This window comes from Chloroflexota bacterium, from assembly GCA_016219275.1.
In the GTDB taxonomy this organism is placed as follows: Bacteria; Chloroflexota; Anaerolineae; order UBA4142; family UBA4142; genus JACRBM01.
The window spans coordinates 57,290-114,960 of record JACRBM010000056.1; the positions used below are offsets into that span (position 1 = coordinate 57,290).

Annotated in this window: 52 protein-coding genes (2 of these 52 running past the window's edge); 14 read left to right on the top strand and 38 right to left on the bottom strand. The window is 56.7% G+C overall.

Annotated elements, in window-relative coordinates; all coding sequences use genetic code 11:
* The 6 genes in view from HY868_14995 to HY868_15020 are tightly spaced (at most 47 nt apart) and all read right to left on the bottom strand, a layout consistent with a single transcriptional unit that may run on beyond the window.
* Positions 1–366, bottom strand: the 5' portion of a protein-coding gene (locus HY868_14995; GenBank protein ID MBI5303438.1) for a divergent PAP2 family protein. It extends 174 nt beyond the left edge of the window; 366 of the gene's 540 nt are visible here — the first part of the coding sequence; it begins with the start codon at positions 364–366; the stop codon falls past the left edge of the window.
* Positions 267–509 (bottom strand): exodeoxyribonuclease VII small subunit, encoded by a 243-nt coding sequence (gene xseB, locus HY868_15000; GenBank protein MBI5303439.1) that lies wholly within the window; start codon positions 507–509, stop codon positions 267–269. The genes HY868_14995 and xseB overlap by 100 nt, the downstream gene beginning before the upstream one ends.
* Positions 510–513: 4 nt before the next feature.
* Positions 514–3,852, bottom strand: a complete 3,339-nt coding sequence (locus HY868_15005; protein MBI5303440.1) for a HEAT repeat domain-containing protein — start codon at positions 3,850–3,852, stop codon at positions 514–516.
* 10 nt (positions 3,853–3,862) lie between these two features.
* Positions 3,863–4,198: a hypothetical protein gene (locus HY868_15010; GenBank protein MBI5303441.1), complete on the bottom strand. Its 336-nt coding sequence runs from the start codon at positions 4,196–4,198 to the stop codon at positions 3,863–3,865.
* Between the two features lie 29 nt (positions 4,199–4,227).
* A complete protein-coding gene (locus HY868_15015) occupies positions 4,228–5,679 on the bottom strand; it encodes an FAD binding domain-containing protein (protein MBI5303442.1) in 1,452 nt (483 codons plus the stop codon).
* Between the two features lie 47 nt (positions 5,680–5,726).
* Positions 5,727–6,497: an XdhC family protein gene (locus HY868_15020; protein ID MBI5303443.1), complete on the bottom strand. Its 771-nt coding sequence runs from the start codon at positions 6,495–6,497 to the stop codon at positions 5,727–5,729.
* A gap of 58 nt (positions 6,498–6,555) precedes the next feature.
* On the opposite strand from HY868_15020, the gene HY868_15025 reads away from it, so the two are divergent.
* The gene (locus HY868_15025) at positions 6,556–6,864 is read left to right on the top strand and encodes an antitoxin family protein (GenBank protein MBI5303444.1); all 309 of its coding nucleotides are present in this window, start codon (positions 6,556–6,558) and stop codon (positions 6,862–6,864) included.
* Between the two features lie 76 nt (positions 6,865–6,940).
* Here HY868_15025 and HY868_15030 read toward each other — a convergent pair whose 3' ends face one another.
* The 17 genes from HY868_15030 to HY868_15110 all read right to left on the bottom strand — a co-directional run bounded on the left by HY868_15030 (position 6,941) and on the right by HY868_15110 (position 20,425).
* Positions 6,941–7,915 (bottom strand): ABC transporter permease, encoded by a 975-nt coding sequence (locus HY868_15030; protein ID MBI5303445.1) that lies wholly within the window; start codon positions 7,913–7,915, stop codon positions 6,941–6,943.
* A gap of 225 nt (positions 7,916–8,140) precedes the next feature.
* Entirely contained in the window at positions 8,141–9,175 is a 1,035-nt protein-coding gene (locus HY868_15035) for an ABC transporter permease (GenBank protein MBI5303446.1), read from the bottom strand.
* Entirely contained in the window at positions 9,172–10,635 is a 1,464-nt protein-coding gene (locus HY868_15040) for an ATP-binding cassette domain-containing protein (protein MBI5303447.1), read from the bottom strand. Before HY868_15040 ends, HY868_15035 begins: the two co-directional genes overlap by 4 nt.
* Before the next feature lie 48 nt (positions 10,636–10,683).
* Positions 10,684–11,937, bottom strand: coding sequence for a BMP family ABC transporter substrate-binding protein (locus tag HY868_15045; protein MBI5303448.1), 1,254 nt, complete (start codon positions 11,935–11,937; stop codon positions 10,684–10,686).
* 129 nt (positions 11,938–12,066) lie between these two features.
* Positions 12,067–13,779 carry an adenine deaminase gene (gene ade / locus HY868_15050; protein ID MBI5303449.1) on the bottom strand — a complete coding sequence of 571 codons (1,713 nt, stop codon included), beginning with the start codon at positions 13,777–13,779 and terminating at the stop codon, positions 12,067–12,069.
* A gap of 12 nt (positions 13,780–13,791) precedes the next feature.
* Complete coding sequence (locus tag HY868_15055; protein MBI5303450.1) at positions 13,792–14,064, bottom strand: DUF86 domain-containing protein; 273 nt, start codon at positions 14,062–14,064, stop codon at positions 13,792–13,794.
* Entirely contained in the window at positions 14,048–14,425 is a 378-nt protein-coding gene (locus HY868_15060; protein MBI5303451.1) for a nucleotidyltransferase family protein, read from the bottom strand. Before HY868_15060 ends, HY868_15055 begins: the two co-directional genes overlap by 17 nt.
* 2 nt (positions 14,426–14,427) lie before the next feature.
* Positions 14,428–15,279, bottom strand: a complete 852-nt coding sequence (locus HY868_15065) for a nucleotide-binding protein (GenBank protein MBI5303452.1) — start codon at positions 15,277–15,279, stop codon at positions 14,428–14,430.
* Positions 15,280–15,387: 108 nt separating this feature from the next.
* Positions 15,388–15,825 carry a hypothetical protein gene (locus HY868_15070; protein MBI5303453.1) on the bottom strand — a complete coding sequence of 146 codons (438 nt, stop codon included), beginning with the start codon at positions 15,823–15,825 and terminating at the stop codon, positions 15,388–15,390.
* A 156-nt stretch (positions 15,826–15,981) separates the two neighbouring features.
* Positions 15,982–16,470 (bottom strand): DUF3368 domain-containing protein, encoded by a 489-nt coding sequence (locus tag HY868_15075; protein ID MBI5303454.1) that lies wholly within the window; start codon positions 16,468–16,470, stop codon positions 15,982–15,984.
* Positions 16,463–16,720 carry a UPF0175 family protein gene (locus HY868_15080; protein ID MBI5303455.1) on the bottom strand — a complete coding sequence of 86 codons (258 nt, stop codon included), beginning with the start codon at positions 16,718–16,720 and terminating at the stop codon, positions 16,463–16,465. The genes HY868_15075 and HY868_15080 overlap by 8 nt, the downstream gene beginning before the upstream one ends.
* A 62-nt stretch (positions 16,721–16,782) precedes the next feature.
* On the bottom strand, positions 16,783–17,412 hold the full coding sequence (locus tag HY868_15085; protein ID MBI5303456.1) for a nucleotidyl transferase AbiEii/AbiGii toxin family protein: 630 nt from the start codon (positions 17,410–17,412) through the stop codon (positions 16,783–16,785).
* A 325-nt stretch (positions 17,413–17,737) separates the two neighbouring features.
* Positions 17,738–18,037 (bottom strand): DUF3368 domain-containing protein, encoded by a 300-nt coding sequence (locus HY868_15090; protein ID MBI5303457.1) that lies wholly within the window; start codon positions 18,035–18,037, stop codon positions 17,738–17,740.
* 30 nt (positions 18,038–18,067) lie between these two features.
* Positions 18,068–18,235: a hypothetical protein gene (locus HY868_15095; protein MBI5303458.1), complete on the bottom strand. Its 168-nt coding sequence runs from the start codon at positions 18,233–18,235 to the stop codon at positions 18,068–18,070.
* On the bottom strand, positions 18,228–18,479 hold the full coding sequence (locus HY868_15100) for a UPF0175 family protein (GenBank protein ID MBI5303459.1): 252 nt from the start codon (positions 18,477–18,479) through the stop codon (positions 18,228–18,230). Before HY868_15100 ends, HY868_15095 begins: the two co-directional genes overlap by 8 nt.
* 19 nt (positions 18,480–18,498) lie before the next feature.
* The gene (locus HY868_15105; GenBank protein ID MBI5303460.1) at positions 18,499–19,863 is read right to left on the bottom strand and encodes an 8-oxoguanine deaminase; all 1,365 of its coding nucleotides are present in this window, start codon (positions 19,861–19,863) and stop codon (positions 18,499–18,501) included.
* A gap of 337 nt (positions 19,864–20,200) precedes the next feature.
* Complete coding sequence (locus HY868_15110) at positions 20,201–20,425, bottom strand: hypothetical protein (GenBank protein MBI5303461.1); 225 nt, start codon at positions 20,423–20,425, stop codon at positions 20,201–20,203.
* A 92-nt stretch (positions 20,426–20,517) separates the two neighbouring features.
* Between HY868_15110 and HY868_15115 the strand changes: the two genes are divergently transcribed.
* Positions 20,518–21,540, top strand: a complete 1,023-nt coding sequence (locus HY868_15115) for a ThiF family adenylyltransferase (protein ID MBI5303462.1) — start codon at positions 20,518–20,520, stop codon at positions 21,538–21,540.
* A 38-nt stretch (positions 21,541–21,578) separates the two neighbouring features.
* On the opposite strand, the gene HY868_15120 is transcribed toward HY868_15115, so the two are convergent.
* Both HY868_15120 and HY868_15125 read right to left on the bottom strand, forming a co-directional pair.
* Entirely contained in the window at positions 21,579–24,578 is a 3,000-nt protein-coding gene (locus tag HY868_15120; protein MBI5303463.1) for a SpoIIE family protein phosphatase, read from the bottom strand.
* Positions 24,579–24,662: 84 nt separating this feature from the next.
* Positions 24,663–25,661, bottom strand: a complete 999-nt coding sequence (locus tag HY868_15125) for an esterase (GenBank protein ID MBI5303464.1) — start codon at positions 25,659–25,661, stop codon at positions 24,663–24,665.
* A 296-nt stretch (positions 25,662–25,957) separates the two neighbouring features.
* On the opposite strand from HY868_15125, the gene HY868_15130 reads away from it, so the two are divergent.
* From HY868_15130 to HY868_15150, 5 genes are all read left to right on the top strand, one after another.
* Positions 25,958–26,953: a LacI family DNA-binding transcriptional regulator gene (locus HY868_15130; protein MBI5303465.1), complete on the top strand. Its 996-nt coding sequence runs from the start codon at positions 25,958–25,960 to the stop codon at positions 26,951–26,953.
* Positions 26,954–27,064: 111 nt separating this feature from the next.
* Positions 27,065–28,495 (top strand): carbohydrate ABC transporter substrate-binding protein, encoded by a 1,431-nt coding sequence (locus HY868_15135; GenBank protein ID MBI5303466.1) that lies wholly within the window; start codon positions 27,065–27,067, stop codon positions 28,493–28,495.
* A gap of 68 nt (positions 28,496–28,563) precedes the next feature.
* Entirely contained in the window at positions 28,564–29,682 is a 1,119-nt protein-coding gene (locus HY868_15140; GenBank protein ID MBI5303467.1) for a sugar ABC transporter permease, read from the top strand.
* Complete coding sequence (locus HY868_15145) at positions 29,682–30,794, top strand: carbohydrate ABC transporter permease (protein MBI5303468.1); 1,113 nt, start codon at positions 29,682–29,684, stop codon at positions 30,792–30,794. Before HY868_15140 ends, HY868_15145 begins: the two co-directional genes overlap by 1 nt.
* A gap of 33 nt (positions 30,795–30,827) precedes the next feature.
* A complete protein-coding gene (locus tag HY868_15150; GenBank protein ID MBI5303469.1) occupies positions 30,828–32,777 on the top strand; it encodes an alpha-glucosidase C-terminal domain-containing protein in 1,950 nt (649 codons plus the stop codon).
* Between the two features lie 32 nt (positions 32,778–32,809).
* Here HY868_15150 and HY868_15155 read toward each other — a convergent pair whose 3' ends face one another.
* The 7 genes from HY868_15155 to HY868_15185 form a co-directional block, all read right to left on the bottom strand.
* Positions 32,810–33,289 (bottom strand): nucleoside deaminase, encoded by a 480-nt coding sequence (locus HY868_15155; GenBank protein ID MBI5303470.1) that lies wholly within the window; start codon positions 33,287–33,289, stop codon positions 32,810–32,812.
* On the bottom strand, positions 33,282–33,746 hold the full coding sequence (locus HY868_15160) for an 8-oxo-dGTP diphosphatase (protein ID MBI5303471.1): 465 nt from the start codon (positions 33,744–33,746) through the stop codon (positions 33,282–33,284). Before HY868_15160 ends, HY868_15155 begins: the two co-directional genes overlap by 8 nt.
* Positions 33,747–33,752: 6 nt before the next feature.
* A complete protein-coding gene (locus tag HY868_15165) occupies positions 33,753–34,073 on the bottom strand; it encodes a hypothetical protein (protein ID MBI5303472.1) in 321 nt (106 codons plus the stop codon).
* A 6-nt stretch (positions 34,074–34,079) separates the two neighbouring features.
* Positions 34,080–35,216, bottom strand: coding sequence for a glycosyltransferase family 4 protein (locus tag HY868_15170; GenBank protein ID MBI5303473.1), 1,137 nt, complete (start codon positions 35,214–35,216; stop codon positions 34,080–34,082).
* Positions 35,217–35,290: 74 nt separating this feature from the next.
* Positions 35,291–35,731 carry a GtrA family protein gene (locus HY868_15175; protein MBI5303474.1) on the bottom strand — a complete coding sequence of 147 codons (441 nt, stop codon included), beginning with the start codon at positions 35,729–35,731 and terminating at the stop codon, positions 35,291–35,293.
* A 78-nt stretch (positions 35,732–35,809) separates the two neighbouring features.
* Positions 35,810–37,264, bottom strand: coding sequence for an O-antigen ligase family protein (locus HY868_15180; protein ID MBI5303475.1), 1,455 nt, complete (start codon positions 37,262–37,264; stop codon positions 35,810–35,812).
* An 84-nt stretch (positions 37,265–37,348) separates the two neighbouring features.
* Complete coding sequence (locus HY868_15185) at positions 37,349–38,287, bottom strand: SDR family oxidoreductase (protein MBI5303476.1); 939 nt, start codon at positions 38,285–38,287, stop codon at positions 37,349–37,351.
* A gap of 462 nt (positions 38,288–38,749) precedes the next feature.
* Here HY868_15185 and HY868_15190 point away from each other — a divergent pair, with 462 nt between their 5' ends.
* On the top strand, positions 38,750–41,089 hold the full coding sequence (locus tag HY868_15190) for a PAS domain-containing protein (GenBank protein MBI5303477.1): 2,340 nt from the start codon (positions 38,750–38,752) through the stop codon (positions 41,087–41,089).
* Positions 41,090–41,136: 47 nt separating this feature from the next.
* Here the strand turns inward: HY868_15190 and HY868_15195 are convergent, their stop codons facing one another.
* The 3 genes from HY868_15195 to HY868_15205 are packed head-to-tail and all read right to left on the bottom strand — an operon-like array spanning position 41,137 to position 45,765.
* Positions 41,137–43,788 carry an O-antigen ligase family protein gene (locus tag HY868_15195; GenBank protein ID MBI5303478.1) on the bottom strand — a complete coding sequence of 884 codons (2,652 nt, stop codon included), beginning with the start codon at positions 43,786–43,788 and terminating at the stop codon, positions 41,137–41,139.
* Positions 43,785–44,150, bottom strand: a complete 366-nt coding sequence (locus HY868_15200; GenBank protein MBI5303479.1) for an HNH endonuclease — start codon at positions 44,148–44,150, stop codon at positions 43,785–43,787. The genes HY868_15195 and HY868_15200 overlap by 4 nt, the downstream gene beginning before the upstream one ends.
* Before the next feature lie 52 nt (positions 44,151–44,202).
* Positions 44,203–45,765: a G5 domain-containing protein gene (locus HY868_15205; protein ID MBI5303480.1), complete on the bottom strand. Its 1,563-nt coding sequence runs from the start codon at positions 45,763–45,765 to the stop codon at positions 44,203–44,205.
* A 349-nt stretch (positions 45,766–46,114) separates the two neighbouring features.
* Here HY868_15205 and HY868_15210 point away from each other — a divergent pair, with 349 nt between their 5' ends.
* From HY868_15210 to mutY, 3 genes are all read left to right on the top strand, one after another.
* Complete coding sequence (locus HY868_15210) at positions 46,115–46,657, top strand: GNAT family N-acetyltransferase (GenBank protein MBI5303481.1); 543 nt, start codon at positions 46,115–46,117, stop codon at positions 46,655–46,657.
* 93 nt (positions 46,658–46,750) lie between these two features.
* Complete coding sequence (locus tag HY868_15215; protein ID MBI5303482.1) at positions 46,751–47,986, top strand: hypothetical protein; 1,236 nt, start codon at positions 46,751–46,753, stop codon at positions 47,984–47,986.
* A gap of 68 nt (positions 47,987–48,054) precedes the next feature.
* Complete coding sequence (gene mutY, locus HY868_15220) at positions 48,055–49,152, top strand: A/G-specific adenine glycosylase (protein ID MBI5303483.1); 1,098 nt, start codon at positions 48,055–48,057, stop codon at positions 49,150–49,152.
* Between the two features lie 186 nt (positions 49,153–49,338).
* Here mutY and HY868_15225 read toward each other — a convergent pair whose 3' ends face one another.
* Positions 49,339–51,291, bottom strand: coding sequence for a hypothetical protein (locus tag HY868_15225; GenBank protein ID MBI5303484.1), 1,953 nt, complete (start codon positions 51,289–51,291; stop codon positions 49,339–49,341).
* A 322-nt stretch (positions 51,292–51,613) separates the two neighbouring features.
* Between HY868_15225 and dnaA the strand changes: the two genes are divergently transcribed.
* Complete coding sequence (gene dnaA, locus HY868_15230; protein MBI5303485.1) at positions 51,614–53,017, top strand: chromosomal replication initiator protein DnaA; 1,404 nt, start codon at positions 51,614–51,616, stop codon at positions 53,015–53,017.
* 528 nt (positions 53,018–53,545) lie between these two features.
* Here dnaA and HY868_15235 read toward each other — a convergent pair.
* Together HY868_15235 and HY868_15240 are read right to left on the bottom strand one after the other, a co-directional pair.
* Positions 53,546–53,752 (bottom strand): DUF2905 domain-containing protein, encoded by a 207-nt coding sequence (locus HY868_15235; GenBank protein MBI5303486.1) that lies wholly within the window; start codon positions 53,750–53,752, stop codon positions 53,546–53,548.
* Positions 53,753–53,780: 28 nt separating this feature from the next.
* Complete coding sequence (locus HY868_15240) at positions 53,781–55,358, bottom strand: hypothetical protein (GenBank protein MBI5303487.1); 1,578 nt, start codon at positions 55,356–55,358, stop codon at positions 53,781–53,783.
* A gap of 79 nt (positions 55,359–55,437) precedes the next feature.
* On the opposite strand from HY868_15240, the gene HY868_15245 reads away from it, so the two are divergent.
* Positions 55,438–56,433 carry a hypothetical protein gene (locus HY868_15245; GenBank protein ID MBI5303488.1) on the top strand — a complete coding sequence of 332 codons (996 nt, stop codon included), beginning with the start codon at positions 55,438–55,440 and terminating at the stop codon, positions 56,431–56,433.
* A gap of 137 nt (positions 56,434–56,570) precedes the next feature.
* Positions 56,571–57,671 carry the 5' portion of a DNA topoisomerase (ATP-hydrolyzing) subunit B gene (gene gyrB, locus HY868_15250; protein ID MBI5303489.1) on the top strand. 840 nt of this gene lie beyond the right edge of the window, so 1,101 of the gene's 1,941 nt are visible here — the first part of the coding sequence; its start codon is at positions 56,571–56,573; the stop codon falls past the right edge of the window.

Here is a 57,671-nt window from a genome sequence, read left to right on the forward strand (position 1 = left end):
ACGCACGCCCGCCGCGTCGTACATCACGATGACGGCGAGGACGAACGCGACCGCGAACAGACTCGACCCGGTGCCTTCTTGGATCGCGACGGCTGTCGCGAGCGCGCACACCGTCGCCGAATGGGACGAAGGCATACCGCCGGCACTCGTCAGCAAACGTAAATTCAATTTATGATGCCACAATAATTCGACGATGACTTTGAGGATTTGCGCGATTGCCCAGGGAATGAACGTGGCTTGCGCGATGCGGTTGGCGAGAAGATCGTTCACGCGTTGTCCTCGTCGAAATCTTGTGCGGAAACAGTCTCGCCGCGCGGCACGAGTTCTTTGATGCGCAGTTCGGCGGCATCGAGCAGCGCGCCGCATTGCTTGGCGAGTTCCATCCCGCGCTGAAACAGCGCGAGCGATTCGTCGAGCGGCAAATCGCCGGCTTCGAGTTTCGCGATCGTCGTTTCGAGTTCGGAAAAAAGATTTTCAAAGGATTCGGATTTCTCTTTTGATTTTGGCATTATGCTATTTCTCCAATTCTTCCTGCGCCAGCAATTGCTTCAACGCCCCATACGCCGCATTTTGCACGTCCGATCTCACATCCTGCTGTGCCAGGTACAGTAAGCCATCCAGAACACTCTGCGTCTTTTCGCCCAACTCTCCCAACGATTGAGCCGCGTCCCGTCGTACCTCTCCATCCCTCGCCTTGAGCGCCAAGTCGAGTAACAAGGGTACTGCTTGCGTTGTCCCGCCCAACTGCCCCAACGACCGAGCCGCGTCCTGTCGCACTGATTCGTTACTTGCCGTGCGCGCCAAGTGGAGTAGCAGTGGTACCGCCTGTGCTTCCTCCCCCAATTTCCCCAATGATTTAGCCGCACGTTGCCGCACCCATTCAGCACTTGCAGGGCGCGTCAAATCGAGTAACAGTTGTGCTGCTTGCGCTTTCTCACCCACCTCTCCCAATGCTTCAACCACCGACAGCCGTATCCATTCAACACTCGTCGTGTGTGCTAGGTCAAGTAGCAGTCGTGCTGCCTGCGCCTCCTCGCCCAACTGTCCCAACGCTCGGCCCGCATCGTAGCGCACCAATTCGCTATTTGGCGCGACTGCCAAGTTGAGTAATCCGTTGACAATCGCTTCGCTCTTCTCACCTAGCTGTCCCAATGACCAAGCCGCAAGTCGTCGCACATCTTCGTCACTCGCCGTGCGAACCAAGTCGAGTAATCCGTCAACAACCATTTGGCTCTTATCGCCTAACTGCCCCAATGACCGAACCGCAAACCGCCGCACCCATAAGTCGCTTGATGTGCACGCTAAATCGAGTAGTCCGTTGACAACCACTTCGCTCTTCTCGCCCAACTGCCCCAATGCTTCAGCCGCATTTTGCCGCATCCTCTCATTATTCGCTGTGCGCGCCTGGTCGAGTAGCAATTGTGCCGCTTGCGCTTTCTCGCCCAGTTCTCCCAATGCTTGAGCCACATCCAGCCGTTCAAATTCAGAACGCGCCGTGCGCGCTAGGTTGATTAGCAGTTGTGTCGCTTGCGCTTTCTCGCCCAAATGCCCCCACGCTTCAGCCGCCTTCCGCTGTACCCATTCATCATTCGTGGGGCGCGTCAAGTCGAGTAACAGTTGTGTCGTCTCGGGTTCTTTTCTTGCCACTAATGGATTCATCCAATCGGCACACCAACTATCCAAAAATCTCTTGTGCGAATCCCTCAGAATCAACGTTGCAATACCACCATTTTCGCCTCTAGCAATCCAAGTCAGGATTTCAATGTACTCCCTATGAAGTTTCTCGCGCAAATGAGTGTGTAACAAACCATCGCACAACTCTTTCACCACGCGCTCCACCACCGCGCGCTCGACCATCACGTCATCGGCAAGAACGCGCGCGGCAAAGAAAAGGTCGCGATGCAAAACGCCTTCGCCCCAACTGTTCGCGCTCAAGATGGCTTGCAGCAATTTCGTCGTGGGCTTGACCTTGAGTTTCGCCATCGTCAGCAAGCTCACTTCTTCCCAGCGCGGGTCGTGCAGGTGCGACATCACGGCGTCGTGGACAATCTGCGGGTCTTCTTCGTCCAGATAGCGATTGTAAATGTCCATCGCCGCAAAATATTCCTGAAAGGTGCGATGCGCAAACGCAAAGCGGTCGGGACTGCGCTCGACCAGAATGCCCGCGCGCTCCACCAATCGGTCAATGAATCGCGATGCTTCATCCGCCGCGTCGGGATAGCGCGGTTTCAAGAATCGGGTCAACTTGCGCTGCAACTCGTCGCGTTCCACATCGCCGATGTTCTCGCTGTGCATCCAATACGCGATGTGTTCCAAGCGTCGCCGCTGTTCTTCTTCCCCGATTGGCGCGCCGCCGATGCCGCGCACCTCGTCCCATTTCACCAGGAGCGATTCGGCGCATTTGTCGTACAACCTGACGCGCTGATTCGGCAATCGTTCCGTGCGATGGATGGTCGCGATAATCGTGAGCATCAGCGGATTGACCGCGAGTCGCTTGACGTTCGGATTCGCGTCCAGCGATTCCGACAAAAGCCGCGCGCCCTCTTTCGCTTCGGGTTCGTTCTTCCCCTCGACCGCGCGATACCAGTTCTCGATGAATTGGCGAATCGCGTCGTCGTCGAAATCCAAGATGCTGAACGTGTAAAACTCGCGGCGGTCGAGCGGGGCGGCTTCGTATCCTTTCGGACGCGATGTGACGATGAAACGATTGGCAGGATGCGCGCGCGCCAGATTCTCGATGAGGTCGCGCATCTCGATTCTCTGGGCGGCAGTGCCGACCTCGTCCATCCCGTCGAACAACAGCGCGCACTCTCCGCGCTCGATGAAATGGCAAAAGAATTGCGACGGAAAATTCTGCCCGCGCGCGCGATAGTGGTCGTGCAAATAATCTTCAACTGCATATCCCGCGCCCCGCCGACTGCGTTCCCGCGCGAATTCTCGCAGCACGATTCGCAACGGCACGCGCGATTCGTCGCGTACGGGCGCGGTCGCCGCACCGTGCCATCCGCGCGCAAACGAAAGCGCGAGCCACTGCAACAGCGTGGACTTGCCCGCGCCAGGCGTGCCCAGCACAACCGCTTTCCGCTGGACCCGTAACGCGAAGGCTATGCCAACTTTTCGCTCTGTCACATCACGTTCATTAATCGCTCTCCAAAGAACCCGTCGCAACGCCGCAGATGTTGTTCTCGGGGACTCCTCGATTTCTGTCCCTTTCTCGAACGGTTCCCTGCTCGCGACGCTCTCCACGCGCAGCGGCACAAACACCTGCTCCAGTTTTGGGTCGTCAACCACCTTGCCCGCGTGCGAAAAACCAATCAGGCGAATCTTTTCCCACTCGCCGATGACGTGCGCGAGATATTGCTCGCGCTGCTGTTCCATTGTGATCTGTTCTTGCTCGCGTTCCCAATTGCGAATCGCGGTGACAACTTTCGTCGCCAAATCCTGCGGCGATCTGAATTCGGCGCGCAGCACGCCATTGACACGCGCACGGAATTCGCGCTGTCGTTTGCGTTTCGATGCGTTCTCGACGAGATTCGCGGGAATTGGAAAATCGTCGGGCGCGATGAACATCAAGCGCGGCTTGTTCGTCTCAACCGCCGCGTCGTACTCTTGTTGCGTGTACGACTTGTCCGAACCCTTCGGACTGCTTCCAAAATAATGCCCGACGATTCCAACAAACACCTCGCACTCAGCAACTTTGGCGCGGCAAAACTCATCTGCCATTACCGCCCGTGCGCCAAAATCCTCCATGCGGACGCAATGCAAATCGTCGCACGCCTGAATCGCCGCGAACACCGCGTCGCGATATTCCTGCAAATCTTTGGCGGTTGAACTCAGAAAAATTTTTCGCATTAGGACGATTCTATCGTTTCGTCACTTCACGCGCAATCCAGATCACGCCAATCGTAATCAACAGAATTGGAAAAAAAGGTAGGTCAATCGGTAAACGAAACACGGCACGCGCCACATCCACCGCGCCGATGACGAGCGCGATGACGCCGAGCGTGATAGTGAAACCGCTGGTGGAAATCCTGTTCAGGTAACGCGCGAGATTTAGTCCCAGCAGAATCACACCGATGCCGATGGTCGCGCTGCCGTCCGGTAAAAACCGGAACAGACTAGTCAAGCCCCACACAATAAAGAACGTCCCCCACGCAATCGTCTCGAAACGCCGATTCAAACTTTTCGCGTCGTCCACGGTTCGCCTCACATTCGTTTTTGATTCGTCTATTGTGTCGCCGCTTGTTCTATCGCCTCGATGATTTTATAGTACCCGGTGCACCGGCACAAATTGCCGGTTAGCGCGTGCTGTATCTCCTCACGTGTCGGCTGCGCAATTTCGTCGAGCAGCGCCGCGCCGCTCATGATAAAACCCGGCGTGCAATAGCCGCACTGCACCGCGCCAGTCTCGATGAACGCGCGTTGAACCGGATGTAGCTTTCCGTCGCGTGGCAAACCTTCAATCGTCACGATCTCCGCGCCGTGCGCGCGCGCCGCGGGCACGAGACAACTCATCACCGCGATGCCGTCGAGAAAAACCGCGCACGCGCCGCACTCGCCTTCCGCGCAACCTTCTTTCGTGCCTGGTAATCCCAGATCTTCGCGCAACAAGCGGAGAAGAGTTTTGTCGGATGCATTCTCAATGGTATGCGCTTTGCCGTTGACGACGGTTTCGATGGTGTCTGAATTCGTAATTCGAAATTCGGAATTTGCTTGCGCGGCGAATTTCGAATTACGAATTTTGAATTTGCCTTCCGTTTTTCCCCACAACATCACCGGTTGTTCTGGACTATCTTCGCGCTCGGCGCCGTCGCGTAGTTGGCGCAGCGCGCGCGCGACGAGGACGCGCACCATTTCGCGGCGATAATCGGCGGTGCCGCGAATGTCGTCAATCGGTCGCGCGGCATTCATCGCGAGACGCGCGGCTTGCTCGATCGTTTCGTCGTCGAGCGTTTTGCCGATGAGGAATTGCTGCGCGTCGGTCGCCGCGACAATCGTCGGCGCGACAGACCCTAATGTAATCCAAACCGATTCAAGCGGTGAATTTCGAGTTTCGAATTTCGAATTTCGAAATCCCAACACGACCGCAACATTGACCACCGAAATCGCTTGTGCGCGGCGCAGACCCAGTTTGATGAACGTGCCGAATTCGTTTTGCTTGAGCGCGGGGAACGAAATCGCGGTGAGCATTTCATCCGGTTCGAGCGCAGTCTTGCGGACGCCGCGCATAAATTCTTCGAGGTCCAGCTCGCGTTTGCCGCGCCCCTTGCTTTCCAGCGTCACCCATGCGCCGAGCGCGCGCAACGGCGTGATCGTATCGTTCGCCGGCGACGCGGTGATGAGGTTGCCAGCGACCGTCCCGCGATTGCGAATCTGCGGCGCACCCACTTCCCAGCACGCGCGCACGAGCGGGTACGCGTGTGCGCGCAAGCGCGCATCGGCGACGACTTGATTGTGCGTGACGCTCGCGCCAAGATGAAACGTGCCGTCCTCGAAGCGGATTTCGTCCAGTTTCGGAATTCGACTGACATCAATCACAACCTTGGGCGCGCGCGCCTTGCGTTCGATTTCCAAAATCAAATCCGTGCCGCCGTTGATGAGCCGCGCGTTGTTGCCGTGCTGTGCGAGCAGGTCAAGCGCGTGTTCAATGGATGTCGCGGTGATGTATGTGTCCCACATGGTTCCCCGTAAATGGTAAATGGTAAATGGCAATTACCAACAACCAATTACGCCTTTCGTTTTACTTGAATGATCTCCGCCATGATGCTCACCGCGATTTCCTGCGGCGTCTCGGCGTTGATTTCTATTCCAATCGGCGCATGGACGCGCGCGAGTGCGGCGTCGCTTACGCCGCGTTGTTTCAGTGCGTTCTTCGCGGTTTGCGCGCGCCGGTCGCTGCCCAGCATCCCAATGTATGCAACATCCTTTTCGACAAGCGCGCCCAGCAACGCGGGATCGAGCGCGTGCGCGCGGGTAACGAGGACGACGTACGTTTGCGGCGTGAGGTCAAGCGCGGCGATTTTTTGGACCAGGTCGCCGGCGATGCGTTCGTCCGCGCACGGAAATTTTTCCGGCGTCACAAATTCCGGACGGTCGTCGAGCACGACGATGTAAAAACCGAGCGACCGTGCGAGTGCGGCGACTGCCGCGCCGACGTGTCCCGCGCCGACAATCACGAGCGTAAGCGCGTGTGTGAGCGGCTCGATGAAAACGTCCATCTCACCGCGCTCATCGTCCAAATTTCCGCCCGCGTGATTTTGTAAATCCAAATCAAGACAGCGCGCCTTACCCTCGCGAATCGCGACGCGCGCCTCGGCAATGACGCGCAGTTCCATCTCGCCGCCGCCAATCGTGCCGACAAATTTACCGTCGGGATAGACGAGCATTTTCGCGCCGGGTTCGCGCGGACTCGCGCCGCGCGTTTTGACGACCGTCGCGAGCGCGACAAGTTGGTTGTTTTGTAGAGCATCCATCAACGCATGAAAAACTGGATCCATTAAAACTCCGCTGACAAAACCTGGGGCTTGCTTTAGAATGCGGCGAGAGAGGTGTGAAATGGCAACTCCCAAAACAGTAACTCTGATTTACGCGAATGGCGTGTTCACCCCAGTCGAAAAAATAAAACTGCGCCCGCGTGAAAAAGTGCGCGCCAAGATTATACCGTTTGCGCCACCCACGCGCAAAACGACGCCGCGCAAGCGTGTGTGCGCAGATTTGACGAAAGACGAACTCGTTAAACAGCGCATCCGCGAGTCATTTGGCAGGTGGGCGGACCGTGACGACATTGGCGACGCTGTAGAGTGGGTCAACGAAATTCGCGCCGGCTGGGAAGAACGCATGAAAAGAATCTACTCCGATGGCTGAATACCTTTTCGATTCCACCGTGCTGATTGATAATTTGCGCGACAACCTCTCCCTCGAATTCTATTCCCTCTGATTTCTACTCTTGCTCGAATGTCGTACCCAATGCGCCGGGCGGCATGCCGCGCAACGATTGCCAAATCTTGCGCGACATGGGCGAGCCGCTAAAGAAACGATCAATTGATTCGTTGCTCACAACCAACAACGCGATAATCATCACCGCGAACGGCGCAGTCTGGAAAACCTGGGTCGGCACGTTCGCAAACGCGGGAATACTCTGCGCCAAGCCGCTGACCGATTGCAAGCCGCCAAAGATGTACGCGCCAATCGCCGCGCGAACCGGATGCCAGCCGCCGAAAATCACAATCGAAAGCGCGATCCACCCCAGCCCGTACGTGTGATGATAACTCCAACCCAGTTTGACGAACAGCGAGTACGCCGCGCCGCCAAAGCCGACGAGCGCGCCGCCGATGAGCGTGTAAATAAATCGTTGCAGATTTACGTTCGTGCCGCGCGCGAATGCCGCCGCCGGTTTTTCGCCGATGCCTTGCAGTTTCAACCCCAGTTGCGTTTTGTAAATCCACCACCACGCCGCGAAAATCAAAATGACGCTGAGATAGACGACGACGTTTTGATTGAAAAATATCCTGCCGATCACCGGAATATCCGCGAGTAATGGAATTGGAAAATTCTGGACGCCTTCGTAGGGCTTGCGGACGAATGGATTGCCAAAAAAAGTCGAGAGGTCGCCGCAGAGCAAGGTGAGCACGAAACCCACTGCGATCTGGTCGAGCTTGAGCACAATGCTGGAGAACGCGATAATTGCCGCGATGAGCGCGCCAACCAACATCGCCGCGAGAAATGCGAGGTACAAATTGTCGGTCGTGAACGCGACGGCAAAGCCGACCATCGCGCTCAATAAAATCGTCCCATCGAGCGACAAATTCGTGACGCCGGATTTTTCCGATAATGTTTCGCCAATCACCGCGAACACAAGCGGCGAACTATCGGCGAGCATGGAGGCGAGTGTAAGGATCAGTAAATTGGTATCCATTATTTAGACTTTATCGGTAACAACTTTTACCTCTCGCCAAAACGCAAAGCACGCAAAGAATCATCCTGAAAAAACTTGGCGTTCTTGGCGGCTTGGCGAGAGAGGTCTTATTCCCTATAATGTCTTTTGTTTCATAGTTGGATAGTTTAGGTAGTTGTGTAGTTGGATAGTTTAGGTAGTTGTGTAGTTGGATAGTTTCCGTTATCTAACTACGCAACTACCTAACTATCTAAACTTGGCGCGCACCCCTTGGGCGAGCACAACAAGCAACACGATGATGCCTTGCAATACACCGCCGAGCGCGGAATCAATTTGCAGATCGAGCGGGAGCGACACACTGCCTTTGGTGACCGCCGCGAAAAAGAACGCGACGAACGGCACACCCGTTGCTTGAAAGCCGGAGAGCAGAACGACGAGAATCGAGAGATAACCGTACCCGCCAGAGATCGAAGGAATCAGTCGCGCCCACACCCCGGCAGATTGCTCCGCGCCGGCAATGCCAGCCAACGCGCCGCACAACGCGAACGCGCCCAGCATGTACCGACTCGTCGGAATGCCGAGCCAAAACGCCGAGCGAATGTTTTTGCCAATCGCTTTTAACTTCAAGCCCCACTGCGTTCCGCGCAGAGCCAAGTACACGATGACCAACGCGATGATCGCGATCACAATTTCAATGGGACCGATGGACAGACCCGGAAAATTGGGCAACACCGCGGCAGGGCGAAACGGTTCGGTGCCGCTCGTGGACGCGATGCCTTCGCGTTTCCACGGACCGATGATGAGATAGAGCGCAATGCCCATCGCGACGAAATTCAAACCCAGCCCGCCAAAAATTTCGTGGACGCGTCCGTACACTTTGAGCACGCCGACGAGCAATGCCCACACCATTCCGCCCATCGCGCCCGCGACAAAAAGAAGCGGAACGAGCACCTCAGCGGGCAAGTCGAACGTGCGCGCGACCCAGGTCGCGAATATCGCGCCCATCGCGATTTGTCCTTCGATGCCAATGTTCCACAACCCGGCGGTGAACGTGATGAGCAAGCCGACCGAACAGAGCACGAGCGGCACCCAGGCATCCATCACGCTGCTCAGTTTTTCCGCCGAACCGAACGCGCCGTTCCACATCGTCGCGTACGCTTTCGCCGGATCTGCGCCAATCGCGATGAGCGCGAGCGTCGTTAGCAGCAAACCGAGTAGAACTGGACCGATTGCCCACGCGGCGTCGAGCCAGGGTGATTTTTTCGACGTCGTTTCGCTCATAGCCCCTTGCCCCCGATGAGTTCGCCGAGTTGCCGCACTGATGTTTCGCGCGCGTTCAACGCGCGCGCGACGCGTCCGCCGGAAAATACCAGGATGCGGTCGCTGTAATCAAAAATTTCGTCGAGGTCGGCGGACGCGAAAATGATTGCCGCGCCGCGCTTGCGTCGTTCGAGCAATTGCTTCCACACCCACATCGAAGATTCAATGTCGAGTCCGCGCGTCGGATGTTCGAGCAAAATCAGATTCAAGTCCGGTTGTAGCAATGCGAGCAACGCGCGCTGTTGATTGCCGCCGGACAGCGCCTCGACGCGCGAGGTGGGCGCACCGCGAATGTTGTACTCTTTGATGCGCGCTTGCGCTTCGTTCAACGCGCGATCCCAGTTCACAAAAAAATCGTTCGCGCGTTTCGCGAGCACAAAATGCTCGGTGAGATCCAGCCCTGGTACGAGTCCTTCTTCGAGTCGTCCCGCCGGCAGATACGCAACGCCACGATCCAGATATTTTTGGTACAGCTGTCCGTTCATCCGCGCGCCCGCGATCCACACGTCGCCGGCGACCGGCTGATCGAGTCCGGCGCACATACGCAGGAACAATCGCTGTCCGCTTCCTTCGATGCCCGCGAGTCCGATGACTTCGCCAGTGCACACTTGCAGGTTAATGTCCGGCACGCGCAAGCGATAGTCCGCGACCGCGATGTTCCGCAAATCAAGAATCGGTTCGCCCAGCTCGATGGCTTGACGCGCGTTCGTCGCCAACGCTTGTCCGAACATCAGTTGGACGAGTTGATCGCTCGTGAACGGGCGCGTCACTTCGCCGACGACTTTGCCCAGGCGCAACACGGTCACGCGACTGCACAGCGCTTCGGCGTCTTCGAGTTTGTGCGTGACGAAAATAATCGTCATGCCTTCGTGGGCGAGGAGGTTGAGTGTTTCGAACAGTTTGTTTTTTTGCGGAAGCGAAATGCCGGTCGTCGGCTCGTCGAAGATCAAGATTTTTGCGCCGAGTGAAAGCAAGCGCATGATTTCGAGTTGCTGGCGTTCGCCGACGGTGAACGATGAAACGGGCGCGTCGGGATCGAGAGCGAACCCGAACTGCGCGGAATATTTTTTGAGATCGCCGCGCGCGGCATCGCGTTTCTGGATAAACCCATCATCGCGCCCGAGCAAAAAATTATCGAGGACGGAGAGCGGAGGGAAATCGAGCGGGTCTTGGTGGAGCATCCCCACGCCGGCGCGGATCGCTTCGGCGGGATTTTTGAACGCGACCGCACGACCATCCACCGAAATTTCGCCGGCGTCGCGATGGATGAACCCGGAGAGCATTTTCATCAACGTGGACTTGCCCGCGCCGTTCTCGCCCAATAGACCGTGAATCGTGCCGGCTTGAATCGTCACGCTGACGTCGTTGTTCGCGTGGACCGCGCCAAAGTGTTTGTGAATGTTTTTGAGTTCGACGCGCATGAAATCCTCAAGTAGGGGCGGGGTAACCCCGCCCCTACGCGATCAGAACTATTTACTGGGCGCGCTCTGTCCAGTCATGCCTTGCAACAGTTGCGGCAGATACCAAATCTCCTTGTCGGTCGCCGTCGCGCCGTCTTTGACGTAGACGGAGCCATCTTGCAACGTGATAGGACCTTTGAAGAGATTGATGCTACCATCGCCCAGACCTTTGATGAACGTTTCGACCTGGGTCTTGTTCGCGGCGCTCAACGCTTTGCCGAACGTGAAGCCGACTGCGCCGGTGTCCGGGTTGTTGATGTCTTTCCAATCCGGACCGTCCCAGTCCCATGCGGCTTTATACGCGCCGGCTTGGAAATCCTTGACGGTCTTCAAGTAACGCGGACCCCAGTTAAAGTACGGCACGCCGAGGCACACGTCTTCGGCTTCCTTGCAGCCGTCCTTGTAGTCGTACGACACTGCCCAGACTTTTTCGCCCTTCTTCGCGCGTTGTCCGGCGACGACGAGCGCTTCGGTCGTGTCAATACCGGAGATCACGACGTCATTGCCCGCGTTGTAGAAATCGTTCGCAACCTTGGTCGGGTCGAGCGTGACGCCGGGAATGTTGAACCAGAACCCGATCCATTTCACGTCGAATTTCAAATCGGCGGCGGGCTTTTTCGCGTACGTCGTCCAGCAGTATTTAGCACCGAGGTATGCCATATCCGCGAGACGGCGCGTTTCGTCGTTGATGAGGGGACCCAAGAAACCGATCTTGCCTGTCTGCGTGCTGAGTGCGGCGGAACAGCCGGCAACCATCTTCATGTATTCCATCTTGCCCATAAAGTTGCCGAGATTCTTGATGTCCTTGAAATTCTTACCATCTTTCCAGGCGCTGTCGCCGGACGCGTTGATGAAGGTGATGTCCGGGAATTTCGGCGCGACCGCCAGCGTATCGGTCTGGAAATCGTCCGAGGTCGTGATGATCAATTTCACGCCCTTGGATTTCATGTCGTTCACGACTTGTTCGAGCGTCGTGCCGGGACGATCGGCGGGGTTGAGTTTGTCGAGGTAAATGAAATCGGAGCCGGGAAGTTTGCTCTTGACGTACTGCGCGCCTTGGTAATGCGCCTCGCTCCAGCCATGATCGTTGTACGGACCAACGAGGACGACGCCGAACGTAATCCCGGCGGCGGGCTTGGGCGCGTCCGTCGGCTTCGGCGCGGCAGTCGGCGGAGCCGGTGTCGGCGCTGGCGCGGGCGCACACGCCGCAATCAACGCGAGACCCAGGATGACCACCATGAACAGCGAAAGTTTTTTCAACATTTCGAATTCTCCTTTTCGATTCGTCAAAACATTGGAATGATGCTATCACGACACTGAAACGTGAGTTTGTTTCACCTCCTCTCCGGTTTGAGGTTGCGCGGTTTCATCGTCGAATCCTGAACCTGAAACTTAGTCCGCGAACACCGGCACGAAATCGAACTTGTTCACATCCACCAGTCCCTTGTCGGTGAGTTTCAATTCCGGAATCACTGGCAACGCGAGAAAGGCGAGCGCCATAAACGGACCGTGCAGATTGCATCCCAGGTCATGCGCGGCTTGTTCAACATCATCCAATTCTTCGCGTACGCGTTCGAGTGGTTGATCGCTCATCAAACCGGCAATCGGCAGCGGGACGCGCGCAAGCACTTGCCCGTCGGCAACCGCGACCAAGCCGCCTTGCATCGCGGCAATCGCGCGCGCGGCGGTCATCATGTCATCATCGTTCGTGCCGGCGAGGATGATGTTGTGCGAATCGTGCGCGACGCTCGAACCGATCGCGCCGCGTTTTAGACCCAGCCCGCGCACGAAACCCAAGCCGACGTTGCCGGTCGCTTGATGCCGCTCGATGACCGCGAGCTTGAGCACATCGCGCGACGGATCGGAAACGGCAAAGCCATTCTCGATGCGCGCGGCTTCGATGCTTTGCGTCGTGACGATTTGTTCCGGCACGATGCCCATCACGCGCACTTTTTTATGCCCGTTTGCATGCAAACGCAAATCCACCTTGCGCCAATTGATGTTCATCGAATTGCGAACGGGCGGATGGCGCGGCGATTCTTCCTGCGGCAGAACGCGTCCGTTGCGCGCGACCAGTTTGCCGCCGCGATACACCTGCTCGACGTTCAGTTTGTAGAGATCGTCGAAGATGACGAGGTCGGCGCGGCGACCTGGCGCAATCGCGCCGAGGTCGTGTAAGTTAAAGTACTCGGCGGCGTTCAGCGTTGCAATTTGGATCGCGGTGATTGGGTCGAGTCCTTCGCGAATCGCGGTGCGGAGCATGAAATCAATATGTCCTTCGTCAATCAGATCGGAGGGAAAGCGGTCGTCGGTGACGAACAGGACGCGGCGCGCGTTCCACGGTGTAATCACCGGGAGCAATGCCTTCAAGTTGCGCGCGTTCGACGCTTCGCGAATCATTACGCGCATACCGAGCCGGATTTTCTCGCGCGCTTCGTCGGCGGTCGTGCATTCGTGATCGCTCATAATCCCGGCGGCGACGTACCCTTCGAGGTCGCGTCCCGTCACGCCGGGCGCGTGCCCGTCAATGCGTTTGTCCGCGAACGCGCGCAGTTTGTCGAGCACGTTCTCGTCCCGGTGCAACACGCCGGGATAGTTCATCATCTCACCCAAGCCGACGACCCAGGGATCGCTCTTGAACTGGATGAGATCAGACCAGCGTAAAATGCCGCCGTTCGTTTCGAGATTCGTTGCGGGGACGCACGAAGGCACCATCACGTAGACGCTAAACGGTGTGTACTTGCTCGCTTCGAGCATGTAGCGGATGCCTTCGACGCCGAGCACGTTCGCGATTTCGTGCGGGTCAATGATGACGGATGTAGTCCCATGCGGGACGACCGCGCGCGCGAATTCGAACGGCGGGACCATCGCGCTTTCGATGTGGACGTGTGCATCTATGAATCCTGGCGCGATGTAGCGTCCGCGCAGATCAATGACACGGTGCGCCGGATAATCGTTGCCCAGCCCGATGATGCTCATGTGTTTGATTGCGACGCCGGTCTCTTCGACTTCGCCGGAAAAGACATTGACGACGCGCGCGTTCTTGAGCAGGATGTCCGCCGGTTCTTCGCCGCGTGCGACTTTGATGAGCGTGGAGATTTCCATATTACTTTCCCTTCAGCGATCTTTTAATAATTTTGAAACTGCTTTCTTCAATTGCGGGATGTCGTCCTTGGCAGTGTCCCAAATCCTTGAAACGTCAATTTCAAAATAGTCATGGACGATTTTGTTGCGCATACCAATCATTTCTGACCAGGGTATTTCGGCATGTTGTTCTTGAAACTCATTCGAGATATTGCGCGCCGCTTCACCAATAATTTCAATTTGGAGCATAACGGCGTCTTGGCGCATCAAATCATCCTCAAACTTTTTCTCATTCGTGCCGCGCATGTACAACTCGATGCGTTTGATGGCGACGAGAATGTCTTCTAATCGTCCGTAGTTGTCGGGGTTTTTCATAGAGAATTACCATTTCCCTTTCGACGGTAGGTCGGATACGTTTTTTCAATCCTTTGGCGGGAACCAAATCCGCTTTTCTTCCCAGACGTTTTGACAATTCTTCTTCTAGTTGTATCCATTTGAACAAGCCAAACGGTTTCTTACGTGGCTCTTCGAAATCCACGAGAATATCAATATCACTCTCTGGCGTTTCTTCCCCGCGCACAACCGAGCCGAAGAGCGCGATGCGCGTGACACCGTAGGGTTGGAGGATGGGCAGAATTTTATCACGGAGATTGTCGAACTTGTTCATCTTCACAATACCTTGTTCAAGTCAATTTCGATGCCGGCATTCTTGATTTCTTTCGCAAGTGCCATCCGCCATGCACCAGCCGAATCCATTGAAATGTACGCAACGCCTTTATAATCGGATGGAATATCAACATCTTCTTTGTAGAGCGCGCACACACGTCCTCGTCCAAGTTTGCCCATAAAGTAACCCAGTTCGAGAATCACATTTTGACGGGCACGCGGTTTCGTTTCACTCGATTTGTCTTTGGGTGAGCCGACATCGTCAGGTGTAAGCAACACAATGGCAAAACCGACGTTGGAGTGATCTTCAAATTTCTCGATGATGGTTCTACCGGCGTTTGGTTGTTCGTGAAGGATGATTGCTTCTAATCCCAGTTTCTCAACAAATCTCGCGGCAGATTCTTTTGCGGCTTCGTCATGACCGTGAACAATGAAAACTTTGCTCTCCAGAACCATCTGCCGAGTAATTGATTGGGTTGTACCAGGCGCATCAGGAATTAGGTCGAGTTGCTCCAGAAGTGTTTCCAGAATACCAATGAGCGCGCCCATTCTACTTCTGAAGAATTCAACGTAGTCTTCACTGAAGGGGATTTCTGTGATTTGTATTTCACGAAAGAAGGAGTTGTATTCTTCTAAAACAGTAGCGTCGTTGAACAAGCGACCAACTAATTCAACATTGTCCTTAAACCACTTGATTGCATTCTTCTTGGCATTTTTTAGTCTTTCTGGATAGGTCACCAAGTTACTAATCTCAATGCCTTTTTCTATCTGTGTTCTAATTGCTTGTTCAGCTTCATTTCTCGGAACCAGAAGAAGAAGCAAAGACTGGGATGAAACGGAATTTTGAGTTACCATTGCTATACTCCCACCCTCTCCACTATCTCGCGTTCGATCCGATTGTGCCGCTCAATCACCTGTATCACATCGAACGTTTTCAGTTCGCCGTTCCCGACGACGACGCGATTAGTCCAAATTCTCCACGTCCGCCAAATCTTGCAATCGCCCGACTGCTTTCTTGTTCTTTTTCAAGTTTGCCAGTCCAATAAAATTCACATTCACGCCATCTACTTTGACGCGCACACGCGAACGATAACTGCTTGCAAACTCAACGCCCTGCAACTCGTTCAAGATATCAATGCGGCTGGGTGGATTGCCCAATTGAATGATTTGGTCTGGCGCAAGAAAATCATTCACCGTCAAACCAAGTGATGCAAATCCAAACTGCGCCAACGCTTTGACAACGCGCGCGGCATTTTGTGGTGTGCGCTCGACCCACACATCCAGGTCTTTGGTGTAGCGCGGATGTCCATGAAATGCAACCGCGTATCCGCCAATCACCAAGTAGCGCGCTCTATTTGCGTTTAACGACTCGATAAACTCTTTGAAGTCTTGGCTGAACACCGTACTTCCACCCGTGATACTCTTGACGGATTCGTTCTAATGCGTCGAGACGTTCCTGGTATGAACGCGTTTGCCAGTACGCAAAATCGCTCTTTTGATTTCTCATCGAAATCTTTTTGACCGATTTCTGAATCGTTTGCGTAACTCTTTTACGGACTACCATGTTTCGCCTACCGCGCGTTGGAGCGCATCACGCGCAGTTTGATCGTCGATCCGAAATCCAATTGCCTGCAAAGCACGCAACTCATGCGCTGCCGATGCGATCAATCCCTTTTGCTTTGCTAACAAAATGATACCCAGCGTGCCTTTCACGTTCAGCGACAAACTTCGCGCGCATTTTCGCGCGGCTTCGTCGTCAAGAATTGCTGTCCACCCCGGTTCTGCCGATGCGAATGCTAATACCGCCGTTTCGCCGGCACCCAGATCCCAGGCAAGAATTTCAGTGGATGGTGGCGGTGTGTCAACAATCACAAAACGTCCGCCGGTTAATGCTTGTTGCGCCGCGTCTTTTGGTCCCGCCTGAATTTCTTGCGCGACCACGCGCGGAACAGCCACGTGATCTGCCAACGCGAAAAGCAAATCATCGCGACCAATCCGCGCGAGAACGATCAATGGTGAAGCATTGATGACCCAGCGTTCAGCCATGCTTGACTTCCTCGACAATTTCATCGGCATCGTACTGGAATGGCGAAACGCCAAACCGCTGCAACGCAGTCAAAAACTCGCTGCGCGAAACACCGGCGATCTCCGCCGCCTTTGCCTGCGAGATCATCCGCATTTCGTACCATTTGACTGCTGCTGCTAAACGCATCTCGCGCACGAAATTATCTGGGTCTTGGCGCAAAGCGGACAAGACACCTCTGGGCAAATCTATCGAAACATGAACCGTATCCATTTATTCCCCCTTATCGCGCCCCCGCTTTTTCCACCATCTCTTTCGCGATTCGATTGTGCCGCTCAGACGACCTTACGCAATAACGGCGGCGCTTCCCTCTCGAAGAATTGCTTTACACGCTTCCACGATACGCGCTTGAGCATCCGCGGCATTGGATCGGCTTCGGCTTCTTCAAAATAAGTCAATGCCTTGATATAGTGGATCAGATTGACCTCGACGCCTTTGTATTTTTCGCGATACCAATCGAGTACGTCTTCAAGCGTATGCCCAGCGAGGCAGATGTAGTAGAGGTCAATAAAATCACGTTTCTTACCGCGCGTGCCAATCGCATCCAACTTCATCGCGCCAATGTCGGACATGCCGGCAATCGCTGTGTTCAGCACCGTCTCACTTTTCGCAATGAGTGGGTACGAATACCGGAAGAAACTCACTTTGACTTGATCGAATGTTCCGAGCAAAGTGTCTTTCTTCCGTTGCTCTTGCACGAACGCGCCCGTTTTGGCTAGCCGCCGAACCAACGTCACGACATCAAAGGATCGCGGCGTGAAAAAATCCAAATCTACCGAGATACGATGCCCTAAATGCAGAGCCAGTGCGGAACCGCCAGCAAGATAAAATCCATGCGCGATCTTTTTCTCGCCTAGTAATGCCAAGCTTTGCCGGGCTGATTCTGGGAGTGTTTCGATAAACATCGTACCTCGTCTCTGGACAAGCCAAAATACACCGCCCAAAAATTCGCGCTCATTCTGGAAAGTGTGCGGGTTTTTTTCAAGACGCCAATAATTTGGGGTCGCGAATAGTTTTGCAAAAGCCAGCGTGCGGTTTGCGGATTGCCCCACTCCAACAACCGCTCGATCACGTAGGTCGAGTGTCTATTCGCGTCGAGTTTTGCTGGGTCTGTGTCCCAAAAATATCGTCGCGCGAATTGCGGTATTTGCCGTTTTTCTCTTGGTACCACTTTCATCTTCATCGCGCCCCACTCTCTCCGCCATCTCGCGCGCAATTCGATTCGGACATTCAATTCTCACCCGCAAGCCGCACTGATTCTTCAATCACGTCAGCGCCCAAGCGAATGCCGCCCTGAACGAGTTCTTCGATGAGTGGTTTGACTGCGGAAATGAATCCATGTTCTTTTGCTTCGAGCAGGACGCCAAGCGTGCCGGTTAGTTTCAAACCAAGTCGCCGCGCGTGCTTTCGCGCGATACGTTCATCAATAATCACCAGATCAGCGCCAAGTTCTTGCGCGAGTACTATCGCTTCAGCTTCTCCGCGATCCAAGTCGGACAACAAATCCGCGCGGCGCGTATCTTTTAACATGGTTACGATCAGCCAATCGGATTTTTTCAGTTAGGCAATTCCAATTCCGCTTGCGCCGCCGGCGAGTACTTCGTTTTGTACCGTCGGTGGAATAACCACCTGGTCGTACAACCGACGCAATAGGTTCAACTGTCCAATTAGCGCCAAACTGATTATCGGCGTTGTGTTGGTAACGATGATACGTTTACGTTCAGGCATTCGCCATATCCTCAGCTAATTCGTTGGCATCCACACCTATGGGCGACAAGCCAAAACGCCCAAGCGCAAACATAAATTCGACCCGACCCATTCCAGCAAGTCGCGCCGCCATCCCAGTGGAAACCTTACCAAGTTCGTAAAGTTTCACCGCGAGCAAGAGTCGCGCTTCAGATTCAAACTGCACCGGGTTCTCTTTCAACGAAAGCAACAATTCTTCAGGGTATGGAATTGTCAAAACATTCATTGCCATATTTCCTCCAAACCTACCGCGCCCCCGCGCTCTCCACCATCTCACGCGCGATCCGATTGTGCCGCTCGATCACCGGCATCAAATCGAGCGTCGTCAGCGCGCCATTCTCGACGACGACGCGACCGTTGATGACGGACAAATCTACGCGCGGCGGCGTGCAAAACACGAGCGCGGAAACCGGGTCGTGCAACGCACCGGCAAAATCGAGGCGATTCAGATTCACCGCGATGAAATCTGCCGCTTTGCCAGTTTCGAGTGCGCCAATATCATCGCGACCCAGGACGCGCGCGCCGCCGAGTGTGCCGAGTTCGAGCGCCTGCCGCGCGGTCAACGCGCGCGGATCGCCGCCGACGCGTTGCAACAACATGGCTTGGCGCGCTTCGGCTAGCATGTGCGACGAATCGTTCGACGCGGAACCATCCACGCCCAAGCCGACCTTGACCCCGGCGTTCAGCATTTTCACAATCGGCGCGATGCCGGACGCGAGCCGCATGTTCGATGTCGGACAATGCGCGATGCCCGCGCCGACTTGCGCGTATCGTTTGATCTCCGCGTCGTTCACCCAAACGCTATGCGCGAACCACACGTCGTTGCCCATCCATTCGAGATGTTCTGCGTAATCCACCGGGCGATAACCAAATTTTTGCAAACAAAAATCTTCTTCGTCGCGCGTTTCGGCGAGATGTGTGTGGAGGTGAACCTTGTACGCGCGCGCGAGCCGCGCCGATTCGCGCATCAGATCCGGCGTCACGGAAAATGGCGAGCACGGCGCGAGCGAGACGCGGCACATCGAGTACGGGTTTGGATCGTGGAATGTTTCGATCACGCGGCGCGAATCGCGCAGGATCGCGTCCTCACTGTCGCACACGCGGTCGGGCGGCAAGCCGCCTTGCGATTCGCCGAGCGACATCGAGCCGCGCGTCGGATGAAAGCGAATGCCAATTTCGCGCGCCGCGCGAATTTCATCGTCGAGTTTGGAACCGTTCGGAAAAAGATAGAGATGATCGGCGGCAGTCGTGCATCCGCTCAACACGAGTTCGGCAAGCCCAGTGAGCGCGCTCGTGTAAACAGCGTCGGGCGTGAGTTCCGCCCAAATCGGGTAAAGCGTTTTGAGCCAGTGAAAGAGGTCGGCGTCTTGTGCAGCCGGCAGCGCGCGCGTGAGTGTTTGGTAGAGGTGATGGTGCGTGTTGACGAGACCCGGCAAGACGACCATCCCGCGCGCGTCAATCACGCGGTCAGCAGTGGTGGGCAGTTCGTTCGTCGCGCCGACTTGCGCGATCACATTGTCGCGTACAAATAACGCACCGTCGCGAATTTCGCGGCGCGCAGTGTCCATCGTCAACAAAACATCGGCGTGTTTGATGAGCAAGGTCGGCACTGACAACTCCAAACTTAGCGCATCGTATACGCTTTGGCGTGAGGGCGAACCGTGAGAAAAACAATTGTTTGGTCGGGCAAACCATCACAGAAACAGTACTGACATTCGGGCACTGCGCGACATTCTTCACAGATTACAAAGATGATCCTGAAATTTCGTCCAACGTGCGCGCTAGGACATCCTTTAAGATTGAGCGTGTTGGCAGGGTGCCCCAATTTTTCAGTGTTCGTGTATGGGGCAGCGGTAATGCGCTGAACTTGTTTCCAAATACGTTCGCGCAGACTGGGATAGGTGGCAAGGTCTTTTTCAAAGCGTGGTGTGTCGTGACACTGATAACTCATCTACTCCAGACCTCTTTGTCTGAGAGTAATTTGATGCGACCGGCGCGTGCATCTTTGCGAATCTCGACCAAAGCTTGATAGAGTGGCGATTCGGGATCGGATTGCCAGGGTTCGGCTTGCGCGAGCAAGTTGCGAAGTTCGTCCCGCACAACCTTGCGCAACGGAGTCTCAAGTTCACTTTTTTTGATCGTGATCATCCCTGCTGTGGCGGCTCGTGACATTGGACACCTCCGTATTTTCACGGTCATTATAGCACACCTGACAAGCCACCCAAAATTGATTTGCGCTTTGAAACGTGCTACAATCATTCGCGATGAATACACTAGATCGGTACATTCGCCAAACGATTTTTGCGCCGCTGGGCAAAGCGGGGCAAGAAAAATTGCTCGCGGCGCGCGTCGCGATCATCGGGTGCGGCGCGAACGGGAGCGTGATGGCAAACACGCTCGCGCGCGCTGGCGTTGGGTCGCTCGTCATCGTGGATCGCGATTTCGTCGAGTTGAACAACTTGCAACGCCAGGTGCTGTTCGACGAGGACGACGTGGCGCGCGGCACACCGAAAGCGATTGCCGCCGTCGAAAAATTGCGGCGCATCAATTCGACGATCCAAATCGAGCCGGTCGTCGCAGATGTGAACGCGGAGAATATCGAAGATTTCGCGCGCGGCGTGACGCTCGTGATGGATGGCACCGACAATTTTGAAACGCGCTTTCTCATCAACGACGCGTGCGTCAAACACAACGTGCCCTGGGTCTACGCCGGCGCGGTGTCGAGTTACGGCATGACGACGACGATTGTCCCGCGCGAGACCGCGTGCTTGCGCTGTCTCTTTCAAAAAGAACCCGCGCCGGGCACACTGCCGACGTGCGACATCGCGGGCGTCCTGGGTCCGATCGTCAACGTGATGGCGTCTATCGCGAGTGCGGAAGCGATCAAATTCATCGCGGGCGCGGGGACGCGCAATGCGGGGCTGATCAATGTTGATCTCTGGGACAATTCGTTCGAGGCGTTCGCGATGGCGCGCAATCCAAATTGCGTCTGTTGCGCGCAAAACAAATTCGAGTACCTCGAAGGGGAACGCGGCGGCGTAATGACCGCGTCGTTGTGTGGGCGTAATTCGGTGCAGGTCAACCCAGGCAAGGGGCACACGATTGATCTCGCGCGACTCGCGGATCAATTGCGCGAGGTGGGACAAGTATCGCTGAATGAGTATCTGCTCAAATTACAAATTACAAATTACGAACTAACTATTTTCCCCGACGCGCGCGCGATCATCAAGGGCACAGACGATGCGACCGTGGCGCGAGGCGTATACGCCAAGTACGTAGGATCGTAAACCAAGACCCTTGGGGTTTGAAAATCCCCAAGGGTCTTTTATTTCACCACGCGTTTGAGGACGACCATCGTCAAGTCGTCAAAGTGCACACCCTCCCCGGCGAACTCGGTAACCGCGCGCTTGATCTCCTCGATCAGTTCATCCGAATTCAATTGCGCGTTTGTCACGACCAAATCCGCCAGTCGCTCTGCGCCAAACTCTTCCTCGTTCGCATTGATCGCGTCCGTTACGCCATCGGTGTACATCAGCAAGATATCGCCCGACTCAAGATGATTCTCGTACTCTTCGAGCGTAATGTCTGGGAATACGCCGAGCGCGATGCCGTGACCTTTGAGCGTCGTCAGTTCGCGCTTGGCGGCGCGGTACAGCAACGGCGCGTTGTGTCCCGCGTTCACGTACTTGAAGGAATGCGCGTGCGGATCGAGTTGCGCGTGGAACACGGTCACGAACATATCCGAGCGCGCGTCGGCGATGATGACGTCGTTCGCGCGTTCGATGGCTTCACGCGCCGACGGCTTGCCAATCGTCATCGTCCGCAAAATCGTGCGCGAGAGCGCCATGAACATCGCCGCCGCCATGCCCTTGTCCGACACGTCGGCAATCGTGATCGCCAGTCGCCCGCCGTTCAGTTGCACGAAATCGTAAAAGTCGCCGCTGACCTCGCGCGCGGTTTGCCACAACGAACAAATTTCGTACCCCGGCAACGCGGGACATGAATCAGGCAAAAAACTCGTTTGGATCTGGCGTGCAAGTTGCAGTTCGTAATCGAGTCGTTTTTTTTCTTCCGCCGCGTGCGTCAACTGCGCGCCCTCGATCGTTACCGCGGCTTGATTCGCAATGCCCATCACGACGTCAATCTCGTGTTGCGAAAACTGGGTCGAGCGATTGCCCTGGTCCACCATCATCAAACCGACCATCTCGCCGCGCGTCGAAAGCGGCACCATCAAAATCGAGCGGATGCCGAAGGTCTCGATCAATTCGCGTGGCAAGAGCGGACTGGTTGCCGCGTTCTCGATCATCAATGGCGCGTGCTCGCGGAAAAGTTTCTCGAACGCAAAGTCGCCGTCGGTCCGAAATTCCAGCGAGAAAAATCGGTCGCGCAGTAGCGGCGTCAGTCCGTACTCTTTTGCCGGCACAAATTTTTGCTCGGCGGCGCGATATAACAAAATCGCGCACCGCTCGACGCCGACGAGGAGCGGCGTGATGCGAACGATCGTCTCCAGCCCCTCGTCGAGATCGGTAATCGCGGACAGGTTTTGCGAAACCTGCAACAGCACATTGAGATAGTACGCTTCTTCGCGTTGCGAATTGTAGAGACGCGCGTCCTCGACGGCGACGGCGAGTTGCGCGGCAAGCGTTTTGAGAATGAACAGGTCTTCGTCGTCGAACGCGTTGAGTTGATTGCTCTCCACATCGAGCACGCCGGTTACGTCATTGCCCACCGTCATCGGCACAACGATTTCCGATTTTGTTTCCTCCGCCAGTTGATCGGGGTACGGCGCAAAGCGCGGTTCTTTGCTCACGTCGTTCACGAGGAGCGGTTTGCCCGTCGCGGCGACCCAGCCCACAAGTCCTTCCAACCCGATGCGATAGCCGATGCCGCGTTCGCGCCATTCGACGCCACGCGGATGTGTGCTCGCGCGAAACATGACATAGCCCGCATCGCGATCCACGGTGAAGATGTGGACGTTGGTGTACCCAAAGCGTTCGCGCACGAGCGCGACCGTTTTGCGGAGCAATTCGTCGAGGTCGAGGAGCGACGCGATTTGGCGGCTGACTTCGCTGACGGTCGCGAGTTGCCCGGCGCGTTTGCGCTCGGTCGCGTACAAGCGCGCGTTTTGAATCGCGACCGACGCTTGCGCGCACATCGAAAAGAGATTGCGCGCTTGCAGCGCAAAAAAGCCGTGCGCCTTGACGCTGAACAGCGAGAGCGCGCCGATGAGTTCGTCGCCGGCGAACATGGGCACGATCAACGCGCTGCGCGCGACCAGTCCATCGAGTTCCGGCAAATCCAGGCGGAACGGCAGCGCTTTTACACTCAGGTCGTTGCCGCGCACGGATTCGCGGTGCGAGAAAAAATATTCGCGCAGGGGCGCGTGGTCGAGCGGTGTGTACGGGTGCGTCGCGCCTTGCGCGTTCGCTTCGAGCGCGAGTAACGCACGCGTTTCGCGCTCGAACAACTCGACGCGATACAGATCGGCGAGCGCGATGCGCTGGACGTGTTCGTACAACAAATCAATCACGCGTTCCGATTCAAACCCGGCTTCGGACAATGCCTGCCCAAACTGATTCAGCGCGGCGAGGTCGCTCGACCGGCGTTCGAGGCGCGCACTCGCGTCGGCGTAACGTTGCACGATGATCGCGGTGCCGACCAAGCCCGCCGCCATCAGCAAAAAGATTTCGGTGCTGGCGACGGTGTACGCCACCGCAATCGCGATCGCGAACGGCAGCGGCAACAGTTCGACGAGCACCGAATAACCGAGCACGGTGCGGAAAAAATTCCACAACGCCGGCACGCCGCCGCGCAAAAATTCGAGCGTCGCCCAACCAATGTGATCAAGCACGAACCAGGTGAGCGCGGCGCTCAGAACGGCGGGCGCGTTTATCATCGTAAATTCTTTGGGCGCGAACGTTCCGCCAAACAGCGTGTACAAATGCGTGCTCGCGTACGCCATCCCGATTTTCAGACCCGCGTTGAAAATCGGCATCTCGACGAGATTGACGAACGTGTGATTGTCGCGTCGCCACGCATTGAGGAACAGGTACGCGAATCCGCTCGACGCGGCAACCCACGCGCCGAGAATCGGTCCGAAGATGAACACCGCCGCGAGGTCAATGATGCCGACGAGCGAGTGCGTCACTTCGGGCGCGGCGTGAAAACCGGCGCGCTTGAGGAAAAAAGAAAGCGCGGCGAAGAACGCGAGCGGCACGAGGCGCGCCAGCCACGCGTTCCAGTCGGTCAGCACGATCAGCGCGCCGATGCCGAACACGCCGACACTGAGCGCATAAGTCGTTGCAAAAAGGGAATGGCGAGTCATGTTTGTTGGTTTGATCGTTGGATCGTTGGGTAGTTGAATTTCCGCTCCTCAACTATCCAACGATCCAACTATTCAACTTTCCAATTACCGAACGATAGCATTACTCATCGCTGTGAGCGAATTGTCGTATCGGTACTGAATGCCGAAATGCCCGTCGTCGAATTCTTCGTGGGTGTACGCGATGCCGCGTTCGTTCAAACGTTGGCAGAAAATGCGCGCGCCGTACTGCAGCGCGAATTCGTCGCGCAGTCCCGCGTCGAGATAGATGAGACGAAGCGAACGCAACGCGTCTGCGTAGCGGTCTACTAAATTCACCGGATCAAATTCGAGCCAACGCGCCCACACGTCCGCGCGCACTTCGCCAGTATCTGGGTCGAACGGCAAATCGAAACCGTGCGGCGCGTTCGGGTTCGGCGAGTAGCACGCGGACATGGCGACGGTGTTGAGCGTCATGTTGAAATCGCGATCGTGCGGGCGAATCGTTTGCATCGTATCCCAGAATTTGCCGAGACCGCCATAGCGTTTCAAGCCGCGCAGCGCGCCGGGGAAATCCATTTTATAACAGAACTCAAAGTACGTGTCGCCGCTGTGACTCGCCAGCAAGCCGAACACATCGGAGTGGCGCATCGCGAGCATCAGCGCGCCGTACCCGCCGGAACTTTTGCCGACGACCGCGCGCGCGTCGCGATGTGCGACGGTCCTGTACTGACTATCGGCGAAGGCGACCAATTCTTTCACGATGTGATCTTCGTACTGTCCGATCGCCGGTGAGTTGACGTACTGGCTCCCGCCGATGCGCGTAAGGCAATCGGGCATCACGAGAATCATCGGGCGCACTGCGCCTTGCGCGATCAAGCGATCCATGCGTTGCGCGAGCGTCTCTTCCCACAGTGCGTCGTTGAAAAACGTTTGCCCGCGTCCGGTAAATCCAGCCAGCACGAACACGACCGGGTAACGCATATCGCTATCGCTATAGCCGGGCGGCAAATAAATCGGCACGCGGCGCACGAACGGATCACCGAGCGGATTGCCGCGCAACGCTTCGCTGGCAATGGTCTCGATGACGACAGTCCCTTCGGACATGGGAACCTCCTGCACGATGAATAAACATGGGAAAGGTCCACGATGGCAGCAGAACTATGGTCGAACGACAATATTGTAGCACATCACAAAGGAGAGAACAAATCATTTAGCCGCATTGGAAGGGAACGCTCCGGCGAGCGTTCTCTACGCTAACAACCAAATCTTCGACGCACATCCTCACCCGCGCCACACCTTGACAAGGTACATTTTGTAGTGTAAAATGTAAGTGCTTTCAGGTAAGAAGTTTCTTTTCTGCTTCCTCTTTCAAACTAGCAGCCCGAAGCGGAGCAACGCAGATGCCAGACGCAACTGTCTATGATGTGGCAAAGAAAGCCAAAGTCAGCATTGCTACTGTGTCGCGCGTTCTCAATTCGCCCGAGAAGGTGCAAGCGTCCACGCGCAAGCGCGTCCTCGCCGCGATTGACGCCCTGGGTTTTGTCCCGCGCGCAGAGGCGGTCGCACGCGCGCGCAAGAGTCAAGGGCGCATCGGCTTGCTCGCGCCCTTTTTGACTTATCCCTCTTTTGCTCAGCGGCTGCGCGGCATCTCGGCGGCGCTCAGCGCCTCTCCGTACGAATTGGTGATCTACAATATTGATTCCTCGGCGCGGCGCGACGGTTATCTCAACAGCATTTCTGTGACCCGCCGTTTGGATGGTTTGATCATCATGTCGTTTCTGTTTGACGATCATACGGCGCGGCGATTGGTTCAACATGGATTGGAAACGGTGTTGATCGAAAGCAGCCGCGACGTATTCAGCAGCATCGAAATTGACGATGAAGCCGGCGGACGGATTGCGGCTGAGTATCTCCTCTCCAAAGGGCACACGCGCTGCGCGTTCATCGGCGATACCGACCTACCGGATTATGCCATCCCTGTCTGTCAAAAGCGCTTGACCGGCTATCGCCATGCCTTGCGCGCGGCGGGCACGGCGTTGCCGGAAGAGTACGTCGCGCTGGCTCCGATTGGCATGGAACAAGCGCGCCAGCAAGCGCATTGTTTGCTAAACTTGCCCCATCCGCCCACCGCAATTTTTTGCTACAGCGATCTCCAAGCCATGGGCGTCCTCAAAGCCGCGCGCGAGCGCGGCGTCGCAGTGCCAGGTCAACTCGCCGTCATGGGTTTCGACGATTTGGATGTCGCCGATTACATCGGCTTGACGACGATTCGCCAACCGCTGGAAGAATCGGGACGCGTCGCCGTCGAATTGTTGCTCGCGCGTTTGACCGATCGCACGCGACCAGTCCAACATGTCAAATTACCCCTTACCGTTATTCCGAGAGAAACCGCTTGAGCGCCAATCCTAGAAAGGAGGCAAACGGCTGATCGAACACGTCTGCACATTTCTAAAATCGGGTCTGTCCAATTTTCAAAAAGGAGGAGTTTCATGAAACGCGTGACGTTCATGGCGCTGATCGTTTTGTTTGCCGTGATTCTGACGGCGTGCGCGACGCCCACGCCCGCACCCACCACCGCGCCGGCGCAACCGACCAAGCCGCCGGCAGTCGAACCGACCAAAGCGCCCGCACCCACCACCGCGCCGGCGGTTGGTGTATCCACCGGCGAGAGCGAAGCCACCGCGCGCGCCAAGGGGTTGACTTTTCTGGCAGATGCGTACGCCGGCAAGTACAAAGGCACAAAAGTGACGATGACCGGTCCGTTCACCGACGAAGATGCGGTCAAGTTCAACAACTCGATGAAAGATTTCACCGCCAAGACCGGCATCACGATTCAGTACGAAGGATCGAAAGAGTTTGAAGCGTCCATCAGCGCGCGCATCGCTGCGGGCGATCCGCCGAACATCGTTGATTTTCCACAGCCCGGTTTGCTGGGCACGTTCGCCAAACAGGGCAAGGTCGTTGATGCGACCAAGCTCGTGCCCGCTACGTGGATGAAAGAAAACTACGCCCAGTCCTGGCTCGACATGGCGACCATGCCGGGCGCGGACGGCAAGTCCATGATAGGCGGCATCTGGCAACGCTTCAACGGCAAGAGCCAAGTCTGGTATCCCAAGAAAACGTTCGACAAAGCCGGCTACAAAGTTCCGAATACCTGGGATGAGTTGGTCGCGTTGTCGGATCAAATCGTGAAAGACGGCGACACGCCCTGGTGCATCGGCATTCAGTCGGGCGCGGCGACCGGTTGGCCCGCGACAGACTGGACGGAAGACGTCATGCTGCGCACGACCTCGCTCGAAAACTATGACAAGTGGGTGCGCGGCGAACTAAAGTTCGCTTCGCCGGAAGTGAAGAGTGCCATCGAAACCTTCGCCAAGATTTGGAACAACGACAAGTACGTGTACGGCGGACGCGCCAAAATCGTGACGACCTTTTTCGGCGATGCGCCCGCGCCCATGTTCCAAACTCCGCCCAAGTGCTGGCTCCATCGCCAGGGCAACTTTATCACCTCGTTCTTCCCCAAAGGTGTGAAAGCCGGCGAGGATTACGATTTCTTCTACTTTCCGCCGATTGATGCCAAGTACGGCAAGCCCTATCTCGTCGCGGGCGACATCATGGCAGCGTTCTCCGACAAACCCGAAGTTGCCGCGGTGATGCAGTACTTTGCGACTGGCGCAGGCGTCAAGGGCTGGTTAGCCGCTGGCGGCGCGTTGTCGCCGCACAATGACAGTTCCCTGGATTGGTACGGCGACCCGGTCGAAAAGAAAATCGCGCAGATCGTGCGCGCCGCGACCGCCGTTCGCTTTGACGCTTCCGACTTGATGCCCGGTGCGGTCGGCTCCGGCTCCGAGTGGAAGGGCTTTACCGATTACTTTTCGGGCGCGGCGAATCTCGACACCGTGCTCGCCGAGATTGACAAATCCTGGCCCAAAAAGTAAGATGCGTTCGGATCGGACCCGAAGGGTCGCTTGCGAAAACCCTTCGGGTCTTGAATAGGAGAGCAACCATGGAATCGAGCGCCAAAGCTAGATTGAGCCAACCGGTTGGTCCGTTGGATTGGCTGACGACCAATTTCCTCCGCCTTCTCCTCGCGCTGTTCGTGCCCGTGGCAACCTTCGGCATCCTGTACGCCGGCTTTATCTTTCTGCGCGACAGCCAAGCGCCCAAGATCATCATCGCGATTGTGGCGATTATCCTGGGTGTGGGCGGAGTTGCCCTGCTTTACACCGTCGCGAATTGGTTCGTCGAGCAACTCGGCGACCGCTGGCGCGATCGTCTATTGCCTTTTATTTTTGTGGGACCCGCCATCGCGATCCTCATTTGGTATCTTGCCTTGCCGACTCTCCGCACCTTCTGGATCAGTTTGTTTGATTCGGACGCCAGCGACTTGGTCGGGCTGGCGAATTACTTGGCGGTCTTTACGGATCGCACCATGTTCATCGCCTTTCGCAACAATCTGATTTGGATCATCGTCGGCGCGACGTTCTGCGTGGTGTTCGGGTTGTTGATCGCCGTGCTCGCGGACCGCAGCCGCTTCGAGACGTTCGCCAAGTCACTGATCTTTTTGCCGATGGCGATCTCGATGGTCGGCGCGGGTGTGATCTGGAACATGATCTTCAACGTCAGTCCGAACGTCGGCATGATCAACGCGGTCTGGGCGGGACTCCTGGGTCAAGACCCGGTGGCGTGGACCGCCGCCGCGTCGCTGCAACCCTGGAATAATCTTTTTCTCATCGTCATCGTGATTTGGCTGCAGACCGGGTACGCCATGGTGTTGTTCTCAGCGGCGCTCAAAGGCATCCCCGGCGAAATTCTCGAAGCCGCGCGCGTGGATGGCGCGACGGAAATCCAAGTCTTTTTCCGAATCATGCTTCCGTCCATCATGGGCACGATCATCGCCGTGGCGACGACGATCATCATCTTTACGCTAAAAATCTTCGACGTGGTCTGGGTGATGACGGGCGGTCAATTCAGCACCCAGGTTATCGCGACCCAGTTTTATCGCGAGTATTTTACCGCGCAAAATTCCGGTTACGGCTCGGCGATTGCGATCGTGTTGCTGTTGACGGTCATCCCGGTGATGGTTTACAACTTGAAGCAATTCAGCGAGCGGGAGGTGTTCTGATGGCACGTCAATCTCAACCCCGACGACGTTTGCGCGCATCCGATTTGACGGTGAATGGCATCTTGCTATTGCTCGTGCTTGCTTGGACGATTCCAACCATCGGCTTGTTCGTCTCGTCGTTTCGCACCCGCACGGACATTCAGACATCCGGTTGGTGGACGTTTCTGCCGCATCAAGAATGGGTCAAGGTCGAGGAGTTCGATCCGCCCGCTGGACTAGACCGCGACGGCGTGATGGAAATTCGCGGCGCGCAGGGAACTTTCGAACAATTTCGCAACGGCATCGCCTCTTCCGACGGCAACACACGTGTGACGTGGATCGGCAACAAGCGCCTCGGCACGGTCCAAGTGCAACAGCAAAAATGGATCGTCGGTTACGACCTCACGCTCGACAATTATGGACAGGTGCTCGCCGGGAAAACATTTGACATTCGCCAGCCCGACGGCAGTATCGTCACGGAGCAAGGCGACGATTTTACCGGCGCGTTTCTCAACAGTTTGATCGTGACCGTGCCCTCCACGGTGATTCCGATACTCATCGCCGCGTTTGCCGCGTATGGTTTTGCATGGATGCGTTTTCCCGGGCGCAAACTGTTTTTCACGATGGTCGTCGCGCTGCTCGTCGTGCCGCTGCAAATTGCGCTCGTGCCGATCCTGAGCGACTATGTGAGTTTGAACTTGAACGGCACCTTCCTGGGTGTGTGGCTCGCGCACACCGGCTTTGGTTTATCGCTCGCGACGTATTTGCTCTACAACTATATCAGCAGTTTGCCGCGCGACATTTTGGAATCGGCGTTCATTGACGGCGCATCGCAGTTCACCATTTTTACGCGCTTGATTCTGCCGCTCTCGGTACCCGCCCTCGCCTCGTTCGCGATCTTTCAATTTCTATGGGTGTGGAACGATTACCTCGTCGCGTTGATTTTCATCGGTGCGAAACCGGACGTCCAGGTGTTGACGATGCGGATCGCGGAGATGGTCGGCTCGCGCGGCAACGATTGGCATTTGCTCACCGCCGGCGGATTTGTTTCGATGATTCTGCCGCTTGCCGTGTTCTTCTCGTTGCAGCGGTTTTTCGTGCGCGGCTTGCTGGCAGGTTCGGTCAAAGGATAAACCGCGCGCGGACTTGGGCGACTTGAGGTTTAGATGTTCGAGGCGGAGTGGCTGGAACAGCAAGCCGCGCGGACGTGGCAACGCTTGCAACCCAGAATCGAAACGCGTTTTGCATCGTTCGCGCGGCGCGCGCCAGAGGACTGGCGCGTTTTCCATCAGCGGTTGGAAAATAATTTTCCCCGCTTGTTTCAGTCGCTCATTCGCGTCTACGGCAAGCAGTACGATTTCATTTATTTTCTCGAAGAACTGATGGCGGGGATGGCGCAAGCGTGGTGGGCGCGTCCCCCGGAACTCAAAGAACTCGATGCCGCGCGCGAAAAAAATCCGCGCTGGTTCCAATCCAATCACATGCTCGGCGGGGTCTGCTACGTAGATTTGTTTGCCGGCAATTTGAAAGGTCTGCGCGCCAAGATTCCGTATTTCAAAGAGCTGGGGCTGACCTACTTGCATGTAATGCCGCTCTTCAAAACACCGGTGGGCGAAAATGACGGCGGCTATGCGGTCAGTTCGTACCGCGAGGTCAATCCCCGGCTGGGCACCTTCAAACAACTCGCCGACCTCGCCTCCGAACTGCGGCGCGAAGGCATCAGTCTCGTGTTGGATTTCGTGTTCAATCACACGTCGAACGAACACACGTGGGCAAAACGCGCGCAAGCCGGCGTCCGCGAGTACCAGGAATTCTATTATCTCTTTCCGGACCGCGCGCGGCCGGACGCGTACGAGCGCCACTTGCGCGAAATTTTTCCGGAGGAACATCCGGGCGCGTTCACCTATTTCCCCAAAATTCATCGCTGGGTCTGGACGACGTTTCACCGTTATCAATGGGATTTGAATTACGCGAATCCGAACGTGTTCAACGCGATGGCGCAAGAGATGCTCGCGCTCGCGAACGTGGGGGTCGAAGCGTTGCGGCTCGACGCAGTCGCCTTCATTTGGAAACAACTCGGCACGAACTGCGAAAACCTGCCCGAGGCGCACACGTTGATCCAAGCGTTCAACACGGTGACGCGCATTGCCGCGCCCGCGATGATTTTCAAGTCGGAAGCCATCGTTCACCCGGACGACGTAATTAAATACATTCGTCCGGACGAATGCCAGGTCTCGTACAATCCGTTGCTGATGGCGTTGTTGTGGAATTCGCTGGCGACGCGCGAGGTGCGTTTGCTCAACCTCGCGCTGCGAGAACGCTTTCAAATTCCCGCCGAATGTTCCTGGGTCAACTATGTGCGTTGCCACGACGACATTGGCTGGACGTTTTCCGATCACGACGCGGCGCGTTTGGGCATCCAGGGTTACGATCATCGCCGGTTTCTGAACAGTTTTTACACGGGACGGTTTCCCGGCAGTTTTGCGCGGGGGTTGGCGTTCCAGGAGAATGCGAAAACCGGCGATTGCCGCATCTCCGGCGCGTGCGCGTCGCTCGCCGGTTTGGAAAAGGCGCTCAAAGAAGAAACCGCCGTCGAGGTCGAACTGGCGATTCGCCGCATCGTGTTGATTCACGGAATTATCTTGACCGCAAGCGGCATTCCGCTGATCTACCTCGGCGACGAAATCGGCGCGCTCAACGATTATGGCTATCGCCACGACCCCGGCCATGCCGACGATAGTCGCTGGGCGCATCGTCCCGTCACCGATTGGAAGAAAATGGCGCGGCGGAATTCCGCCTCCTCGGTGGAAGGGAAAATTTTCGCGCGCTTGCGCCACCTGATCCAAATTCGCAAACGCGAATCCGCCTTCGCCGGCAACGATCTGCAAGCCATGAACGTCGGCAACGATCACGTGCTGGGATTCGTGCGCCAACATCAGGCGCATTGCATCATCGTGTTGGCGAATTTCAGCGAGCAAACGCAAACCGTGGCGGGCAATCTAGTGCGGCTCTACGGTTCGGGATACGCGTTCACCGATTTGGTGAGTGGACAAACGATCAATGCGGAGGATTTCGAACTAGCGCCATATCAATTCTTGTGTTTGAAGTGTAGTTGAGTTGCTAACGTTTCTGTGCTGGGCTGAACGATCTACGGTCCTCGCCCACGCATCAGCTTTAGCTCATTCGACCTGGCGCGCTCCCACAACGCGATGCTCTCCGCTTCGAGCACGCCGCCGACATAGTCCTTGATGTGTCGCCGCACGTACGGATTTTCGAGCATCTGTGCCGGGTTGATGTTCTTGTCCGCGAGCGCGAACACGACATGATCCACGTCGCTCATCACGATCGCGCCGAGGCACATCACGCATGGCTCGACGGTCGTGTACAAAATCACGCCGTCGTGAATGTGATCGTGGATGAATTTCTCCGCGTCGAGCAACGCGTTCAGCTCCGCGTGCGCGATTTCGCTATGCCGCGCGTTGTGCTGCGCGCGACCTCTGCCGACGATCTTGCGATCATGCACGATGACCGCGCCAATCGGTCGCTCACCTTCACTCAGCGCACGCGCGGCTTCGCTCAACGCTTCGCGCATGAAAAATTCGTGGTCGTGCGAATCGAAATCAAGCATCGTGAATCTCCGCGTGGGTGATCGTTTCGTTGTCATCGCCGAAGGTAAATTTCGCCGCGACGTGTTTGCCTTGCAAGACGCGCGGCAACCAGTGTTGATCGTCCGCCCACATTGTAGCATAAGGAATCGAATTTGTCGCAAACCAACGCGGCGACATTTCATCCGTCTCGCTTGGCTCGCCGCGCCAGCGCGTCGCGATGAACGTGTGAACGACCTGGTCCCACTCTGGTTTCGCCGGAAAGAAAAACTCGATGCGCGCGACGGGCATCAAATCGTCCGGCGCAACGATGACACTGGATTCTTCGCGCAACTCACGCGCCGCGGCATCGGCAATAGACTCGCCATCCTCGATCTTGCCGCCGAATCCATTCCACTTGCCCGCGCCAAATCTCTGCTTTTTATAGCCGAGCAAAATCTTGTCGCCGTCGAGGAGAAAGACCAGTGTCGCGTCGCGCATGATTTTCTACAGCGTGTTGATGAGCAAGAAACTTGCCGCGAGCAAGGTCATGCCCGCGCCGATGGCGATCATCGCGGTCAGATTGCCGCGCTGCTGGGTTGGCGGTGTGCGTTTGCCGCGCGATGAAATCGCCGCGACAATCCCAACCACCGCGCCGACGAGAATCACGGCAAAGCCCGCGAGGTACAACGCCTCGGCAAACGCATCGAGCGTCCATCCGCCGACGAGCCAACTCACCGCCATCGCGATGAACGCGGCGGCGACGTCAATCACAACCACACCTTGCGCTAATTCTTTGAACGTCACAGAACTTTCAGAGTCGTTCATCGTTGACTACCTCGATGTCAAGTAAGTTTGTAACTCGCGCGCCGCCTTGTCCCAGGAAAACTTTTTCGCTTGGGCAAATCCGCGCGCGCGTAAATCGTCTCGCAGTGATTCGTCCGTGAGCGCGCGTTGCATCGCGTTTGCCATCGCGTCCACATCGTGCGGATCAAAGTACAGCGCGGCATTGCCCGCGACTTCGGGCAACGACGACGCGTGCGAGCACACGACCGGCGCGCCGCACGCCATCGCCTCGGCGACCGGCAAACCGAATCCTTCGTAGAGCGACGGATACACAAACAACGTCGCGCCCGCGTACAACGCCGGCAAATCGTCGTCCGCGAAAAAGTCTGGAAAGATCACGCGCTCTTGCAGTCCAAGCCGCTCAACTTTTTGAAAAACATCCTCAAACATCCACCCTTTTGCCCCACTGATAACCAATTGCGAATTGCGAACTAGGAATTGCGAATTCGCTATTCTGCCAAATGCTTCGATCAATCGCGCGTAATTCTTGCGCGGCTGAATCGTGCTGACCGCGAGCAGGTACGGTTTGCCGCGTGTCAGTTCGTGGACGCGCGCTTGCGATTCGGGGGCAATGCTGGGATTGAAACGCGGATCAACGCCGGAGTAGAGCGTCTTGATTTTGTCGCGCGGCACGCGATACACATCGTTCACATCGCGCCGCGTGCTGTCCGCATCGGCGAGAACCAGGTCGGCGCGTGCAAGCGCGCGCGGAACGGCGCGATTGAGATAGTTCAACAACGGCGCGGGGAAACATTCGGGCACGCGCACGTACGAGAGATCGTGAACGGTGACGAGTGTGCGCCGCGCGCGCGTGGGCGGCAACAAAAAATCCGGCGAGTAGAATACGTCTACCTTGCCGATGAACGCTTCGACGAACAGCGGCACACGCGCGCGATGCCACAGCGCGGCGAGATAGCGTTCGGTCAGCGGCGCGCGCCGAATCGTAAAGTTGGGCGACCAATCGAATCGGAGCAACTCAGCGTGCGCGTCGCGCGGGACGAAGAGGACGTAACGATTCGTGCCATCAAGTCGCGACAAGGCGCGCACCAACTCACGCGCATAGCGACCAATCCCGGCACGCTCGCGTGAAGCAGAGGTGAAATCAATTCCGATGGTTAGTTGCATCGTTTTATAGTTTTGTAGTTGGATAGTTGGATGACTGAAGAACTACTCAACTATTCAACTACTCAACTACCCGACTAAATTCCTCGATACGTCCACTGACGATTGATGAAGAAATTCCAAAACAAGACCACGCCGATGGCAGTCGCTTTGGCGGCGTTGTAATCGAGTGGATGCGGCAGCACCGGTCCAAAAATCAACGCGTCCGCGCTGAGAAAAACGCGTTGGTTGATGCCCAAGCCGATCAGATTCACAATCGTAAATTTACCGAACTGGGTATGCCAGGGACGCTCGCGTGATTCAGGATACGTCCACAAACGATTCCACGTAAAGTTGCTCACAATCGCGCATATTACCGAAACGAGGTTCGCGTACTCTTTCGGCAAACCGACACCGAGAACAAGCCAGTTGAGCACACTAAAATCCACGAATGCGCCGACGCCACCGACAATCACGAATTTAAAAAAACGGTTGAATTCGCTCTGATTGAGCGCGATCAATGATAGTAACTTCGCCAAATAAAATCCTCCGAGGCAATGGCGAATAGCGAATGGCAGATAGCGGATGGCAAATTGCTATTCGCCATTTGCTATTCACTATTTGCCATTTGCTATTCGCTCTCCGCTATTCGTTATTTCCTCCAAGATTCCTAGCCCGATGCCGACCTGCACTGCTATGCCGTGTACAAACAAATTGTCGAAGAGGTTGTGCACGGAGAGCGCGACGAGCATACCGAGCAGCCCTGCCGCGACGCCGCGTTGCCATCCACGCGCGACGCGAATCGCGCGCCATGCTTGCCAAAACGCCGCGCCCCACAGCGCGAGGTACGCGAGTAAACCGATCGCGCCGGTTTCGGCGGCGACGTTCAAATAATAATTGTGCGCGTGACCGAGCGGATCGTCCCAGCGCGGCAGACTGTACGCGGGATACGCCGGCGCGTAGTTTCCGAATCCCACGCCGAGCACTGGATTGCGCGCGAACATTTCCGCCGCGGCTTGCCAGTGCGCCATACGTTCGACCAGCGCGAAATTCGCGTCGTCCACTCTGACGCCGCGCACGTCGAACACGCCGAAATAATCCGTGATGCCGCTAAACCGGTCCGCGATCATTGGCGGAATGAGATTGAGACTGCCGAGAAACGCGATGACGATCAACGCGAGCGCGGCGACGTTCGTCAGCACGAACGCGCGGCGGCTTTGCGCGACGACGGCGACAACACAGCCCGCCGCGACGCCAATCCACGCGCCGCGCGACCAGCTCATCAGCACCGCGGCGAGCATAGCGATGCCTGACGGTACGGCGACGAACGCTAACGAGTAAACAGTGAACAGTGAGCAGTGAACAGTTTTACTGTTGACTGTTGACTGTTCACTGTCGACTGCGAAAACTAAACCTATCGTTATTGGCGCGATCAGCGCGAGATACCCGGCGAATGGATTCGGTTGTTCGAACGTGCCGAACGCGCGGATGAATTGCCCGAATAACAAAAATCCTTCGGGACCCCAACGAAACACAAATTGGTAAATGCCAATCGCGGCTTCTGTCATTCCCGCGAGCAACAGTGCGACGAGCACGCGCGGCAACTGCTTTTCGTCCAGGTTGTTCGCGACGTACAGATACATCGCGAACATTTCAAGCCACTTGATCAATTCTTTTGCCGCGAACTCGAACGACACCGCGGCGGTCGTCGAGAGCAGCGCGGCGAACAGAAACAATGCGAACGGCAGCGACAATGCCGGCAATCGAATCGCGATGCGCCGGTCGCGCGCGATCATCCGCGCGAACCACAACGCGACGAGCAACGCGACAAGCACATCCACCGCGGTGACGTTCGCGACGCTGATTTGAATCGGAAACCACGAACCGTACGGTACGGCGAAGATCAGCGCGTACAACGCGAGTTCGTGCCAACGCGCCATCGCAACCAGCGCGAGCGCCCCGCCGATCAACGCGAGCGCGCTCGCCGTCGGCAAGACAATCAACGCGCCCGCGACCATAATCAGCGCGAGCGCGAGTCCCACCATTCGATAATTCTGCCGTGCGATGAACATCGTCAGTTGGGATAATTGGGTAGTTTGATAGTTTGATAGTTTAATTGTTCAAGCACCCAACTATCCAACTACTCAACTATCAAACTACTTACCTTTGATCTTGCGCCTAAAGTACTCTATCGTCGTGGTGAGACCGGCGTCCAATTCGACGCGCGGCTCCCACCCCAGGATCGTGCGCGCTTTGGTAATGTCCGGACAACGCCGGTTCGGGTCGTCCACGCCGCGCGGACGAAAGACGATGCCGGCTTGGTTGCCCGTGATCGCGATGATCTTTTGCGCGAACGTCAGAATCGTCGTTTCGTTCGGGTTGCCGATGTTGACTGGCATGCGCTCGTTCGATTCGAGCAAACGGACGATCCCTTCGACGGTGTCGCCGACGTAGCAGAACGAACGCGTTTGTTGTCCGTCGCCATGCACCGTCAACGGTTCGCCGCGCACGGCTTGCCCGATGAAATTCGGCACGACGCGTCCATCGTCGAGCGCGTTGCGCGGACCGTACGTGTTGAAAATCCGAACGATGCGCGTCTCGACATTGTGCGCGCGATGGTACGCCAGCGTCATGGCTTCGGCAAAGCGTTTCGCCTCGTCGTACACGCCGCGCGGACCGATCGGGTTGACGTTGCCCCAGTAATCCTCGCGCTGCGGATGGACAATCGGGTCGCCGTACACTTCGGACGTGGACGCGAGCAAAAAGCGCGCGCCTTTGGCGCGCGCCAAGCCGCACGCCTTGTGCGTGCCGAGCGCGCCGACCTTGAGCGTTTGAATCGGATACGCCATGTACGAGACGGGGCTTGCCGGCGAGGCGAAATGGAGAACCGCATCGAGATACCCTTCGATGCGGATGTGCTCGGTGACATCTTGCCGGATGAACGTAAAATGCGGATTGCCCTGCAGTTGGGCAATGTTGTCGGGGCTGCCGGTGATGAAATTGTCCATCGCGATCACGTTGTCGCCGCGCGCGACGAAATAATCGCAGAGGTGCGAGCCGATCAAGCCGGCGCCCCCGGTAATTAGGATTCTCATCGGTGTTTATGCCTCCACAAGCGATGTGGCGCAATTATAAATGACAAATGGGCAAATGACAAATGACACATGCCGAATGGGTGTGCGTCAAAATTTTGGAACACTCAACCTTGCGAAGGTTTTGACGACAAATCAAATATGATAGCCGTTCAACCTTCGCAAGGATTTTTCACCACCCAAAAACTTGACGTACACCCATGCCGAATGTTGAAATAGGCACGATGTACTTTTGCCAAATCCAGGACAGGTCAGTATAATGAATACCAGTTCTCATAGTGCTTGTTTAGCAATTCGGCGAAATGCCTTGCGAAGGTTGATTAGAAACGCGTTTCTCAATGACGCGCCCGTCGCCTGCAAACCACACTTGTTTTGTCGGCTAACCCTTCGCAAGGTTGGCTGTTCCTAAACATTCTCTTAGACAGGTCTGCTTCTTCCGGGCTAGGTTGTTTGAAAGGTCTCGTTATGTCCAAGGCGCTTCGCTCATTGATGAGTTTGCGCGCACGTTTACTTTGGCTTGTTTTCCTCGCCGTAGCGCCGATGCTGGGTCTGATTTTCTACCTGGATCTGCAACAGCGCGAGCGCGTAGTGGATGAGATCGAAGCCGACGCGTTGCGGACGGCACACTTTGCCGCCGATGCGCATCAAGACCTCATCGAAAACGCGCGTGCTTTGTTGACCACGCTCGCTTTACTTCCTCAGATTCAAAGCGATGACTCGACCGCGTGCAACGATTTGCTCGCCCGCGTCATCCAACAAAACTCTGCGTACGCCAACCTTGCCGTCGCCGATCCAAATGGAGCGGTCTTGTGCAGCGCCATTCCTTTTACCGGCAAGTTCGATATTGCCGAGCGCCCACATTTCCGTCGCGCACTCGAAACGCGCGAATTTGCGGTGGGCGACTATCAAGTTGGTCTAATCAGCCATAAAGCATCACTCGCCTTGGGTTATCCTATACTCGATTTGTCTGGACAAGTTCGGCGCGTCGTAACGGCGGGACTGGATCTCGCCTGGCTCAATCAAGTCGCCGCGAGCGCGCGCTTGCCGGAAGGTTCGCAACTTGTCATCCTTGATCGGAATGGCGTGATTCTGGCGCGCTACCCCAATCCGGAAAACTGGGTCGGCAAGCTCGCCGCCGATTATGCCATCGCCAAAACCGTTCTCGCGCAAAATGAAGGCACGGCGCAAGGATTGGGAATGGACGATGTGCCGCTTTTGTATGCGTTTACCACACTGCACGATCAAACCGATTCGAGCGCGCATGTGCTGATCGGCGTTCCGCGCGCGGTTGCGTTTGCCGCGCAGGATGCGATCCTCACGCGCCAACTGGTCGCGTTGGCGTTGGTGACCGCGCTCGTGTTTGTGCTCGCGTGGTACGGCGGCGATTGGTTTATCGTACGGCGTGTCAATACGCTGTTGCGCGCGACACGGCGACTTGCCGAGGGCGATTTATCGGCGCGCACGACGTTGCCATACGGTGTCAGCGAACTGAGTGAGCTGGCGCGAGATTTTGACGAGATGGCGGATGCGCTCGAACAACGCGACGCGCGGCAAACACACATCGCGCAAGAATTGGAAGCGGAACGCGATTTCGTTCTCCAGATCGTCAACACGATGGGGCAGGGCTTGACGGTGATTGATGAGGAAGATCGTTTCGTGTACGTCAATCCGGCGTACGCGCGCATGACCGGCTATTCCGTCCAAGATCTGATTGGCAAATGTCCAAGCGACGTGACGGTCATCGAAGACCTGGACACACTCGCACTCGCGCAGGCGAATCGCGTGGAAGGCAAGACGACGACGTATGAAATGCACGTGCGCCGTCCGGATGGCGCGCACGTCCACGCGTTGGTGACCGGCGTGCCGCGCTGGCACGCTGGTCAATACGCCGGCGCGATTGCGGTGATCACCGACCTGACCGAGCGTCGTCAAATGGAAGAGGCGTTGCGCGCGAGCGAATCGTTATACCAATCGCTGGTGGCGGCATTGCCGCTCAGTTTGTGCCGCAAAGATTTGGACGGGCGGTTGGTCTTTGCCAATGCGCGTTATTGCGAAGCCTTCGGCAAATCGTTAGCGGACCTGATGGGCAAAACCGATTGGGATTTGCACCCGCCGGAGTTGGCGGAAAAATATCGCGCCGATGATTTGCGCGTCATCGAATCCGGCGACACGTTCGAAACCGTCGAAGAACATCAACCCTTGGGCGGGAGCAAACGATTCGTCCAGGTCCTCAAGACGCCGTTGCGCGATCGTGAAGGCGCGATCGGCGGCTTGCAAATCGTTTTCTGGGATGTCACCGCGCGCACACTCGCGGAACAGCAACTCGAATATCTCAGCACTCACGACACGCTGACGCAACTATTCAATCGCGCGTTTTTTGAATCTGAACTGACGAGCTTGGAACACAGTCGTCAATTCCCCGTCTCGCTCGTGATGGTGGATGTGGACCGGCTCAAACCCGTCAACGATCAGCAAGGTCACGCGGCGGGTGATGCGTTGCTCCAGCGCGCAGCAAGCGTCCTACGCAAATCCTTTCGCGCCGAAGACGTGGTAGCGCGCATCGGCGGCGATGAGTTTGCGGTGCTCTTGCCGAACACCGACGCGAACGCGGCAGAGATAACCTTGCGGCGCGTGCGTCATCATCTCAAGCTGCACAACGCGGCGGAGAATGATGCGCCGCTAGAATTTTCTATCGGCGTTGCCACCGCTACGCGGGGCGAATTGTTGAACGAGGCGTTGCGGCAAGCGGACGCGCAAATGTACTGCGAGAAGGAAGCGCATCGAAAAAGAGACGCGGGTAAATAGAAAGAACCCAGGTTTCTTCACGGAACCTGGGTTCTGGCATGGTCAGACTAGTCATTCCGGTCAATCTGGCTAACGAATCCAAGCGTGAGCATCCACACGAACGCGAGGTCCACGTAAAAGTACGCCGCGTCAATCAAACCGTGCGCGAGCGCGGCGCTCATACTCGCGATCAACCCAATGACGAGGGCGCGCGCATTCCCCTTTATTTCCCTCAGTTCCCCGATCCCCTTCTTGAAGAATTCAAAAACCATCCACCCCAGCGCGATCAACCCAGGAATACCCATGCGCGCCCAGAAATCCAAAACAACATTGTGCGGATGTGAGAGGTTCGGTTCGCGCCACGCGTCGGCGCTGATGTACTTGGGATACGCGTACAAAAAGTTGTCCAGCCCGACACCCAGGATCGGGTGATCGAGAATCATCGCCCAGCCGGACTGCCACACGCTCACGCGGAAAAAGCCGGTGCCGGTACCGAGTTGAAACAACGATTGCGCGCGTTCGGTTTGCGAGAACGGAATCAGCGCGAGGACGGCAACGACGAGCAACGCGATCAGCACGAGCCGCGCACGGCGACCACTCAGCATGCCGATGACGAGCAAACCGGCTGGCAAGCCGATCAACCACGCGCCGCGCGAGAACGTCAAAAACAAACATGCCCCAATTGGAATCGCGGCGAGCGCGTACGCGATGCGCCGACGCGGATCATCCGCAAACCACGCGAGCGCGAGGACAAGCGGCAACGCGCGGTCGAGATAAAGCGCGAGATTATTCGGCGAGCCGTACACCGCGAGAATGCGCCGCACACCTTCGCCGACAATCACGTAATTGGTAAATAGGAATTGGTAAAGCCCGATCAGCGATACCGCGAGCGCGGACAAGATGAACGCGTCGGCGAGTCGCTGCAGAGCGCGCGCGGACAAATTCGACCCGCGGATCAACGCGTAGAGCAACGCCGGTTCGAGGACGATCACGCGCAGTTCGCGATTCGCCACGCCAAAGTTCGCGGCAATCGCGACCGAGAGAACGCCGGCGAGGATAAAGAAGAAGATAGCAATGTCAAGAGATGCAAGCCGTGAAATGTAATGCGTAAAACGTGAAACGTAACTCTCCCCTGCTCCCCTGCTCCCTTTCTCTCCCACTTGGCGAATCATCCATCCGACAACCGAAGCCAGCGTCAGCAACTCGACAAGCGAAAACTGCGCGCTGCCAATTAGATTTTTCGGGAACAGGTAGAACGGAATTGTAAAAACCGTGATCGCCAATCCCAGGTCGCGGCGCAGCGCAAACAGGAAAACCACGAGCGCGAGCAAAACGAAATTCAGCGCCGCGTTGCGCGAATAGTAAAATGCTACGACCGCGAGCGCGAGCGCGGCAAACTGGACGATTTCCGGCAATGCGACGAAGCGCGTTTCAATTGGTTGCCACCACGCGTGGATTGGCAATTGCCACAACGCACGCCACGCTTGCCACGCGGCAATCAGCGCGAGCACGCCGAGCGCGGCAAGCATTACGTAGAATCGCGCGTAATCGAACGACGCGAGGAGAACCGGCGCGGCAATCGCGCGCGTCGCGGCAGTGTACAGCGCGCGCGGTTCGAGATTCTTATCCACGAGTGCGAATCCCCATACCGGGTCATCGCTGGGCGCGTTCGGCTGGAAATGTTGAACGATCATCGCGTTCATCCAGCCCCACTCGCTCCGCGCGCGTTGAATCGCGCCGGCGAGACGCGCGGCTTGCGTCGCTTCGGAATCGGAACCCCAGGGAGAAGACTTGCCGCGCCAATCAGTCGGCAACGCGTTCCATCCAAACTCCACTGCCCATGCTGGTTTCTTCGCATCACCCCGCGCGAGCATTTCCTCGCGCAAAAGAATCGCGCGTGAAAAGTTGAACGTGTCCATCGCCACGCGGCGATCATCCGCGCCCGACCACATCCCATACGGTTTGACGCCGAGAATATCAAAACATTCGCGCGCGCCCGCGTCATACATCCCGCGCAAGTACAACACGTCCGAAAAATCTGGGTGCTCGCGAATCAATTCTTCGCTCGCCGCGAGACCGGCAGAGAGAATTTTGATTTGAGGATTCGCCGCGCGCGCCGCGCGTGCGCTCGCACACAAAAGTTTTGTGTATTCGGACGGGTCGGCATTGCGGCGACCCCAAAACGGGTGCACGTTCGGATTGTCCCAGATTTGAATATAGAGACGACTTGCCCAGTTGTCTCGGCGCGAGTACCGCTCCACGAACGCGGCGACGAATCGCGCGTAATTGTCCGGGTTGGCGGGTGGTGCGTTCACTAGGTCGGCTTCGCCTGGATCGCGCGCCCAGGCGGGCGTCGTGTCAATCACCGCGATGAGGTCAAGATTATTTTCGCGCGCGCGCCAGATGATTCGATCTGCTTTCTCCCACGCGAACTCGCCACGTTTCGGTTCCAGGTCGTCCCAATAAAAATGCTGGCGAGCGAGCGTAAAGCCGCCGTTGCGAATCAGCGCGAGCGCGCGATTCAAATCCGCGTCCGAGTACTGTTCGAGCGAAACATTCACGCCGAATTGCGTGGGGCGATTTTCCAAATCGCCAACCCCGCGCGTCTGCGTTTGCATATCGCGAAACTTAATGAATGCAAAACCGGCGGAGCCAGCCAGCGCCGCCGCGCAAATGAGAAGGATAAATAGATCGCGAATGATTCGTGATGTGTTTGTCAATCCTGCGTCTCTCTTCGCGCGATATTTTTTCGACGACGATTCGCTCGCAATCTTTTCAACTTTTTACCAAGGTCACTATTCTTGTGGATTTCACGCCGTGCGATTATTTCCAATACGATTGTTCGCCGCAATGTTATGCCGTTACGATGCCAGCGCAGGCGGTTACAATTCGTACAGGCAGGTAAACAATTCTTTGCCGAACGCGCGCCTCCTTTAGCGCGCTGAGTTACGTGGTCAACTTCCCAATAGCCGCGCAAACTACCTGGTCGCCAACCGCGTTTATCAAAATCCAGTTTGTTGCCGCAAAAATGACAATGCCCGTTTGTTTTTTCAACTATCTCGCGCAATTGTTTTTTTGTCACGTCTCAACCCTCGCGCATCACGCAATACGCCATTCGCCATTCGCCATCCGCTTCACCGCGCCCACCGCGGCAACGACGACGCGCTATTCGCGGTCAGCTGCGCCCAGCGATTCGTCGCGAAATCGTACAACCACACATCGCCGTCGCGAATCGCGGCGAGTTGTTGCGCGCTCGGCGACCACGCGCTCTGCACGACCGTCAACCCGGTTTCATCGGCTTGCGGAAAAATGCGTCGCTTGTTTCCGCCATCGCGATCCATCACTTCGAGCGCGTAGCGACTGCGTTCACTGTCGCTCGGCGAGAGCGATACGCCGAACGCGATGCGACTCTCACCGCGCGCGTTCGCCGGCGACCACGTCGGCGCGGACCACATCCCGGTCTGTTTTGCCAGCGGCGCGCTCACCGAGCCATCGCGCGCGAGCGCCCACACCTCGAACGTTGGGTCGTCGCTCGCGGCGAGCGGGTTGCCGAGCGGCGCGTGCACGACGCCGATGATAAAACGACTATCGGGCGACCACGCGATTTGCGGAGTCCACACCCAATCGGCGCGCGTGCGAAACGGCGCGAATGTTTTCAGCGCGCGGCGCGGCGTGCGATTGTCGTCGGTTGCGCGGTCGCCGGCATCTACGAAACCGATTTCATTCGAGAACGCGTAAGCAATCGAACGATTGTCCGACGCCCACACGAAATTCGCGCCCCACCAACTGTACGGCGCGGGGAACGCCGGCTTCCACACTTGTTGCGCGGGTCTGAGCGATACGTTGCCGTCGCCCAGGGCGAGCGGCGCAACCCAGAGATCGTTGCGCGCTTTCCAACCCGGCGCGCCTTCGATCTTTTCGCCGGTCGTGTACGCCAGCGCGCGCGCGTCGGTCGCGAGTTGCGCCCACAGCACATCGTTCACACCGAGCGGGCGCGGCGCGTCACCGCTGACGAGTGTGTCCACGATCCACAGCGCGTTGAGCGCGTTCGCGGCGTCGCTTGCCGCGCGCGAAAAAAGCAAATACCGTCCGTCTGCCGAAAGCGAAAGCACACGTCCGTCGAGATCGCCGCTTGCCGTGAGCGGACGTTTTTCGCCGCTCGATTGGCGCATCACCCACGCGTTGCGGTACGAGAGATACGCGAGTGTGCCGGAAATGGGAACGCTGGGAATACTGCCCTGGGTTCCGAACGCGAGCACTTCGTCTTTAGGTTGCGCGATTATTTTGCGCGCGGTCTCGCGACGCCCGGTCTCTTTGCCATCTTCGATGGTGATCGTGTAGGTGATCGCGACCGAGCCGTTCGCGCCGAGTTGCAGTACGCGCGGTTGACCTTGCGGGTAGGTTTCATCGCGTACGATTTGGCGCGTAAAAGGCAAGAGCTGGGAGACGGACTCGACGCGCGTTTCGACGCGGGTGACAGTGATCGTCGCGCTGCGTCCCACCTCGGCGAAGAGGGGCGGGTCCACACGGTCGTACTCACCGACCGGGATTTGTTGCTCGCGCAGAACGTCTTCGACGGTGACGGCTTGCGTGTCGAACACGCGTCGTTCGCCGTCGCTGATGAGGACGACGCGCTTGGTTGTCGGCGCGCACGCGCAGACGAGGATCGCGATGAAAACAAGGTAGGGTCTAAGCATTCGCAAAATCGCGATAGCTGGCGAACCATCGCGACGGATAGCATCGCGTTTGATATTTAGAGTTGGCTTGGGCGAATGCTTCGCCCCAACGCGTGATAGACCGGACATGGGCGCAAGTGTAGCACAGGTCACACGCGCGAGCAAACCGATGCAGGCGGCTGGGTGTGCGTCAAGTTTTTGGGTAGTGAAAAAACCTTGCGAAGGTTGAACAGCAATCACATTTGATTTGTCGTCAAAACCTTTTCAACCACAACACAGCACAGGTTGCGTGATGCCGAAACCTGCATCAAGTTGTATCCACGCGGCGTTCGTGCTATACTCCGCGCAATTTCAACGATGGAGGCGAACGATGTGGCGCGGTGAACAAGTGGAACTCGCCGCAGTGCAACGCGAGGAATTGCCCAAGTACGTCGCATGGCTGAACGATTGGGAAGTGAGCCAGTTCTTGATGCCCGGTATTCCGATCCCAATGAACATCGAAGACGAGACTGAGTGGTTTGAGAATCGCCGCAAGAGCAAGGAGAATTTTGTCTTTGGCATCCGCACACTCGAAGGACAACTCATCGGCAACTGCGGTTTGCACAACGTGGATTTGAAGAACCGCACCGCGACGTTCGGCATTTTTATCGGCGACAAGAATTATTGGAGCCAGGGGTACGGCACCGACGCGACGCGCACACTCTTGCGTTTCGCCTTCGAGCAACTGGGATTGAACCGCGTCCAGTTGTGGGTGTACGATTTCAACCCGCGCGCGCAACGCGCGTACGAAAAAGCCGGCTTCAAACGCGTCGGCGTCAAGCGGCAAGGTCTGTTTCGCAACGGCACGTTCCACGATGAAATTCTGATGGACCTTTTGCGCGAGGAATGGGACGCCCTCGCGCGCCCAGGATAATTTGAATCAACCACTGATTTCACAGATTGCATGGATTTTTTTCTGTGGAATCTGTGAAATCTGTGGTTGATCATTTCGACAAAGGCAAACTGAGTGAATTGGTCAAACATCGTGCCCGACCCAACCTGGTCGTTCACCGAATGCACCTCGGCGCAAACGCGCTATATCACGCACGGCTATTACACCTACCCGGCGAAATTCATTCCGCAACTCGCCGCGCGCTTGATTCGCGAATTGTCCCGCGCAGGCGATATCATCGCGGACCCGTTTATGGGTAGCGGCACGACGATCATCGAAGCGATGATGCAGGCACGTGTCGGCGTCGGCGTGGACATCAACCCGGTCGCGCATCTCGTCGCGCGCGTCAAAGCCACGCCCATCGAACCGGACACGCTCAAGCACGCACTCGCGCTACTCGATTTCGAAAACGCGCGCGCGATCATTCCGGCGAACGAACGGATTGACTATTGGTTTACGCGCGCGCAAAAAGAAAAACTGGGCGCGATTCTCGGCGCGGTCTCGGCGATGGACGACGCGCCCGTGCGCGATTTCTTCCTCGTCGCGTTCGCGCAGATTTTGAAATCGTGCTCGATCTGGCTGCAACGCAGTGTCAAGCCGACGCGCGATCCACACAAAACGCCGGCGGACCCGGTCGCCGCGTTCGCGCGACAAACGCGCGCGATGCTCAGACAGAATCACGCATTCTGGGACGCACTCGCGCCGCGCGTGCGCGAGAACCCGGACGCGTTTCGCATCGCGCAGTGCGGCGACGCGCGCGCGTTGCCGGTCGCGGACAACGCCGCGACGCTCGTCGTCACCTCGCCGCCGTACGTCACCTCGTACGAGTACGCCGACTTGCACCAACTTGCCGCGCTGTGGTTGGCGTACTGCGACTCGCTCCCGGAATTTCGCAAACAGTTCATCGGCACCGCGCACTCGACGCGCGATGACATCGCGTTGCAGAGCAAGCTCGCGGACGAAATTTGTCGCGCGATGGGCGAGACGAAAAAATCGCGCGAGGTGCAAAACTATTTCGCGGACATGCTCGAATGTTTTATCGAGATGCGCCGCGCGCTCAAACCCGGCGGCAAGGCGTGCATCGTCATCGGCAACACGGCGTTGAAAGGCGTCGCGATTCGCAACGCTGAAGTGTTTGTCGAGCAGATGCAAAGTATCGGCTTTCGCAAACACGCCATCATCAAGCGCGAGATTCCTTCCAAAATTCTCCCGCAAACACGCGACCCCGAAACCGGTAAGTTCACTTCCGCGGCAAACGCGAAGATGCTCGCGTACCCAGTTGAGTACATTTTGGTGATGGAGAAAATCTAGCCAGCCACAAGAAAAGTTGAACCACAGATTGCACAGAAAAAACAATCTGTGGTTTTTGAAAATCGCGCATGAGTGTCCTGTCAGCAAAGAATTTATCCGCTCGCTCCCGCAAAAACATCGCCGCACGTTTGCTCGCGTGGTACGCCACCCACAAACGCGCTCTCCCCTGGCGGCGCGACGCGCACGATCCGTATCGCGTTTGGATTTCTGAAACGCTCCTCCAACAGACCCAAGTCGCCATAGTCATCCCGTATTACGAACGATTCCTCGCGCGCTTTCCAACGGTTCACGCGCTCGCGTCCGCGCCGCTCGACGACGTGCTCAAGACCTGGGAAGGCGCGGGATACTACGCGCGCGCGCGGAATCTGCATCGCGCCGCGCAAGAGATCGTCGCGCGGTTCGACGGCAACCTGCCCAGCACCGTCGAAGAACTGCGCGCGCTGCCCGGCATTGGTCGTTACACCGCCGGCGCGGTCGCCAGCATCGCGTTCCAGCGCGATGCGCCGGTGCTCGACGGCAATGTGACGCGCGTATTGTGCCGTTATTTCAAGATTGAGAGCGACTCTAAAAGCAAAGCGACGCAGGATTCACTCTGGGAGTTGGTGACGGAACTGGTCCCACACGGACTCGCAGGCGAGTTCAACCAAGCCGTGATGGAACTCGGTGCGACGGTTTGCTCGCCGCGCAAACCCGCGTGCGACGCGTGTCCGCTGAAACGCGGGTGCGCCGCGCGACGTGCCGGGATTCAAGATGAGTTGCCGATCAAGCAAAAAAAGAAACCACTGCCCCATCATGAAATCGCAGTGGGCGTGATCTGGAAACGCGGCAAGGTGTTGATCGCGCGACGCAAAGACGACGCGCTGCTTGGCGGGCTGTGGGAATTTCCGGGCGGTCATCGCGAAAAACGCGAGTCGCTCGAAAAATGCGCCGCGCGCGAGGTGCGCGAGGAACTGGGGATCGAAATCGCGGTCGGAGAAAAATTCGCGGAGGTGGAACACGCGTACTCGCACTTTGCGATCACACTGCACGCGTTCCAGTGCAAACACGTCCGCGGTCGCCCGCGCGCGATTGGATGCGCGGCGTTCAAGTGGGTCGCACCGGACGCACTGTCGCGTTACGCGTTTCCAAAAGCGAATCTCAAAGTAATCGAGAAAATGAGACTGTAGCATGCCCGCCGGTAAAATGGCAATTGTCCCGAATGCAATGAGGGATGGACGCCCGGCGGAACGCCCACCAAAGGCGATTTCAATCGCCCCTGTCGGTCGCCATGCTACACTGTTGAGAAAATCGGTAGACAAGTTGGCATCGCCACCATGTCTACCGGTTTTCTTGTCTACCGGTCTACCCACGACTTATTTTTTCGCGTCGAACAACTTGATGTCGTAACTGCCCGTGCCGTTCCAAAAGAGCCAGCCGTGACTGCCCGCGTCCGCCGCGGCTTTTTTCTGTACGCGATATTGCGTCAGTCCAAAATCGCCGCGTCCGCTGTACGCTTGCAACCACGGACGAATGCGCGTCGGTGTTTTTTCCATCGCACGTTTGGTGCTGTTGAAGATCACCTCGTACGGACAGCGCACCGCTTCGGTGCAATTCGGAATACCCAGCCCGCGCGATAACAAATCCTCCGCGCGCACCCAGGTATCGGGATAGACCATCGGCGAAATGTAATCGAGGTACGGACCCAGATCGCGCAACCGTTGCCCGGTGTATTGCTCGTCGTCGGTTGCGGTCGTCAAACCGAACACATCCGCGGAGAGGAACACGCCGGTCGGACGCAATTCCTTTTGCGCCCGCGCGAGAAAACCACTAATCGTCGCGATGCGCGTCTCTTCGGTATTCGTCACCCCCGCGCCGAAATAGAGATTGTTCCACAAGCCAGGAAAACGCACATAGTCGAATTGGATTTCTTCAAAGCCCAACGCGGCAACTTCTTTTGCGAGCGCCAGATTATACGCCCACGCATCTTGATGGTACGGATTCGTCCACGCGCTGCCGCCGTTCTCGGTAAACACCACACCGTTTGTATACTTGATCGCGAGATTTGGGCGTGAGGTGGCAAGCAAGGTGTCTTGAAAGACCGGCATTCGCGCGATGCAATAGATGTTGTGCTTGCGGCACGCGTCGAGCACGACCACGAGGTCCACGCTTTGCGGTAGACGCGCGCCGATTTCTTTCGCAAGCGGAACCTGGGAATCCCAGGCAATGCGCCCTTTCTCCGATTTTACATCCACGACCACCGTGTTCAATTCCGTCTTGGTCACCATGTCAATCAGCTCGGACACGTGATCGTTTGTCGCGCCGAATGGTATGCGAATGCCGCGCGCGTGGAACGGCGCGAGTTTCACATCGCGCCTCGCCAAGCCGCTGACTTCGACCGGCGTTTTGCGATAGCCGGGCGCGAGCAAAGAGATCGTCGCCTTGGGTGGAACATTTTCGATGCGATACTTGCCTTGTGCGTTCGTCGTCACACTCGTCGCGCCCAGAAAGATCAACGTGCCACTGATCGGTTGATTCGTCACCGCGTCGGTGACCACGCCTTCGACAACATTTGCGCGCAACGCAAACGCGAGCGACGCGTTCCCGGTGTATGGCGCGCTTGCGGCGTCGTAGCCAGCCAGCGCGACGCGAATCGCCGTCCCAGGTTTCACACGACGCAATTCGACGCGACCATCCGCGCCGGTCGTCAGCGTTTGGTTTCCGAATTCTACACGCGCATTCGCCAGCGGGCGCTTGGTCGTCACATCGCTCACCGCGACGACGAGAACGTTCGGCGCGAGCGGGAAATCGAAATCGTTCTGCTCGTCGAACGTCTGGGTGGACGATTGATAACCCAGCAGTACGGCGGTGATCATCGCGCCTTTTTTTACGCCGCGCGCTTCAAACGCGCCCTGCGCGTTCGTCGCAAGTTTCTGTTCGCCGACCGTGACCGACGCGTTTGGCAAAGGCAAGTGCGTCTCCGCATCGCGCACCACGCCGGCAACGCGATTCGGCATGAGCCACACATCGAGCGCGACAGTCTGTGACAATGGACTCACGGCGTCGAGATAAACCTGCGCCGCCGCGTAGCGCTCCGCTTCGACCGCGAGCAAGGTCGCGCCAGGCGGCAAAGACACGGCGTATTCGCCACGCGTGTCGCTCGCGGCAAGATTGCCGGCAAGGTTCAGTAACGCATCTTCAATGGGTTGTTGATTCGTTGCATCGCGCACGACGCCAGTGAGTTGTCGCGTGGTTTGCGAAAGATACACCAGCATCGTTGCGGGGATCAAAATCACGAGGGCGAGCGCGAGGAAAATCCATTTACGCATTGCCGCCGATTATAACACACATTTTTTCCACAACCAATCCACATGTACCGCCGTTTTCATCCACACCTCTTGTGGCATTTTTTTCAACGACCACTAGGCGTGGGGGATACGCGTATAGATTTCTTAACCTGCACGAGTAGTGCGCGCTTTGTCCACATCTTTTCTACCGGCGAGTCCAATCTTAAAAAGCCGGCACGCGGATTTCCTTTTTAAGGTTTTCATCTTGCGTACAATCCCAAGATGTATTACAATCTTGCGGCATTTGATACCGAGACAGCGCGGTCACGGCTTTTTTGTTTCCCTGCGCAGACAGGACACACCTATGAACCCTCAAGAGATATGGCACGCGACGCTCGGCGAACTGCAATTACAGATGACCAAAGCGACCTTCGATACCTGGGTGCGCCCCACGTATGCGATTGGGTACGACAACGGCTCGATGGTCGTCGGCGTCCATAGCCCGTATGCCAAAGAATGGCTCGAAAATCGTCTGTCCACCACTATCCACCGGACTTTGACCGGCATCCTGGGTCGGTCGGCGGAGGTACGCTACGTGGTCAAAGATCAAAAATCTTCGCGTGAACGAACAGACCCACCGGCGGAACGCACCACCCCATTGCTGGGTCACGCGCAGGTAGACGAACGGGAACCCAAGCGCGAAGAGCCAGCCACCGCCAATCCGCGTGAGACCGATTTTGCTGGACGCATCACTCGCCCACTCAATCCCAAATATACCTTCGAAACTTTTATCGTCGGCAACTCGAATCGGTTAGCGCACGCCGCCGCACTCGCCGTCGCCGAACATCTCGGCGAATCGTACAATCCGCTGTTTTTGTACGGCGGCACCGGGTTAGGTAAGACACACTTACTGCACGCGCTCGGACAGCATCCGCAAGTGCATGGCAAGCGCGTGATGTACGTCTCATCCGAGACCTTCGCCAACGACCTGATCAATTCGATTCGCAATCAGTCCACCGAAGAATTCCGCCAATTGTATCGCCAGGTGGATGTGTTGCTGATTGACGACATCCAATTTATCGGCGGCAAAGAGTCCACCCAGGAGGAATTTTTTCACACCTTCAATCACTTGCACGCAGCGAACAAACAAATCGTGATTTCAAGCGACCGCCACCCGCGCGCGATTTCGACGCTGGAAGACCGCGTGCGCTCGCGCTTTGAGGGCGGCATGATCACCGATATTCAACCGCCGGATCTCGAAATGCGGATCGCGATTTTGCGCGCCAAGGTCGAAAGCCATTCCGTCGCGGTGCCGAGCGAAGTGCTCGATTTCATCGCGCGCAAAGTGCAAAGCAACATTCGCGAGTTGGAAGGCGCGCTGACGCGCGTGTACGGTCACGCCCAATTGATGAAACTGCCGTTGACCGTGGACCTCGCCGAAATCGTGCTCCAAGACATTCTGCGCCATCAACCGATCACCGAAGCGCAAGTGATTCAAGTCGTCGCCGAGTTTTATCGCGTGGACTTGGCGGACTTGACGGGGCGCGGGCGTAACAAAGAGATCGTCGTGCCGCGCCAAATGGCGATGTACCTTTTGCGCGAAGAGACCGACGCCTCGCTCCCGCAGATCGGCGAATTGCTCGGCGGGCGCGATCATACGACCGTGATGTACGCCTACGAAAAAATCGCCGAACAGATCGAGACGGACAACCAGCGCCGTCGGGAAGTATTGGCGATCAAAGAGCGGCTTTACAACCAAGCCACCTAACGAAAAAACCGGGCACTTGCCCGGTTTTTTGTGTACCCAGCCCAACCTTGCGAAGGTTACCCACCACTTTGCCGAAACAGAACGCGACGATGCCAAATTCCATTTCTAGAGAATTGTACCTTCAAACCTTCGCAAGGATGAAAACTCACTTTTTTTCTGTCAACCACTTGTCTTTTCCATCTAACTTTATGTCTGTTGATTTATGATTTTTTTGTGGATAACTGCCATTAATCTGGGGATAAAGACGCCGACTTGGGGATAACCTCAATCTTACCAAACTTTGTTATGCTACAATTTGTGCTGGTTCGGCAAGCCGACCACAATCTATTGGACACTGAAAAACATCAAAAAAATGTGGAAAACCACAAATTTTCGCCCACAAGCCATACCCATTCTATTCGCGCCGATTTTGGTACGCGCAAACTAAATCTCGCGAAGGTAGCTGGGTTGCAACGCGAGGGCTCGCACCGAATAGCACAGGCGTTCGCTCTCCCCACTTTTCCACAGCCCCTACTACGACTACTAGTACTATTTATTGATGATACGAAGAATAACATTGATCAATACCGTCAGCACAATGCTCAACAGAATTGAAGTTGCCAATGGAAAGAAACATGAAAAACCTTCCATCTGAATTGCAAAATCACCCGGCAAACGACTAATGCCGGGTATGCGTCCGACAAACACGAGCACACCACCCAACAACGCAAGCGCGAGTCCGACGAGCAATAGCATCTTGCCCCACTCTTCCACTGCAACCTCCCTACTGGCTCTTTCTCCGATACAATGTCAGAAACTTGGCAAGCGCCGGATCGTCCGTCCACGTAACTGGAACTCGTTCGTACTCTGCGATGCTATCGAACAACGTTCCGAAAATCACGACGTATTGCGGTTGCCGTACGAGTACGTAACCCAGATCGAATTTCTCATGTCCGGGCGTGCCGGTCCCCAAGGTCGGTACTGCAAGCCGTCCGATGTGCAAGTCATTGATGCCGAACATGTCCACTGCCGGCAGATCGGAAAAGTACGGTACTTGCCCTGCGGCGTCTACCGCGATCAACGTCCCCGGCGGCACGTTCGCTTTAAGCCACCGCCCCATTGTCTCACGTGCGAGCGTTGCCTTGCCTGCGTCGAAACTCTTGATGTAGATGCCATACTCGCCCATCCACGACGAAGCCAATATTATCAACAGAATTAGTGCAGTTATCCCCAAACCCGCGACCCAGGATGAGCGTAGTTGTCCCCATTTATCCACAATCCATCGCCAGATTTCCACAACTCCGGTGGAAAGCACCAGGTAGAACAATGGCATCAACGGCGCAAAGAATCGTCCGACCGACCAATCGCCGCCGACGTAAACGATGTAGGCGCAGTACGGCGCGATGAGCGCGATGAAGTAGGTTAGCCAGAAAAGCCGGGAGCTCCAAAATTTTCTTCCTGCCGTCTTATGTAACGAATTAATAAGTGCCGCAAGCGCCGGTAGCAGGATAATCCAACTGAGGTGCACGCCGACAAACTGGGACAGGTGTCGCCAGCCGCGTTCGATTTGCGCGGCGGGTCCCGACGCGGAGACCTTGGCGTGGAACGAGTTAGGTAAGAGCGATTTGAAATACCACCAGCGTCCCAGCCAGTACGGCACGAAAATCATCGCGAAGGTTGCGACGCGCGCGACATCGCGCCCGGTGAACAAGCGCCGCTCGGCGAGAATGCGCCACGCGGCTTGATGCGCGACCGTGATCGCGAACACCAGCAGTCCCTCCGGGCGCGTCATCCCGGCGAGCGCGAAGAAAATGCCGCTGAGTGGGAAATTTTGGACGCGAATGAACGCGGATGTGCGCGGATTTTCGTTCTTTGATTGAGACGCTCTGTCCAAGTTGTTTTCGCGCACATAGAGCCACGCGCCGGCGAAAATCAGAAAACCGAACAGCGGCGTCTCGAGTCCGCTGACCGACCACAGCACGAACGAGCCATCCGCGGCAAGCAAACCCGCGGCAAGCAAGCCGACACCGCGCGGCGCGTCAACTGTTTTCGCAAATTGCACGACGAGCCACATCGTCGCGAGCGCGAACAGCGCGCCGAGCACCATACTCGCGCGACCGACATCCGCGTGAATGCCTTCGAGCGGAATCATCGCGACCGTCCACAAAAAGTTGGTGAACCCTTCGACGCGCTCGCCGGGATTGAACACCAGCCCGATGCCGCGCACCGCGTTCTGCGCGTATCGAAACGAAATGAACGCGTCGTCCACCGCGTCGTAACCGAGGACGACAAAATAGAAAACCGCGTGCGCGACGAAGACGCCCATCGCGAGCGCGAGCCACAAGGAGTTTCGTTGTTTCATCGCGCCGATTATACCGCGAGTGAATCGAATCCCCAACTTTATTTGACCCCGCACACGTGTTCTGTTATAATTCTCGCCGATGATGAAACAAACAGAAAACAAACCGCTCGGCGTGATCGAAATTCTCTCCGGCGGATTCGCGATGATCGTGCGCCGACCGTGGGTGTTGCTCATTCCGATCGCGCTCGATCTCTTTTTGTGGTTCGGTCCGTCTATCACCGCCGAGCCGGTGTTGCGTCCGCTTTTTTCGTCGCTCAGTCTGCCGGCGGGAATGACCGCGGATGCGGCGAAAAATTTTGACGAACTGAAACACGCGTTGGAAACCGGCACGGCGCACTTTAATGTCTTTACGTTCCTCACGTTGCTCGCGTTCGGTATGCCGAGTCTCGTCGGCGCGGTGGATGCAGAGAGCGCCTGCATTCCCGCGCGCGCGACCTGGCTAACGCTCAACAACGGCGTCGGGTTGTTTGCGCTCGCCGTCGTGCTCGTCCTCGTCGGCGTTCTGCTCGCGAGCGTATATCTCGAAGCGGTCGCGCGCGGTGTGCGGCGCGAGTCCGGCGGCGCGTTGGTCGGACGCGCGGTCAAAGCGTGGTTAAATGTGCTCGCGTTGCTCGTACTCGGCTTGCTCGCGTTCATGGTCTTGATGATTCCGTTCTCGATCATCGCGGTGCTCGCGAGTTTGATCAATCAAGGTGTGGGCGCGTTTGTGTTAATGCTAGGCATGGTCATTCTTTTGTGGACGGCGCTCTATCTTGCGTTTACGATCCCCGCGATTTTTGTCGGCGGATTGAACGTGCGGCAAGCCGCGCTCAACAGCATCGCGATTTTTCGGTTCAATGGACGCTCGGCGCTCATTCTGCTGTTCTTGATCTATTTGCTTCAGATCGGATTCGCGGTCGTCTGGGAGAATTTATTGGTCAATGTGTGGGGCTTGGCATTCGATATTGTCGCCAACGCGTTTTTGGGCAGCGGGTTGATCGCGGCGGTGATGCTGTTTTACTACGACCGCGTGAATTGGCTCGCGCAGTGGCAAGCCCAGGCGCGCAAAGCGGCGACGCCGCCGGTCAAGAGTTAGGATTCATTCAGTCATTGCGAGGGCGAAGCCCGAAGCAAGCGACCCCTCCCAACCCGCCCCTTACAAAGGGGAGGGCTAGGTTGGGGTTGGTGATTGCTTTGCCGCTGTGCGGCTCGCAATGACATCAAAGGTTTGTTATGGCTAAAAAAGTTCAAGAGAACGAATTAGAAAATATGCCGGTGGAAACCTACGACGCTTCCAAGATCACGGTGCTCGAAGGTCTCGAAGCGGTCCGCAAGCGTCCTGGGATGTACATCGGCTCGACGGATGTGCGCGGCTTGCATCACCTAGTCTTTGAAGTGGTGGACAATGCGATTGACGAGGCGCTCGCCGGCATGTGCGATCGCATTGACGTTAAGATTGATAAAGATAACATCGTCACCGTGATTGATAATGGGCGCGGTATCCCCGTGGACATTCACGCGCAGACCGGCAAATCCGCGCTCGAAGTCGTGATGACGAAATTGCACGCCGGCGCGAAATTCGGACAAGGCGGGTACAAGGTTGCCTCCGGTTTGCACGGCGTCGGCGTCAGCGCGGTCAACGCGCTCTCGGAATGGTTCGAATCCACAGTGCGCCGCGACGGCAAACTATATCGGCAAACGTACAAGCGCGGTGCGCCGCAAGCGGATGTGAAACAGGTCGGCAAATATCCGGCGGACGAACGCAGCGGCACGATTCAACGGTTTTATCCCGACAAACAAATTTTCAAAACGATTGATTACAAGTTCGACGTGTTGGCGCAGCGTTTTCGTGAGATGGCGTTCCTCACGCGCGGCTTGACGATCGCGTTTCGCGATGAACGCGAAGATCGCGAAATGACCTTTTACTTTGAAGGCGGCATCACCTCCTTCGTCCGTTACCTGAACAAGAACCGCACGGGGATCCACACGCCGTTTACGGTGGCGCGCCAAGTCAACGGGTCGCAAGTTGAAATCGCGGTGCAGTACACCGACGGGTATGGCGAATCGGTTTACACGTTCGCGAACAACATCAACACGGTGGATGGTGGGACGCATCTCACCGGTTTTCGCTCGGCGTTGACGCGCACGTTGAACGATTACGCGCGCAAAGCCAACTTGCTCAAAGAGAGCGACCCCAATCTTTCGGGCGACGATGTGCGCGAAGGGCTTACGGCGATTCTCTTGGTGAAACTCGAAGAGCCGCAGTTCGAATCGCAAACGAAAGCGAAACTGGGCAACGCCGAAGTCAAGACCCAGGTCGAGTCGGTGTTCACC

Excerpts from the sequence above, each read along its gene's own strand:
- mutY (MBI5303483.1), top strand. The coding sequence starts at position 48,055 with ATGAGTGTCCTGTCAGCAAAGAATTTATCCGCTCGCTCCCGCAAAAAC.
- HY868_15180 (MBI5303475.1), bottom strand. The coding sequence starts at position 37,264 with ATGTTCATCGCACGGCAGAATTATCGAATGGTGGGACTCGCGCTCGCG.
- HY868_15155 (MBI5303470.1), bottom strand. The coding sequence starts at position 33,289 with ATGCTTGATTTCGATTCGCACGACCACGAATTTTTCATGCGCGAAGCG.
- HY868_15150 (MBI5303469.1), top strand. The coding sequence starts at position 30,828 with ATGTTCGAGGCGGAGTGGCTGGAACAGCAAGCCGCGCGGACGTGGCAA.
- HY868_15165 (MBI5303472.1), bottom strand. The coding sequence starts at position 34,073 with ATGAACGACTCTGAAAGTTCTGTGACGTTCAAAGAATTAGCGCAAGGT.
- HY868_15065 (MBI5303452.1), bottom strand. The coding sequence starts at position 15,279 with ATGGTAACTCAAAATTCCGTTTCATCCCAGTCTTTGCTTCTTCTTCTG.
- HY868_15145 (MBI5303468.1), top strand. The coding sequence starts at position 29,682 with ATGGCACGTCAATCTCAACCCCGACGACGTTTGCGCGCATCCGATTTG.
- HY868_15020 (MBI5303443.1), bottom strand. The coding sequence starts at position 6,497 with ATGGATCCAGTTTTTCATGCGTTGATGGATGCTCTACAAAACAACCAA.
- HY868_15160 (MBI5303471.1), bottom strand. The coding sequence starts at position 33,746 with ATGCGCGACGCGACACTGGTCTTTCTCCTCGACGGCGACAAGATTTTG.
- HY868_15205 (MBI5303480.1), bottom strand. The coding sequence starts at position 45,765 with ATGCTTAGACCCTACCTTGTTTTCATCGCGATCCTCGTCTGCGCGTGC.
- HY868_15060 (MBI5303451.1), bottom strand. The coding sequence starts at position 14,425 with ATGAACAAGTTCGACAATCTCCGTGATAAAATTCTGCCCATCCTCCAA.
- HY868_15120 (MBI5303463.1), bottom strand. The coding sequence starts at position 24,578 with ATGACTCGCCATTCCCTTTTTGCAACGACTTATGCGCTCAGTGTCGGC.
- HY868_15055 (MBI5303450.1), bottom strand. The coding sequence starts at position 14,064 with ATGCGCGGCACGAATGAGAAAAAGTTTGAGGATGATTTGATGCGCCAA.
- HY868_15140 (MBI5303467.1), top strand. The coding sequence starts at position 28,564 with ATGGAATCGAGCGCCAAAGCTAGATTGAGCCAACCGGTTGGTCCGTTG.
- HY868_15085 (MBI5303456.1), bottom strand. The coding sequence starts at position 17,412 with ATGTTTATCGAAACACTCCCAGAATCAGCCCGGCAAAGCTTGGCATTA.
- HY868_15025 (MBI5303444.1), top strand. The coding sequence starts at position 6,556 with ATGGCAACTCCCAAAACAGTAACTCTGATTTACGCGAATGGCGTGTTC.
- HY868_15040 (MBI5303447.1), bottom strand. The coding sequence starts at position 10,635 with ATGCGCGTCGAACTCAAAAACATTCACAAACACTTTGGCGCGGTCCAC.
- HY868_15235 (MBI5303486.1), bottom strand. The coding sequence starts at position 53,752 with ATGCTATTGCTCGTCGGACTCGCGCTTGCGTTGTTGGGTGGTGTGCTC.
- HY868_15115 (MBI5303462.1), top strand. The coding sequence starts at position 20,518 with ATGAATACACTAGATCGGTACATTCGCCAAACGATTTTTGCGCCGCTG.
- HY868_15170 (MBI5303473.1), bottom strand. The coding sequence starts at position 35,216 with ATGCAACTAACCATCGGAATTGATTTCACCTCTGCTTCACGCGAGCGT.
- HY868_15210 (MBI5303481.1), top strand. The coding sequence starts at position 46,115 with ATGTGGCGCGGTGAACAAGTGGAACTCGCCGCAGTGCAACGCGAGGAA.
- HY868_15005 (MBI5303440.1), bottom strand. The coding sequence starts at position 3,852 with ATGCGAAAAATTTTTCTGAGTTCAACCGCCAAAGATTTGCAGGAATAT.
- HY868_15135 (MBI5303466.1), top strand. The coding sequence starts at position 27,065 with ATGGCGCTGATCGTTTTGTTTGCCGTGATTCTGACGGCGTGCGCGACG.
- HY868_15185 (MBI5303476.1), bottom strand. The coding sequence starts at position 38,287 with ATGAGAATCCTAATTACCGGGGGCGCCGGCTTGATCGGCTCGCACCTC.
- HY868_15130 (MBI5303465.1), top strand. The coding sequence starts at position 25,958 with ATGCCAGACGCAACTGTCTATGATGTGGCAAAGAAAGCCAAAGTCAGC.
- HY868_15100 (MBI5303459.1), bottom strand. The coding sequence starts at position 18,479 with ATGAATGTTTTGACAATTCCATACCCTGAAGAATTGTTGCTTTCGTTG.
- HY868_15095 (MBI5303458.1), bottom strand. The coding sequence starts at position 18,235 with ATGCCTGAACGTAAACGTATCATCGTTACCAACACAACGCCGATAATC.
- HY868_15125 (MBI5303464.1), bottom strand. The coding sequence starts at position 25,661 with ATGTCCGAAGGGACTGTCGTCATCGAGACCATTGCCAGCGAAGCGTTG.
- HY868_15080 (MBI5303455.1), bottom strand. The coding sequence starts at position 16,720 with ATGGATACGGTTCATGTTTCGATAGATTTGCCCAGAGGTGTCTTGTCC.
- HY868_15110 (MBI5303461.1), bottom strand. The coding sequence starts at position 20,425 with ATGTCACGAGCCGCCACAGCAGGGATGATCACGATCAAAAAAAGTGAA.
- HY868_15225 (MBI5303484.1), bottom strand. The coding sequence starts at position 51,291 with ATGCGTAAATGGATTTTCCTCGCGCTCGCCCTCGTGATTTTGATCCCC.
- HY868_15190 (MBI5303477.1), top strand. The coding sequence starts at position 38,750 with ATGTCCAAGGCGCTTCGCTCATTGATGAGTTTGCGCGCACGTTTACTT.
- dnaA (MBI5303485.1), top strand. The coding sequence starts at position 51,614 with ATGAACCCTCAAGAGATATGGCACGCGACGCTCGGCGAACTGCAATTA.
- HY868_15015 (MBI5303442.1), bottom strand. The coding sequence starts at position 5,679 with ATGTGGGACACATACATCACCGCGACATCCATTGAACACGCGCTTGAC.
- HY868_15045 (MBI5303448.1), bottom strand. The coding sequence starts at position 11,937 with ATGTTGAAAAAACTTTCGCTGTTCATGGTGGTCATCCTGGGTCTCGCG.
- xseB (MBI5303439.1), bottom strand. The coding sequence starts at position 509 with ATGCCAAAATCAAAAGAGAAATCCGAATCCTTTGAAAATCTTTTTTCC.
- HY868_15240 (MBI5303487.1), bottom strand. The coding sequence starts at position 55,358 with ATGAAACAACGAAACTCCTTGTGGCTCGCGCTCGCGATGGGCGTCTTC.
- HY868_15075 (MBI5303454.1), bottom strand. The coding sequence starts at position 16,470 with ATGGCTGAACGCTGGGTCATCAATGCTTCACCATTGATCGTTCTCGCG.
- HY868_15035 (MBI5303446.1), bottom strand. The coding sequence starts at position 9,175 with ATGAGCGAAACGACGTCGAAAAAATCACCCTGGCTCGACGCCGCGTGG.
- HY868_15245 (MBI5303488.1), top strand. The coding sequence starts at position 55,438 with ATGATGAAACAAACAGAAAACAAACCGCTCGGCGTGATCGAAATTCTC.
- HY868_15090 (MBI5303457.1), bottom strand. The coding sequence starts at position 18,037 with ATGTTAAAAGATACGCGCCGCGCGGATTTGTTGTCCGACTTGGATCGC.
- ade (MBI5303449.1), bottom strand. The coding sequence starts at position 13,779 with ATGGAAATCTCCACGCTCATCAAAGTCGCACGCGGCGAAGAACCGGCG.
- HY868_15030 (MBI5303445.1), bottom strand. The coding sequence starts at position 7,915 with ATGGATACCAATTTACTGATCCTTACACTCGCCTCCATGCTCGCCGAT.